Below are 57,213 nucleotides of genomic sequence, written 5' to 3' on the forward strand. Positions count from 1 at the left end.
GGTCACGTTCGGACGCGCCTCGTAGATCATCGCGATCAGGCCCAGCGGAATGCGGACCTTTTCGATCAGCAGGCCGTTGGCATGCACTTCGCTGCGGGTGACCTGGCCGACCGGGTCGGGCAGGGCGGCGATCTCGCGGATCGCGGCGACGATGGCGTCGACGCGGCCGCCGTCCAGCTGCAGGCGATCGAGCATCGCGCCGGTGGTGCCGGCGGCGTGCGCGCGTTCCATGTCGGCGGCATTGGCCGCCAGGATGTCGTCGCGGCCGTCGGCCACGGCGTCGGCCATCGACACCAGCAGCGCCGCGCGCTGCGCGGACTGGAGGCCGGCGATGGCCAGGGCCGCGGCGCGGGCGCGCTCGGCCAGGTTGCGGACGTATCCGGTCATTGATCTGTCTCCATCAGGCATCAGTGCAGCGCCACGGCGGCGCCCAGCAGGACCATGTCCTCGCGGCGGATCACCGAGTGGCCATTATGGAACCCCAGCACGGATTCGATCTCGCGGCTGTGGCGGCCGGCGATGCGCTGCAGGTCGGCCGACTGGTACTGCACCAGGCCGCGGGCGAGGCGCTTGTGGCCCTGGGCGCAGGTCACGTCGACCATCGCCGAGCAGTTGAAGTCGCCTTCCACCGAAACCACGCCGCCGGGCAGCAGCGAGGCGCCGCGCTCGACCAGCGCCTCGGCGGCGCCGTCGTCGATCCGGACCAAGCCACCGCTGGGCGGGGTGTGCCGCAGCCACATCTTGCGCGCGACCAGGCGGTCGCCGTGGGGCGGGATGAAGGTGCCGCGCAGGCGGTCGTGGGTCAGTGCCGAGATCGCGACCTCGTCGTGGCCGCAGAACAGCGCGGTACCGATGTCCGCGGCGGCGGCCTTGCCCGCCGCCTCCAGCTTGGTGGACATGCCGCCGGTGCCGAGCGAGCCGGCGCCGCCCTGCGCCATGCGCATGATCCCGGGAGTGATCTCCTTGACCCGGGGCACCGGACGCGCATCGGGATCGCGCGTGGGGTGGCCGGTGTACAGGCCGCCGGTATCGGTGGCGATCAGCAGCATGTCGGCGTCGACCAGGGTCGCGACCACGGCGGCGAGGTTGTCGTTGTCGCCGAGCTTGAGCTCGTCGACGGCGACGGTGTCGTTCTCGTTGACGATCGGCAGCGCGCCGATCCGCAGCAGTTCCCGCAGCGTCGCCTGGGCATTGAGATAGCGGCGACGGTTGCGCAGGTCGTCGTGGCTCAGCAGCACCTGTGCCACCGGCTGCTCGACCAGGCCCTGCCACAGCGACAGCATCGGCGTCTGCCCCAGCGCGGCCAGTGCCTGCCGCTGGACCAGTCCGTTGCGTTTGCCCGCCATCAGGCCGCGGCCGGCGGCAACCGCGCCCGAAGAGACCAGCAGCACTTCGCGCCCCTGGTCGCGAAAGCGGGAAACCAGGCCGGCCAGCGCGGCCGCGTTGCGCTTGCCGAGTCGGCCCTTGCCGTCCGTCAGCAGGCTGCTGCCGACCTTGAGTACCGCACGCCGCCACGTAGGCAACGGTTGTTCCGGGAATGGAAATGTCATCGTCTGCGAGGTTCTCCGAGGGAATAGGGATGGAGCGCCGCACGACATGCGTCCCCGGGCCGGCTTGGATGCAGCCGGGCGGTGGACAGGCGATCGAGGATCAGCAGCGCTGTCGGCTCACGAAGAGCCCGATACAAGAACCCGGACATCGGAACGTTGCAGGCAACGCCGGAAAACCAGGTTCAATGGCTGCACACCTTAACATCGATGACGTTCGAACCCAAACCGACATGGCGCATCGCGAATGGTGTGAGCGGTCCGCAATGCCCGCATGCCGGATTCCGCACGCCCTTTTCGAACATCAGCTGATCGAAGGCATGCGACGCCGAGGAGATGCACGCCGATCATGTCGCGTCGTCGTCAGCATGCCGCCCGTATCCGGATTCCGCTTCGTCATACTGCACGCGATGTCATCGACCCCTCCCGCCATTGCCGGCGTCCGCGCCAGCCGCCTGCAGCTGCCGCCCGGCCCGTGGGCGACCGTGCTCGACGGGTTGTGTGCGCGCTTTCCGGCGATCTCGCGCGACTGCTGGCGCGAGCGCTTCGTGCGCGGCCGCGTGCTCGATGCGGGCGGCGCGCCGCTCGCGCCCGACGCGCCGTACCGCGTGGGTGCCGAGATCCACTACTACCGCGAAGTGCGCGACGAGCCACGCATCCCGTTCGAGGAAACCGTGCTGCACGTCGACGCGCACCTGGTCGTTGCCGACAAGCCGCATTTCCTGCCGGTGGTGCCGGCCGGCGGCTTCGTCGAGGAGACGTTGCTCGCGCGCCTGATCCGCCGCCTCGGCAATCCCGACCTGGTGCCGCTGCACCGCATCGATCGCGCCACAGCGGGCCTGGTGCTGTTCTCGGCCGATCCGGCCACGCGGACCCGCTACCAGGCGCTGTTCCGCGAACGCGCCATCCGCAAGCACTACGAAGCGCTCGCACCGCCCCTGCCGCAGCTGGCGTTCCCGCACGTGCGCCGCAGCCGCCTGCGACGCGGTGAGCCTTTCTTTCGCATGCATGAGGTCGAAGGCGAGCCCGACAGCGAGAGCCACGTCGACGTGATCGAGCGCGGCGCGCGGTACTGGCGTTACGCGCTGGAGCCGGTGACCGGCCGCAAGCACCAGCTGCGCGTGCACATGGCCGCGTTGGGTGCGCCGATCGTCAACGATCCGCTGTATCCGGTACTGCGCGAACCGTTGCTGGATGACTTCGCCCGGCCATTGCAGCTGCTGGCCAGGTCGCTGACGTTCACGGATCCGCTGGACGGACGCATGCGGCGCTTCGAGAGCCGATTTACGCTGGCCTGACACGCTGGCCTGACACGCTGGCCTGAGGCGACGCCCGGTGCACGATACCGACTCACGACTGCTTCGCGGTCCTGTCGATTCTCGCTGTGCAAGGTAGTACAACAGCACCGACAGACGCCGACGTCGTGACGATATGACCGAGCCCGAGACCATTCCCATGCCGCCGCTGCCGGCGCTCACCGACCAGGCGCGCATCGAACGTGCCGCCGCCTTCGCAGACGAACTGGCGCGGAGGCGAACCGTGCGCGACTACGCGCCCACGCCGGTGCCGCGCGCACTGATCGAACACTGCCTGCGTGCGGCCGGTACCGCGCCCAGCGGCGCCAATCAGCAGCCGTGGCGGTTCGTGGCGGTGCAGGACACGGCGCTGAAGCGCCGCATCCGCGAAGGGGCCGAGGCCGAGGAGCGCGAGTTCTACGGTCATCGCGCGCCGCCGGAATGGCTGCAGGCGCTGGCGCCGCTGGGCACGCACGCGCAGAAGCCGTTTCTCGAAACCGCGCCCTGGCTGATCGGAGTGTTCTACGAGCGCTTCGGTGTCGACGACGCCGGCGGGCGGCACAAGCGCTACTACCCGCACGAGTCCGTCGGCATCGCCACCGGCATGCTGATCGCCGCCCTGCATCACGCCGGGCTGGCGACGCTCACCCACACGCCCAGTCCGATGGGCTTCCTCAACGAGGTCCTCGGCCGCCCGCGCAACGAGATGCCGTACCTGTTGCTGGTGGTGGGGCACCCGGCGCCGGACTGTCGCGTGCCCGACCTGCAGCGCCTGCCGCTGGAGGACATCGCCACGTTCGTCTAGGGCGTGTCATCAATTGGCCGACATCCTGCCATCCTCCTCTAAAGCTGCAGGCCGCCCTGTTCCCGATGCAGTTCGCGCTGCCGCGCGGCCAGCAGGTCGACGTTGGCTTCGGTGGCTTCCAGCGCCGCTTCGCTTTGCGGCGGCAGCCAGCGACGCGCCTCGGCGCGCAGGCGCTCGCCCTGCTGCCGCCATTGCGCGGCATGGCGTTCGCCCAGCCGCGCCAGCGCATCGCGCTCTTCCTGCTGCGGCAGGCCGTAGCCGGTCTCCGGCAGCAGCGTCGCCGGGCGGCTGAGGAGCGCCTGCAGGCCCAGGAAATCCTGCACCGCCGCGAGCGCATCGGGATCCTGCGCAGCGCCGCCGAGCAGGCGCCGCTTGAGTTCGTCGCGCGCCAGCAGTTCCTGTCGCCGCAGCGCCGCCTGTTCCAGCAGCAGCAGCGCGGCGCTCGCGCGCAGGTCGCCGCGCCGCAGCACCGGCGTGCGCCCGGCCGGCGCCAGGTCCAGCCAGTCCTGCACCCGTGCCTGCGGCAGGTCGAGCGCCTGCCGCGCGACCTCGAACATCGCCTGGTAGCGCGCGCTCAGCGGTTCGAAGTAGTAGCCCAAGCGACGCGCCTCATCGCGATCCTCGAGCACGCCGGTCTCGGCGATGCCGGCGCGCCGCAGCCGGCGCAGCAGCGCCGTCGGGGTGATGCTCGCCAGGCGTTCGCCGGCCAGCCGCGGCACGCCGTCGTGCAGCAGCTTGAAAGTCTCCACCGCACAGTTGTTGCCGAGAAAGTAGTAGCGGCCGTCGTAGCTCCAGTGCAGGCGCGCGGCGCGTTCCAGCAGCGCGGCGATCTCGGCATCCTGCAGCCGCAGCGGGATCGACTGCAGGCCGCGCAGTTCCACCTTGGTGTATTCGTCGATCACCTGGGCCAGCGGCAGTACGAACAGGCGCGACGGGTACGATCCGGTCAGGCCGCGCCAGCTGGAGACCTGCACGTCGTCGACGAAGGCGCGGAACGACAGCACGCGGTGATGGTCGAGGTCCAGGCGGCAGTCGGGCCCGCGCGGGCGGTCCGGCGCGCAGATCACCAGCCGCAGCATGCTGTGGCCCCAGCGGCTCATGAGGCGCTCGTTGCCCTCGGCGAGCAGGTAGTCCACCGCGTAGACGCGTGCAGGATCGATCTGCAGCAGCGGCTGCGGCGCATCGCCGTCGACCTGCAGGTAGACCAGGTCCGGCGCGCACTCGGCCTGCGGCGGCGACGTGCCGAAATGCGCGGCGAAATACCGGTACAGCGCCGGTCGCCGGCAGCCGTAGTCCGGATCCAGCAGGAAATGCTCCAGGTTCACCGCCACGAATTCGGCCGGGCTGGTCAGCTCGTAGCGGTCCGGGCTGCGGTCGCTGAAGGCGTTGTGCCCGACGCGCAGCCCCAGTCGCAGCGGGCTGACCTGCCAGCCGGCCAGGTCCAGCAGGCGCGGATCGTGCGACAGCCCGCCGTGCGGGCTGCGGTCGTAGAAGTGCGCCAGTTCGTGGAGCACGGCGGCCTGCGCCGCACGGGTGGCCGGATCGTCGCTGCCAGCATCGGCCGGCCGCGCCATCCAGCGGTCCAGCAGGGCGCGATCGAGCAGCATACGCCGGCCTATGGCGCGGCCGTGTACCTGCGCCGGCAGGTCGTCGCGCCATTCGACGACGACGCGGTGGTCGAGCGCGGCCGCCCAGGCCGGCGGCAGGCGCTCGATCGTGGTGTCCAGGAGCTGCCGCGTGGCTGCGGCCTGCACGGGGTGCAGTGCCCCATCCTCGATCTGGAGCGACAAGGCCTGCGCCGGAGCGGTGCCGGCGAGCAGGCACAGCACCGGCCACCACGGCGACCAGGGTCGCCGCAGCCGGCGGATCACAACGCCAGGATCGCCTGTGCCAGCTGCATGTCGCTGGCCTGGCGTACGTCAGGCCGCCGCTCGCGCAACTGGCGCAGCGCCGCTTCCAGCTGCGCGCCACGGATCCGCCCGTCGCTGGCGACGAAGCTGGCGGCATCGTCGCGCGCCTGCAGCACCACCTTGTCGTCGCCGGAGGTGCTGTCGGACGAGGCCGACGAGCCGGCGGAGGAGGCGCCCGCCGAAGTGCCGGCAAAGCTGCCGGCCAGCGCCGGCGCGGAGGAGAGCGCCAGCAGGGCGCAGATCAGGGTCGGTCGCAGCATCTGGGTTCCGTGGAAGGGACAGGAAAGCGCCGCCCGGCGGGCGGCCCGGCAAGACTACCCGCATGCACGCAGCGCCGGCTGAATCGACGCCATTCGGCTGCCCCGGAGGGGGTTTGCGTCCCCAGGGAGCGCGCGCGGCGGCCGGCACAGTGTCGCATCGGAACGATTGCGGCGCGGTTCCTGAAGGGAACCCCATGGGGCGTGGAAAAAACCGGGTGAAATCCGCCACTTGGGCGTAAGATGCAGGGTCTGCACGTGGTTCTGCGCGTTTCGAACGGCTGCTCCTGTCGCCGTTTTCGCTCCCTGCCTCGCGCCAACGTCCCGTTGCGGGACCCGGCCTCTCGGGAGCTTCCGTGCCTGGTTACGACACCCACATCCGTACGCTCGACATCGGCGGTCGCGATTATCGCATCCGTTCGCTGGTCGACGTGCAGCAGTTCGCGGATCCGGACCAGCTGGCGGAGCGCGCCGGCATTTCCTCGGCGCAGTGGAGCCTGTTCGGCCATGTCTGGCCCGCGGGCCGGCTGCTCGCCGAAACCATGGCCACGTTCGACGTCGCCGGCAAGCGCATCCTCGAGATCGGCTGCGGCATCGGGTTGGCCAGCCTGGTCCTGCGGCAGCGCGGGGCGGACGTCGTCGCCAGCGACCATCATCCGCTGGCCGAGGTGTTCCTGGCCTACAACGCCGCGCTCAACGGCATGCCCGCGGTGCCGTACCGGACCCTGCGCTGGGATGTGGAGAACGCGTCGCTCGGCCGCTTCGACCTGGTCATCGGCAGCGACGTGCTGTACGAGCGCGGCCACGCCGTGGCGCTGTCGGCATTGCTGCTGCGGCATGCGCAGCCGGCGGCCGAGGTGATGATCATCGACCCCGGCCGCGGCAACAACGGCCCGTTCACGCGGGCGTTGCAGGCGCAGGGCTACGTGCTGCACGAGCAGCGCAGCCCGATGAACGAGGGCGAGCTGCCGCCGTTCCGCGGGCGCCTGCTGCACTATCGCCGCGATGCGGCGGCCAGCGCGGGATTGCTGCAGTGAAGACCGAAGTCGATCTGCGCGACACGGACGACGAGGGCATCGATGCCAGCGTGTCCTGCGGGCGTTGCGACGCGATCTGTTGCCGGCTTACCGTGGTGCTGATGCCCGAGGACGCCGTGCCCGCCCATCTCACCGACCACACCGAGCGCGGACTGCACGTGATGGCGCGCGACGAGGAGGGCTGGTGCGTCGCCGTCGATCCGCTGCGCATGTGCTGCTCGATCTACGACCAGCGCCCGTCGGTGTGCCGGAAATTCGCGATGGGCAGCCCCTACTGCCGCCACATTCGCGAGACCCACCACGACCAACTGCGGCGCGGCATTCCGCTGACCATGTACTGACCTGGAGCACGACACCCATGCCATCCAAACCATCCACGCCCGCACCCAGGCCGTCCCGCGCAAGGCAGGGCCGCAACGAGGCCGGCTCCGACAAGCGCCTGACCAGCGAGCGCATCTCCGCCGACCTGGCCGCCTTCCGCAAGTCCGGGGGACGGGTCGAAGTGCTCGGCGTCACCCGCACGCTGACGAAAATCGACGGCACCGGAAGCTAGAGCAGTCCTAAGCCCATACGCGCAGCGCATGGGCGTTCGGTCGCTTACGGGCCAATGGCTCGTAAGCGCAAGTCCTCACCCGTAAACGGGAGAAGGGACCTGTCGACCCTTGCGCCAGAACCGCGCTAGCGACCGCGAAGGCTTCGATGGGCCGATGCGCGTGCGGCCCGGCCGACACGCGGGCTGCGCCACGTCTGCTTTTCGTTCAGCGCCCGCCGCCTATGCTTGGGAGGCTCTGACAGACAGTTTCCGGAGGCGGACATGGCAACCGGCTGGGCCGGCGACGGCGCCGTACAGGACCAGATCGACGCGACGGTGAAGGACGGGATCGAACGCGCCCGCAGCCGATTGCGACGAGGTCCCGGACTGACCCAATGCGAGGAATGCGACGCGCCGATCCCGGAGGCGCGGCGCAAGGCCGTGCCCGGCGTCCGCCTGTGCGTGTCCTGCCAGGAGGCGCAGGACCGCGACGACGGTGGCGCCGGCAGCTACAACCGGCGTGGCAGCAAGGACAGCCAGTTGCGCTGAGATCGCCGCAACGCTGGCAGGGGCGATCGCCCCCGCAGCGCGCATCTCAACCCTCCGTCTCCGTCGGCCGCCGTGGCGACCGCAGCATCCGAACACGGTGGCTTCCCCCGGCGAGCATCAGGTGCCTTGCCGCGCCGAGCACGTGCACTGCCAGTAGTGCCATCATCACGTGTGCGCCTCCGTCGTGCAGGCGTTCCAGCCGCCGATTCCACTGCCGGTGTGGCGCGCCAAAAGGGCTCTCCAGTTCGAACAGACCGAAGAACGACAGTGGTTCCGCGCCGGGGACGATCCGCCATTGCGCATCGGTGCCGCGCACCCATCTGCTGTCGGTCCACCGCCCAAGCCGCCGGTTGCCGCCTGGAACGTCACGGCGAGCAGCAACAGCGCCGGTACCACCTTTGCGGCGATCCGCAGGGCCCGCGGTCGCGGGTGCGCAGCCGGTGCTCCGGAAGCCAGCCTCCAGGTGATGCGTGAAAGCAGGGCCATGCACAGCAGCACGCCGATGCCGATGTGCGCGTGCTTCAGCCACAGGTACAGCGACCCGTCTTCGAAACCGATGGTCCATTGCATCGCCAGCCCCAGCGCCAGCAGCGCGAGCACCAGGGCAGCGACGAGCCAGTGCAGCGCGACCGATACCACCCCGAAATCGTCGGCACTGTCCTTCCAGGCTGTCGGCGGCGCCATGTCAGTCGTCCGGCGCGGCCAGGATTACATCGCGGCGAACGACCAGGGTGCCGTCGCCGGTGCGTTCCGGCCTGACGATCGCCGGTCCGCCGCGGCCGTTGCGCCGCGACAGGATGTCCGGGGTGATGAGCGGGTCGCCTTCGAACAGCACGTCGTCGAGCCAATACTCCGCCCGGCCGGGTTCGGTGGCCGTCATGTGGATGTGCGCGGGTTCGCTTCGCGAAGGATAGGCCGCGGGGCGAATGGTCCGGATGCGATAGCGGCCATCGGCGTCGCTGACGACCCAGCCACGCAGATGGCCATGTCGGCGCCCGTTTCCGGTTTCATTGCCGCGGCGCGGATAGATGCCGTTGGCGTTGGTGTGATACGCATACAGCAGCACGCCCGGCACAGGGGTTCGGCCGTCGGCCGCGTGGACGACGCCATGCAGCAGCAGTCGCTCGCCGAGCTCGTCCGGTCCGGCCAGGGTGGCGGTGGAGCCGGGATCATCCGGCGCATCGGCCGCGCCGCACCACTCGCATGCCGGGAGCGGATCGCTGCCGGCGCGGCTTGGCGCGCTCAGAAACAGCAACATCGTGTAGCCGGACAGGACAAGGAACGTGCGCCGTTTCATCGGACCGACCTCGCAGCGGGTGTGTGCCGCAGGTATAAGGCCGGTGCCTCCGCACCGCATTAACATCGATCAAGACGTGCGTTGCCCGCGCCATTCGCGCAACAGCCGTGAAAGTGCCTGTTCGGTGACGCCGATATAGGAGGCGATCTGGCGCTGTGGAATCCAGTCGACCAGTTCCGGATAGCGTTCGGCGAAGCGCCGGAACCGGGTCAGCGCGGAGTCGAGCAACAGTTCGCGTTCGCGCGTCTCCTTGCGCATGGCCATCTGCTCGGCGAGCACGCGCCCGATGCGCTCCCAGGCCGGATGGCGCGAGTACAGCGTCGGCACGAGCGACACCGGAAACGCCAGCGTCCGCACGTCGGTGATGGCGGCGATGACGAATGTGTTCGCGGTGCCGGTCAGCATGGCCGAGAGCGGTACCACAATCTCGCCTGGCCGCGAGAACGCCTTGTTGTACTCGCGTCCCGACTCGGTGATGTAGAAGAACCTGAGAAAACCGGACGCGAGGAACCAGCAGCGGGTCGGCACCTCGCCCATGTCGAGCAAAGCCTGCCCGGCGTGGAACGTTCTGACTTCCGCATGGCCGCGCAGGTGCGCCAGTTCCTGATCCGGCAGCATGGCGATACCACCCAGGACCGCGGCGAGCGCTGCGAAGTCGTCAGTTCCGGCGGTCATCCGTCAAGCCTCGTCTGCCACTGCAATGTGGCGGCAGACTGGATCCGCAGTCAATCCTGTTCCAGGAAGGCCCGGTAATCCTCGATCGTGTCCTCGACGCTGGCCTCGAACAGCCGCGCGCCGGCCTCGATGCTGGACAATGACGGATCCGAGCCGATGCGGCCGTCGGGGAATCGCCGGCGATAGTCCTGCGCGTCGCCGAAGGCCGCGGTCGGCGCGATCCGTGGCGTCAGGGTCATCGGGCGGGCCTGTCCGGGATGGGCGTGCCAGGTCAGCGATATCTCCGATGGCGTGGCGTGGTGGCCCTCGCTGTCGGCGAACAGTTCGCGCGAGAGCTGCTGCACGCGGCGGCCCATGTACCAGTTGGCCAGCTTCAGGCGCAGCGGCGAACGCTCGCCGCTGAAGCTGCTGTCGGCGTGGATCTCGGAGAACGCCGCCTGCACCGTGGCGACGTTGCCGCCATGGCCGTTGAAGAAATAGACTTGGCGAAAGCCGTGCCCCGCCAGCGACTGCACCACGTCGCGGATCACCGCGATGAGCGTAGCGGGGCGCAACGAGAGCGAGCCGGGGAACGCCAGGTGGTGCTGGGCCATGCCGATGCTCAGCGTCGGCGCCACCAGCGTCCCGGTGTGCTCGCCCACCGCATGTGCGACGACTTCCGGGCAGATCGCGTCGGTGCCGATCAGGCCGTTGGGGCCGTGCTGCTCGGTGGAGCCGATCGGCACGATGATGCCGGTCGAGCGCGTCAGGTAGGTTTCGATCTCGGGCCAGGTGCTGAGCTGCAGTCGCATGGATGAAGCCGCAGAAGAGGAACTGCGAGGATAGCGGCAAACTACCTGCGCCTGTGGGCGTGGCGGCGGCATGCCGCCGTCGGAAAGTCGCGACAGCCTGCAGAGCGTCGCGAGGTCTGTTGCTCCCACATCGGCATCCTTGCTGTTGCGGGCCGGGATGCGTGCTGCCGTGCAGCGCTTTGTAGCGCTGCAATCGGACGGATTCACGGGCATTTGATCGCATCGTGGCCATGCTGACGGCACTTCGCGCCTCACATGGAACCGGAGTCACCGATGCCGGCCCGCTCAGGCAACGCCACGAACGCGGACAAGCCCGTCGTGCTGATCACCGGCGTTGCCGGCAGCGTCGGCGCCTCGCTGGCGAAGGCGCTGGCCGGCGACTACCGCGTGGTCGGCATGGACGTGTCGGAGCCGAAGGGCGGCGGCGACTGGATCCGCATCGACCTGACGTCCACCCAGGCGGTCGCGAAGGCGGTCGAGGAGTTCCGCGAGCGCTTCGGCGGCCACATCGCTTCGGTGGTCCATCTGGCCGCGTACTTCGATTTCAGCGGCGAGGACAAGCCGCTGTACGACAAGGTCAACGTCGAGGGCACCCGTCGCCTGCTGCGCGCGCTGCGCGAACTGGAGGTGGAGCAGTTCGTGTACTCCGGCACCATGCTGGTACACGAGGCTGCCGAACCCGGCGGGCGCATCGACGAGAACGAGCCGATCCGGCCGCGCTGGGCGTATCCGCAGTCCAAGGCGAAGACCGAGCAGGTGATCGCCGAGGAACATGGCGACATTCCCTACGTGCTGTTGCACCTGGCGGGGCTGTACGACGAAAAGACCGCCGTGCCGACGCTGGCGCAGCAGATCGCGCGCATCTACGAGCGCGACGTCCAGGGCTATCTGTATGCCGGCGACGAGCGCGCCGGGCAGTCGATGATTCATCGCGACGACATGATCGATGCGTTCCGGCGCACGATCGACCGCCGCGGCGAGCTGCCGGCCGACGCGACGATCCTGGTCGGCGAACCGGAGGCGATGAGCTACCAGGCGCTGCAGGACCGGCTGGGCGAGCTGATCCACGGCGAGGCGTGGGCGACCCTGAGCGTGCCGCCGCCGGTGGCCAAGGCCGGCGCCTGGCTGCAGGGCGCAGCCGAGCCACTGGTGCCTGACGCGATCGACCGTGGCAGGAAGGCCTTCATCCGGCCGTTCATGATCGAGATCGCCAGCGATCACTACGCGCTCGACATCGGCCGTGCGCGCGAGCTGCTCGGCTGGGAGCCCCGGCACCGCATCGAGGACGAGCTACCGAATCTGGTGGACGCGCTCAAGCGCGATCCGCCGGGCTGGTACCGGGCCAACGGCATCACGCCGCCGCCATGGCTCGAGGCCGCGGACGAGAAGGTGGAACAGCCGGAAGTGCTGCGACGGCAGGCGGAAGCGCGCTTTCGCGACGCCCATCGCCAGAACTTGTGGGGACCGTTCCTGATCGCGGCGCTCGGGGCGTGGCTGCTCGCCTCGTCGCCCACCTTCGGCGATGTCGCGTCCGCGCAGGTGCGCAGCGACGTCGCCAGCGGCGCCGCGCTGCTGCTGCTGGGGCTGCTGACGGTCTCCTGGCGGCTGGCGCCGCTGCGCTGGGTGTCGGCGGCGGTCGGGTTGTGGGTGATGTTCGCGCCGCTGGTGTTCTGGACCGGCAATGCCGCCGCGTACCTCAACGGCACCCTGGTCGGCGCCCTGGTCACCGGGCTGGCGGCGGCACTGCCGCCGACGCCGGGCATCTCGCCGGCCGCCGCGCGCACCGGGCCGGCGGTGCCGCCGGGCTGGGACTATTCACCGTCGGACTGGATCCAGCGCCTGCCAATCATCGTGCTGGCGCTCGTGGGGCTGATCATTTCGCGCTACATGGCGGCCTACCAGCTCGGCCATGCCGACGGCGTCTGGGAACCGTTCTTCGACGTGCCCGGTGCGAAGAACGGCACCGAGGCCATCGTCACCTCCAGCGTGTCGGAAGCCTGGCCGGTGCCGGACGCGGGCCTCGGCGCATTGGTCTATGTCCTCGAGATCATCACCGGACTGTTGGGCTCGCGGCAGCGTTGGCGCACCATGCCCTGGGTGGTGGTGGCGTTCGGCATCCTGATCGTGCCGCTGGGCGTGGTGTCGATCACCTTCATCATCATCCAGCCGATCGTCATCGGCACCTGGTGCACGCTGTGCCTGATCGGCGCGGCGGCGATGCTGCTGCAGATCCCGTACTCGCTCGACGAACTGGTCGCGACCGGACAGTTCCTGCGCCGGCGCAAGCGCGCCGGCAGGAGCCTGTTGCAGGTGTTCTTCACCGGCGACACCGACGAGGGCGACGACAAGGACCGCGGCGAGGGCGATTTCGCCCGCGGGCCCGTGACGGTGCTGCGCGACACGCTCGGCGGCAACGTCAACACGCCCTGGAACCTGCTGGCCTGCATCGCGATCGGCATCTGGCTGATGTGCACGCGCCTGACCATCGGCTCGGATGCGCCGATGGCGAACGCCGAGCACCTGATCGGCGCGCTGGCGATCACCGTGGCGGTCATTGCGCTCACGGAAGTCGCGCGACCGGTGCGGTTGCTCAACATCGGCCTCGGCGCCGCGTTGCTGGTGGTTCCGTTCGCCTACGACGCCGCGCCGGCCCCGCTCTGGTCGAGCCTGGTGTGCGGCATTGCGTTGATCGCGCTGAGCCTGCGCCGCGGCCCGGTGCGGCAGCGCTACGGCGCCTGGAGCCGCCTGCTGGTCTGAGGCCTGCGACCGCCAGCCGCGCGGCCAGGCGCTCCTGCAGCGCGCGGTCGGCGGCGTGCAGCGCCTCGGCCTGGGCGGGATCCGGCCGCGCTTCGCCGGCGCCGGGTTCTACCGGTGGTTCCTGCGCCACGGCCAGCGGTATCGCCAGGGCCAGGCACAGCTGGAGCAAACTGCTGAGGACGCGATGCGGCATCGGCGGGCCGTCAAGTCGGAGTGGAGCGTGCCGAGCGTAGTCCAAAGCAGGACAAGGCCGTGTGCGCGGATGCACGCGGCGGTCACGGCGGCTGAACGCACGCGGCGCAAGCATGACGCCCGCAAACCCACGAGGACTCATCGAGGAAGCGGACCGCATGCGCTATGAACTCTACTACTGGCCGGGCATCCCGGGGCGCGGCGAATTCGTGCGCCTGGCGCTGGAGGAGGCGGGCGCGGACTATGTGGATGTCGGCAACGACGATGCCGCCGGTGGCGTGGCTGCGGTGCAGGCGCTACTGGACGCTGCCGACGTCCAGCGGCCGCCGTTCGCGCCCCCGTTCCTGAAGGCCGGGAATGTCGTCGTCGCGCAGGTGGCCAACATCCTGCAGTTCCTGGGTCCCAGGCTGAAGCTGGTGGCGCGTGATCCGGCGGCCGCGCTGTGGACGCAGCAACTGCAGCTGACGATCGCCGATGCCGTGGCCGAGGCACACGACGTGCATCATCCGGTCGGCCTCGGCGAGTACTACGAACATCAGAAACCGGAGGCACGGCGCCGGGCGAAGGAATTCCGCGGCGAGCGGATGCCGAAGTTCCTCGGCTACTTCGAGCGCGTGCTGGCCGCCAATCCGAAGGGACCGAAGTACCTGGTCGGCGCCCGCCTGTCGTATGCGGACCTGTCGCTGTTCCAGCTGATCGCCGGGCTGCGTCATGCTTTCCCGGCCGCGATGCGCCGGCTCGAACCCGGGCTGCCGCACTGCCGCGCACTCGCCGTGCACGTCTCCGAGCGCCCGAACGTGGCCGCTTACCTGGCCTCCGATCGCTGCCTGCCGTTCGGCGAAGAAGGGATATTCCGGCACTATCCGGAACTGGACGACTAGAGCGCGCGGGCCCCAGGGCGGCGCCCCTGATGCGGGACTCGGGAAAGACCGCTCGACCCGGCCCGCGAGCAGGTAAAGGCTACAAGGCCGGCGACGCCGGCTTCCGGCCATCGTCCGGGAGCATGCGCTGCGCTTCCCGCACGGCGGCGCGGTGCCACTGGTCGAGGCAGATCCGGGGCGTCGCCGCGCTCCGGTGCCGTGCGCAGATCTGCACGCTGTCCGGGGGCATCCGCAGGTCCAGGGCCCAGCCGGACAGGTGCGACAGGCACCATCCCGCACACAACAGTACGGTCGCAGTCAGTCCCGATTGCATCGCCACGTTTCTCGCTCTCCGTCCGCCGGCGCCGCTGCGAGAGCGGCGGGGCGTCGTTCCGATCCCACCCACTTCCATTGGATGCCGGAGGCGGCAAAAGGGTTGCATCGCCGGATGATGCGAATCCTTGCGCCCGCACTTAAACCTTTTTGCGGCACGCCGCGTCCAAGTGGATATGCTCAGCATCGCCATGCCCACGCCAGCCTCCGATCCCGAGATCGAGACCGCCCCGGACGACGAGGCGCTGGTGCGCGCGGCGGTCACCGGCGACGTGCAGGCCTACGAGGCGATCTATCGCCGCCACGCGCCGCGGCTGTACGCGGTGGTCTGGCGCATCTGCGGTCGCCATGCAGCGCGCGCCGAGGACGTGCTGCAGGACACCTTCCTCAAGGCCTGGCGCTCGCTGCCGGGGTTCCGGTTCGAGAGCGCGCTCGGCACCTGGCTGCAGCGGCTCGCGGTCAATACGGCGCTGATGGAACTGCGCGCGCGCAGCGGCAGGGACGACCTCGATGCCGGCGACGACGGTCTCGAGGCGCTGGCGGCGGTCGAGGGCGAACAGCGCTGCACCGGGACCGGCCTGGACCTGGAGCGCGCGGTGGCGACGCTGCCGCCGCGGGCGCGTGCGGTGCTGGTGCTGCATGACATCGAAGGCTGGAAACATCACGAGATCGCCGAGGAACTCGGCATGGCCGTCGGCAGCTCCAAGGCACAACTGCATCGTGCCCGCGGACTGTTGCGCGAACGGCTCGGAGAAACGGCATGAACGACCACGACGACAATCACGACCACGACGAGCTGACCCGGCGCCTGCGCGCCCTGCCGCGACAGATGGTGCCCCCCGCGCGGGCCTGGGCGCGGGTGGCCGAGCAGATCGGACGCGAAGGGCGAGGACCGGCGCTGCATTCAGCGCGCGGGCCGCGCGCGCGCCGGCGTTGGCCGACGGTCGCCGGATTGGCCGCGGCGGCCTCGGTCGCGCTGTTGCTGGCGCTGGGCATGCTGCGGATTCCGGGCCTCGAACGTAGCGGGCCCGCGATCGCGACCGTGACCGAACAGCAGGCCGAGCGCCTGACCGGCGAGTACCGCGCGGCGCTGGCGGAGGTGCCGATGGAGCGGGTTCCGGAGGAACTGCAACCGGCACTGGCGGAACTCGATCGCAGTGCCGCCGACATCCTCGCCGCGATCGACGAGGCACCCGGATCCGGTTTTCTTCTCGACCAGCTGCAGCGCACCTATGCGCAGCGGCTACAACTCACCCGGCAGGCCGCCCTGGGCGCGGCCGCCCTGTTGTCCTGACAAGGAGCACACGCATGCCTATTCGAATTCCCCGCCTGGCCGCAGCCACGGCACTGCTGCTGGCGCTGCTGCTGCCGGCTTCCACGCTACTGGCGCAAACCTCGATCGACGAACGGCATCCATTGGCGTCCGGAGGTCGGGTCGAAGTGGAGAACGTCGCCGGCAGCATCCGTGTCAGCGGCTGGGACCGCGACGAGGTGACGGTCACCGGTTCGCTCGGCGAGGGCCAGCGGCTGGAAGTGGATGCCAGCCGCAACCGCGTGCGGATCAAGGTCATCTATCCGCGCAACTCGCGCGGCGGGCGCGGCGCGCAGCTGGAGCTGCGCGTGCCCAAGGGGGCCGAACTGCAGGCGAGCGCGGTCAGCGCCGACGTCGACGTCACCGGCGTCGACCTGCGCCGGCTGCAGGCCAAGTCGGTCAGTGGAGGCGTGAACGTGGCCGGACGCACGGGTGAAGCCGACCTGGGCAGCGTGAGTGGCGCGATCCGGGGCCGCATCGCCACCCCGCGCCTGGAGGCCGGCACCGTCAGCGGCCGCATCGAGATCGACGGCGGCGTCAGCGGCGATGTGCGCCTGGAATCGGTGTCGGGCGCGATCTCCCTGACGGCTGCGAAGATCGAACAGCTGCGCGGCGAATCGGTCTCCGGTGGCATGACCGTCCGCGCCGGCGCCCTGGCGCCGGGCGGACGCATCGTGCTGGAATCGGTCAGCGGCAGCATCGGCCTGCAGCTGCCGGCCGATGCCTCGGCGCAGCTGCGCGTGTCCAGCTTCAGCGGCAACATCACGTCCGATGCGGGCGAGGTCGAGCGTCCGCGCTACGGGCCGGGCCGCAGCCTCGATACCCGTCTGGGCGGTGGCGACGGCGATGTGTCGATCAAGTCACATTCCGGCAGCGTCCGGGTGGACATCGGCGGGCGCTGATCGGGGGCGCACCGGCGCGCGGAGATGTCGCGCCGGTGCGGTCCGCGGGTGTAGTGGCCTCCGGCGCCGTCATTCCGGAGCTCGCCCGCGAAGATCTTTGGCGCATGGCATCACCCACGGGCCTCGTCACGCGAAGACGAGCGCCGTCTCGCGATAGCCGGCCGCCCGCGCGCCTGCCGGTTCGGCGAATGGCACCATACGAAATCGGTTCCCGACACCCGCGAGTTGTGGACGTGCGGCGGCGCTGCTAGCTTCGCGCTTGGGCCGTGTGCCTGTTTCGGGAGAGGGAGTGGAGCCGAGCCCCGCCAACGGCAGGCATTATTCGACGCGAATGATCGGGCTCTCCGGCCTGCTGCTGGGCACGGCGCTGACGGCAGTGCTGATCTACCTTGTATTGCATGATCGCGCAGTGCGGCTGCGGGCGGCCGAGGACCAGAGCCGGGCGGTCGTCACCGGTGTCGAACGCCTGCTGAAGTATCGGTTCCGCAATCTGGAACGCGCCATGCTCGGCATCGCCGGCGATGGTGAGCGACTGTTCGCGAGCGTGCCGGAACAGGCACCGGGCCTGCTCTCCGAGGCGATTGCCGGTGTACTGCGCCGGCACGAGGAATTGGAAAGTATCGTGCTGGTCGACCGTGACGGCCGGGCGATCACCCGAGGGCGGGGCGATCCGGCATTTCCCGCGTGGATCGGGGAGGCGCCGACCGGCAGGAACAGTGCATTGCGCCTCGGGCCGATGCAACGCGATGGCGAAGGCGGATGGCTGCTGCCGATGGCGCTGCAGGCGTCCGGCCGGCACTGGATACTGGCGCGGCTGCGCAGCGGCGCCTTGCAGGAAGCGGTCTCGGATCTCGATACCGGACGCCGGGGCATCGCCGTGGTCACGGATCGCAACGGCCACATCATGGCGCGCAGTCCGGACCCGCAGCGCTTCGTCGGCCAGTACGAACGCGGGCTCGACGTGTCGCGGATCCCCGCCCGCGGCGAGACCCTGCGCACGAGGAGCCCGCTCGACGACAACAGGCACATCATTTTCTCGCGCCATGCCTCCGCTGTTTATCCGACGGTGGTCAGCGCCGGCATCTCCGAGGAGGAAGTGCTGGCGCCCTGGCGATGGTTCGCCGGCTGGGCGCTGTTGCTGTACGCGGCGTACTGGGCCGGCTTCTGGTACCTGCTGCGCAACCTGCGGCGCGCCGAGTCGACGCGATCGGCGCTGATGCAGGAGTTGAGGCAGGGTGCCGAGCGCTTGCGTACCGCACAGCGGCTCGGCAGGACCGGGGTCTGGGAGAGCGTTGACGGCAGCGACCTGATCGAGTGGTCACCCCAGGTCGGCGAGATCTTCGGCATGCCGGAGGGAAGCCATTCGGCGAGCCGCGAGGCGTTCTATGCCGCGATGCACCCGGAAGATCGCGAGGAAGTGTCGGCAACGGTCGCAAGGGCGTGGCAGACGGGCGAGAAGTTCATCCTGGAATACCGGATCCTGCGGCCCGACGGCCAGATGCGCTGGATCGCGGTACGCGGTGCGACGGTCGAAGACCGCGACGGTGTATCGAAGATGGGCGGCACCGTGGTCGATATCACCGAACGCATGGAGGCGCAGCAGAAGCTCGCCGATGCCGAGCGCCAGTTCCGGCTGATGTTCGAGCGCAATCCGCTGCCTTTCTGGGTATTCGATGTCGACACCTTGCGCTTCCTAGAGGTGAATGAGGCAGCGGTGCGCCACTACGGCTACTCGCGCGAGGAGTTCCTGTCGATGAGCATCCTCGACATCCGTCCGGCCGATGCGGCGGACGAGGTCAGGCGGGATGTCGCCGAGCGCAATGCGGACTACGCCGATGCGCGCGTCTGGATCCATCGCAAGCGCGATGGCGCGCTGATCGAGGTGCAGGTGCACGGCGCGGCAATCGAGTTCCGCGGCCGGCCGGCGCGCCTGGTGCTGGCAGAGGACGTCACACGGCGCGTCGCCCACGAGCGCGAACTCGCATTTCGTGCCAGCCACGACAGCGAGACCGGATTGCTGACGGCGACGACGCTGGCCGAGCGGCTCGATGGCGGCACCGGCGGTTACGACATCGTCTGTGCGGAACTGCGCGGACTCGACTTGATCGGCGATACGCTGGGGCGCGAGGTCAGCGGCGATATCGTGCGCAACGTCGCCGAACGCATCGACCGGCTGGCGCGGCGATACGGACTGGCGGCCCATCTGCCGTCCGGCACCTTCGTGCTGGCGGTGCTCGATGGCCGCCGGAGCGAGACCGTGCTGTCGGCCCTGGTCGCCGATCTCGCCGAGCCGGTGCATGGACGGGACACGGTGCATCACCTGGAGGCACGGATCGGCATCGCCCGCCATCCGGATGACGGGCGGCGTGCGAGCAAGGTGATCGATCGCGCCGCCCTGGCGGCGCACCTGGTCGAGCGCGGCGGGATCGAGGTGGCGCGTTATTCGGCGACGATGGAAGAGGACGTCCAACGCCGGCTCGAGTTGACCGCACGCACGCGCCGTGCGATCGAACAGGGTGAGTTCCGCCTGGACTTCCAGCCGATCCGGCGCGTGGCCGATGGCGCCCCGGTGGCGCTCGAAGCGCTGTTGCGTTGGCCGCAACCGGACGGAAGCGAAATCTCGCCGCTGGAATTCATCCCCTTGTGCGAGCGCTCCGGCCTGATCGTGACACTGGGGAAATGGGTTCTCGATGAAGCGGCGCGGGCAGCGGCGCATGTCGCCGAACGCGGCTGGGACGAGCTGCCGATCGCCGTCAACGTGTCGGCGGCGCAGTTCCACATGCGCGACCTGGCCGGAGATATCCAGCACCTGTCGGACCGGTACGGACTGCGCCGGGGCGCACTGCACGTCGAGCTGACCGAGAGCGTGCTGCTCGACCACGCGGGCCACGCCATGGACAGGCTGCGACAGCTGCGGCAGCAGGGTGTCTGCGTGGCGCTGGACGATTTCGGCACCGGGTTCTCCAACATGTCGTACCTGCGCGACCTGCCTCTGGACATGCTCAAGCTGGACCGGATGTTCGTCGAATCCGTCAACCACAACTCGCGCAGCGCCGCGATCTGCCGTGCGCTGATCGCGCTCGGGCATGCGGTGGATCTGACCGTCATCGCCGAAGGCGTGGAGCATGCCGACCAGCACGCGTGGTTGCGCGATCACGGTTGCGACCAGATGCAGGGCTACCTGTTCGATCGTCCCGGTTCGCTCGACGTCACCCTCGCGGCACTGGCTCGGCCTATCGACAAGCCTTCGTGAGGCCCGCCTACATCATCGCCAGTTCGACGTTGCTCAGGGTGCGATTGTACTGGTCGCGCAGCCGCACCTTGCGCTCCAGGTCGGCCACGATATGGCTGCTGAAATCGACGCCGGTCAGCTCCTCGGACATGTTGATGCCGCCGGGGGTGTCGACGTTGATCTCCATCAGCTTGTTGCCGACGATATCCAGCCCGGCCAGGTACATGCCGTCGCGGATCAGCTTGGGCGCCACGATCTCGGCCAACCGCAACGCGTCGGCGTCCGGCTCGGCCATCTCGATCTTGCCGCCGGCCTTGATGTTGCTGCGTGCATCGCCGCTGTCGTTGTAGCGGCGGAAACAGGCGTATTTGCCGTCGACCTGCAACGGCCGGCCATTGAGGGTCAGCAGGCGCAGGTCGCCCTCGGCGGCCTTGGGCAGGTATTCCTGGACGATGGCGTAGCCGTCCCGGGTGACGGCCTCGATCATCTGGTTGAGGTTGGCGTCGCCGTCCGGTGTGACCACGAACACACCCTGGCCGCCAGAGCCCTGCAGCGGCTTGATCACCCCATAGCCGTCGTGGTCGGCGATGAACGCCTTGATCTCCTTGGGATCCAGGCTGATGCACGTCACCGGGCGTACTTCCTCCGGGAAGTGCTGGAAGTAGGTCTTGTTCGAGGCGTCGGTCAGGTGGGTCGGGTCGTTGAGCACGATCACGTGCCTGAGCGCGGCCAGCTGCGCGAACAGCAGTCCGCTGTTCGGCGCCCAGGGGCGCTCGTTCACTTCGTCTGCCGGGTCGCTGCGCAGCATCAGTACGTCGAGTTCGTCGACGCAGACGTGGTGGGTATCGGCGTCCTCGTCCTGGAGATCATCGAGCAATGCGTCGTCGTTCTCGTACTGGTCGTGGCGCGGCACGTGCGCGTTGGCGCGTACGCGGCCGTCGGCGCCGTAGATGAAGCCGCCGAGTCCGATCAGGGCCACCGAATGGCCGCGATTCACCGCGGTCCGGGCGAGGCGGATGGTGGTGTAGTTATTGCGCTCGGTCGCGATGTCGTTGACGACGAAGCCGAGCTTGATGGGCGTGCCGTGGGCCGGAGGGCTCATGAAGCGGGTTCCTTGTGGCAGAGCCGGTCGACCGGCAGGCTGCGGCAGAGCGACAGCCGGTCCCGGAATTCCGGCGTAGTGGTGTAGCGCGGCAACAGGTCGGGCGGTCCTACCCAGCCTTCCTCTACCAGCTGGTCCAGCACCGAACGGTGCGAGAGCGCGAACTTGCCGACGAACAGCGGCTCGAACGGACCATCCGCGTGCAGGTAGTCGACCAGCTCGCACAGGCCGCCCAGGTAGACCGCGTCCTTGGTCAGCCCACCGCCGCGGAGTGCGCGAACGGCGATGTCGAAGGCGTCGTCGGTGGGCAGGTCGTGGGTCTCGTGCAACACGTCGAAGATGGCCGGCACGTCCTCGCCGTTGATCGCCATCTCGGTGGCGAGCACGCGCGCGGCGAGCACGCGCAGGCGTTCGCCCGGCAGGTAGCCGGCGAGGAACTCGGCCAGCACGCCGAGGCCTTCCTGCAAGGCGTCGTAGTGCGCGAGCCCGACCTCCAGCTGGGTCAGGGCCTGGTGGCGGCCGTTGTGGCGGGTGACCACGTGGGTGCCGATCTCGTGCTGGATCAACGGCTGCACACGCGCCGCGGGCAGGCGCAGGTTGCCGTCGATGTAGAACGTGCCGTGGGAGACCATCATCAGCGAGTTGAGGTCGGTGTCGACCACCACGTCGGCCTTGAAGTCGGGCGAGCGTTCGCGATACCAGTCCAGCTCCGATTCGACGGCTTCGAGCACGGCATCGATCCCGGTATCCGCAGTCAGCGGCACGCTGGGATTGACCTCCTCCAGGATGCGCTGGGCGAGCTCCGAAAGTGCGGGTCCGACGCCGCCGAACAGATCGAGGCTGGCGTTGACGAATCCCGCGGTGTCGCGCAGCCGGACCAGTTCGATCATGCGGTCCAGCTCGCGCTGTTTCTCCGACAGCAACGTCGACAGCAGCGGCGACTCGATCTCTTCGACCGGCAGCGCCAGCAGGCGCTGGCGGGTCTCGTGCAGGTCGAGATCGAGATCGATGTAGTTCAGTGGCGGGATCGAAGTCCTGCCGCTCGCCTCGAAGCTTTCCCAAAGGGCGACGTTGCCGATCGGCGACAACGCCAGCAGCCAGTCGATTTCGGCGTCCAGCCTGGCCAGCTCGGCGTCGACACGGGCGGCGATCGGCGGCAGCGTCCGGACGCTTGGGCGCTGTGTCACCGGCATGACAGGAACTCCGCGCGTACCGCACGCACCGCCTGCTCCAGGCCGGTGCGCAAGTCCTCGACGACGGCGATGTCGGCCTGTGCCGTCCACTCGTCCATGTAGATTTTCTTGTATTCCGGGGTGATCACGCACAGGCGCTCGCCATATTCGGCGTACAGCGACTCCGGGAAATGCCCGCCGGTGGGATAGCGCACGTTCTCGCGCACGTCGGGCGCACGGCCGCCGACCGGTGTCGCGCGCAGCGCATCGGTGAAGTGGGCCAGCGCATTGCCCCAGCGGTCGCGATCGAGTGTGGTGACGCCGAGGTCGATGTCCGGATTTTCGGACGGCGGTGCGGGCGCCGCATTCGCGCCGTCGCGGCGATGGTTGTAGCTGTGGATGTCCAGGAGCAGCAGGCAACCCCAGCGGGCCAGCAGTCGTTCCAGCAGTTCATGGATCATGGCGTAGAAGCGGTCGTGGATCGCCAGCGAGCGTTCGATCTCGTCCGGCGGCAACGGGCCCTGCCAGATGCGCAGGCCCCAGGTGTCGGCCGGATCGGTCGACAGCGCCTTGTCGCGCGGGCGGTTGAGGTCGACCTCGAAGCGCGAGCGCCGTACCCGGATCCGCACGTCGCCGACACTGGTCAGCAGTCCGGTCAGCGGGTCCTCGTCGCGCCGCAGCGCGGCGTCGTCGAATGCCAGGTATGGGCGCAGCGAGTCGCGCATGGCGTGGCCGTCGTGCAGGGCCACCGCCAGGACCGGGCCGTCGCCTGTCACCAGGTCCCAGTCCTCGCTGGGATGGCGTTCGACCAGGTGCTCGCCGAGGGTGAAGTGGGAATGGGATCGAGCGTCTTGTGGTCCGTGCATGCCGGCGATCTTCACATCGCCGGCATGAGGCGATCGTGACAGCGTCGCTGCGCGCTCAAGCCCCAGTAAAAAAAGTGATGACGGCGTGATCGTTGTTCCGGCCGGGCTCGACGATGGCCTGGAGCACCCGCGCGCGCCTATCGCGATGTGCGGCTCAGCCGGTCGAGCTTGGCCTGGTAGCGGGCGCGATCTTCATCGTCGCCGAGGGCACGGGCGCGCAACAGCGCGCGGCTTGCGCGGCGTGTCTCCCCCATCAACAGGTACGTGCGGGCAAGGCCGAAGTGGAACCGATGTTCCTTGCCGTGCAGGCGGATGGCGCGGCGGTAATGTTGGACCGCGCGTGCGTAGTCGCCGCGGCTTTCGTAGTCACTCGCCAGCAGGAACTGGTGGAACGGATCGGCGAGCTGGGCCCTCTCCAGCCGCGCCTGGAATTCCGCCGCGCGTTTGGCGTCGCCCATGCGGCGATGCAGTCCGACGATGTTGAACAGCGCAGCGGCGTGCATCGGATCGAGCGCCAGTGCCCGGGTGTAGGCGCGCTCGGCGGCGACGACATCGCCGCTGCGCAGGTGCAGCACGCCGAAGTTGCTCCAGTTGGTGGCGTAGTCGGGATCGAGCGCGATCGCCGCCTCCATATGGATCCGGGCTGGCTCCAGTGCGCCGGCCGCCATCAGTTCGGCGCCGCGATTGCCGTAGAAATGCGCGAGGGCGCGGTCTTCGGAGACTGCGACCGGCCGGTCGCGCGCCATGATCGCGCCGCCGCTGACGTCGACGGTATGACGCTGGTTGCCGGTGTGCACGCCGACGTTGACGTGGCTGGAGTTGTAGACGATGCCTTCCTCCTGGTACCAGGCCAGCACCTTGTCGATTTCCTGCACGTACGCATTCAGGCCGGCCTCGCGCGCCAGCGCCGTGAACAGCAGCGAGAACGACAGGCAGTTCACCTTGCCGCTGCGCCAGGCCTGCTCGACGGTACGGGTGTTGCCGTTCTCGTACTCGAGTGCCAATCCTTCGTCGGCGAAGACGAATTCAGCCAGCAGGCGAAGGCGTTGCTCTTCGGAGCGACTTTGACTGGTGACGTATTCATGCAGTTGCGCGCGCAGCTCGGGCGGTACGCGCATGACCTGGGTGCGATCCGGCAGGCCGATATCGGGGGCGGCCACCGATGGGAGCAGGAGTGCCGCGAGGATCCAGTTCAGCATGGGACACCCTCCATATTGCGGGCGAGGAACGTCACCTGCCTGCAGTCTAGTCCTTTTCCCGGCTGCGGAATGCCCGCCGTCGCCGGTCGTGATGACCGTCCGTCGGAATGCTCCTCCCTGCATGCCGAGACCGCTTGGCGGAAGCCCGCGGTGGTGCGTCGCCGGTTGCGATGACGGTTCCGAAGGCGTGCGCTAATCTTGCCGGCCAATGCGATCAGCAGGGCCCGGCACGGCGATGGAAAACGACATGAGCGGGTGGCGCGCCTGGCTCGACACGCTGCTGTCTCGCATCGGCCGGCCGGTCCCGCGCGATGCCTCCGGCCGGCGCCTGCGCAAGCCTTTCGTTCATCGCTACGGGCGCTACACCTCGCTGCAGTTCACCCGCAGGCAGACCCAGAGCCGCATGCTCAGCGCCGAGCCGGACCTGCTGCTGATCGACTACACCAGGACCATGATGGGCGCGCTGCTGTGGCAGCCGCGGCCGCGCACGATCGGCCTGGTCGGGCTCGGCGGCGGCTCGCAGGTCAAGTTCTGCCATCGCCATCTGCCGCAGGCGCGCATCGAGGTGGTGGAGAACAATCCGCATGTGATCGCGCTGCGGCGCGAGTTCGGCATTCCCGACGACGACGGGCGGTTGCAGGTGGTGCTCGACGACGGCGCGCGTTTCCTGCACGCGCGCCGCGGACGCTTCGACCTGCTGCTGGTGGATGGCTACGACGAGACCGGGATCCCGCCGGCGCTGTCCACCCAGCAGTTCTACGACGACTGCCGCGCTGCGCTCGCGCCGGCCGGTGTCGTCGCGGTCAACCTGTTCTGCGCCGACGCCGAACGGCACTTCGAGCGGCTGCGGCATGCATTCGGCGCCGACGGCGCGCTGATGGTCGGCGAGGCGAAGATGAGCAATCGCGTCGCCTTCGCCTGGGACGGCGGATCCGCGGCGGCAACCGCGGACCCGCCGGTCGCACTGGAGCCGCTGCCGGCCGAGGCCCGGCGCCAGCTGGCGCCGGTGTTCGAGCGGGTGGCACAGGCCATCCGCGCACGCGCGGCGCCATGACCACGGCGCGCGCGGTCGCTGGTACGAATGGCGCTTCGTCCGATCGGTGGGATACCACAGCCTGCGCCGCTGTTTCGTAGGAGCGCGCCACGCGCGCGATGCCGCGGGCATCTCCGGCGTCGATCATCGGCGGTCCCGCGGCGAGCCCGGAATGCGCGCCGGTGAACGGAATCGCATGGCGGCACAATGCCCGCGGCATCGCGCGCGTGGCGCGCTCCTACGGATATTCGGCCTGCTCGGCTGATGCCTTGCATGCCCATGCAAACATGCAGGCAAGTAGGCGCCATTCGTCGCTGCTGCCGCTACTCGATCAGGTTCGCCTGCCGCGACGCGGTGTGGGTCAGCAGCCCGAAATGTCCGTAGGTGTAGGTGTAGCTGGCATTTTCGCCCCAGATCGACGAACTGTGGATGCCGTCGACCGTGCAGATCGCGCCGTAGCAGACCACCGCGTCGTAGTACGACTTGATCGAGTACACCCGGTCGCCGAAGCGGCTGCCGTAGAGCGCGTCGAGGAAGGGGCTCGACACCGACAGCCCCCAGGTGCCGCAGGTGCTGGTGGCGACGTTGAACGGATGGGTGCCACAGGACCACAGGCCGCGGAACGCGCCCGCGACGCCGACGAAGGCGTCGACATACGGACGCAGGCCATGCCGGGCGATCTGGTGCGCGGCCAGTGTGGCTCCCATGGAATGGCCGATCACGTCGATGCGGCCGGTACACGAGCCGGCGATCGCGTCGATCATTGCGTCGAGTACCGGGGCTTCCTCGCTGCCGTCGTGGTCGTTGCAGGCGGCGCAGGTCTTGCTGCCCCAGTCGGGGCGATGGATGTCGGAGGCGGCGTAACCGCGCGCGAGCAGTGCCTGGCGGGTGGCGTCGAAGTGCGAGGGATTGCCGGCATTGCCGTGCACCAGCACGACGGCATCGCGGCAGACGGACCAGGCCGGGGCAGTCGCGAGCGCAAGCAGCGCGGCCAGGCATGCTCGAACAAGGGTGGTCCGGACGGTGATGGTGGTGAACATGATGGTTCCCTCCCGTTGCCGCGGCACCGGCCGGCGGAATGCCGGAAACCGGTCGCGGCCAACCGACCGTAGCGCGGGCGGTGACGGAAGGGACCTGTACGAAAGGGAAGCCGGTGGCGCCGGCCGCGATCGCTACTGCTGCGGGCAGGCGGCGTCTTCGCCGGCATGCTGCGCACACACCTGGCTGCGGCATTCGATGCCGGCCACGGTGTTGGCCTTGGGGCAGGCGCGCAGTTTTTCCTGGACGACCGGCGAGCGCGTGGGGCGTGTGCCCGTGTCCCCGGGGCCACCGAGCGAGGCAAGCGCGGCACTGTTCTGGCTGCGGGTGCGGTCGTCCTCGGCCTGCACCTGCGCGATCAGTGCATCCATCGACTCGTGCTGCTGGGCACTGGCCGTACCGTCCTGCTTGATGATGCGCAACAGGGTGGAGATCAGGTCGGTGCTGCCGGTCGCAGGCTCCGGCGGCGTCGCCGTGCGCGAGGCGCGCGTTGCCGGCGCGCGCGATGCGGTCGGCACCTGCCGACGCGTGCCGGAGGCGTCCGACGACGCATTTGCCTGGGCAGCGGCAGGGGCGGCGGTGTCGCTTCCGACCGAGGCCGAAGCGATGGTGGCGAGCGCGGCACGGGTTTCTTCCGCGGCCGGGTCATCGACGATCATCGCCCCCCCGCGCTCGACGGTGCCGGAGGGATCCAGCGCCGGCGCTTGCGTCGCGGGTGCGGTTTGACCGAAAGTCTCGCGCCCGGTCTGGCTATCCAGACCCTCCGCGCCCGGTGCGAACATGCGCGCGGACAACCGCAGGAAAGCAAGGATGACAAGGACGGCACAGGCCAGGATGAGGAGCCAAAGCAGCGGCTTGCGCCGCGCGGCCACCGCCGGTTTGTCCGGCTTGCGGTTCTCCATGTCGGCAAGGATGCTGGCGCGCGGCCGTGTGCCCGCTGGGCTGCGGTCGGTTCCTGCGACCAGGCTCGGACGATTCGATTCGCCAGTATTCAAGTGCAATCCCGCTCTTGTCCGGCGCAGGCCGGAATCAGTCCTTTCGGGCATTCTAGCGACTGACCGTCGACCGTCAATGGCCGTGCCGCCTGTCGGGGCATGGCGGTGATCGTGCTCGGGATCGCGCTGGTTTTCCTGGTCGTCTGCGTTTCGACCTGGTTGCTGGTGTTCCCCGAGGCGCGCGAACGCGTCGTCGCGCTATTGCAGCGCGTGGCCCGCGCACTGGGCGGCCGCGCCGCGCGGGGTGGCCGGAAATGGGCCGGACGCGTCGACGCCACCGGCCGGACGGTGCGCGCGGCGGGCACCAACACGGCCACGGCGCTGTTGCGCCATCGCTGGGTGCTGGCTGTCGCGATCGCCCTGCTGGCCCTGCCGCCGCTGCTGATCCTGGCCTTCCGGCAGCATGTGGTGCTGGAGGGGTTCAGCGCGGAAGACCTGTCGGAGTCGCGAACGATGGTCGCCGAGCTGCTGCGCGGCGAACGCCTGGTGCCGCCGCCACCGCCGCCGCCGGCGGTGTTCACCACCGCCGAGGTGCGGCGGATCAAGCCCGAAATCGTGACCGCCGACAGAAAATGGGACCGCATCAACCCGGACCTGCAGCAGCGGGTGCTGGCGATCTACCGGGTCATGCGCGCGCAATACGGCATCGAGATGGTGCTGGTGGAAGGCTACCGCAGCCCCGAGCGCCAGGCCGAGCTCAAGCGCGACGGCCGCGCCACCAATGCCGGCGCCTGGTCGAGCTGCCACCAGTACGGGCTGGCGCTGGATAGTGCGCCGATGCGCGCGGGCAAGTTGCAGTGGGACATGGGCGACGACTGGACCAAGCAGGCTTACTTCCTCTACGGCGAGCTGGCGCAACAGGCCGGGCTGGTCTGGGGCGGCAACTGGCGCATGCGCGACTACGTGCACGTGGAGATGGCCGCGGAGTGCCGCCGGGCCAAGCAGGCGCGGCAGCGGCAGGGCGGGTGATAAACGGTCGCGAGTCCTGCTATCTTTCCTGCTCGGCCCGGCGCGGGCCGCCCCGCGAGGGGCCCAGGGACAGAGCGCATGCAATAGGGAGCAGAACCGATATGTCGCGTCCGATTATCGTGGTGGGCGATCAGATCGATCATGGGGGAACGGTCGTCAGCGGTTCGACCGCGACCGACATCCAGGGTAAACCCGTCGCCCGCATCGGCGACCGCGTGACGTGCCAGCGGCACGGACCAACCACCATCGTTGCCGGCGATCCGACGCTGATCGTCGACGGCCAGCCGGTGGCGCGCCAGGGCGACAAGACCGCTTGCGGGGCGACGTTGATCTCGACGCAGGTCACCACGACGACGGCGTGATCCAGGGGCACGAACCGGGGACAACCTGGAAAACGGGGACGCATTGACACTGCCGGCAAGGCAGGCTCAGGGAGTGAGGATGTGAAGTGGTCGGGGGTTTGGCGTGCAGGCTTGGTCGTGGCGGTGGTGTTCGCCGTGGTCTGGCTGTGCGCGATCCTGTATTGGCGCAGCAGCGGTGGTGCGCCCGGCGGCGGGCAGATGCTGCTGGTGCTCGGCGTGCTGCCGCTGGGTCTGTTGGCGGGCATCTGGCTGATCCGCCGCATGCGCGCGGCGCGGCGCCGCGAACCCGAAGCAACCGATGCCGTGGCGGGCGACGACGCGCTCGAGACCGATGCCGGGCAGGTGCATCCACCGCTCGACTGCCTGGCCGGCGCAATGCGCCTGCCTTGCGGCGATACCCCCGATGCGGTGCTGGCGGCGCTGCAGGCGCCGCCCCGCCCGGGGTTGCACCCGCGCTTCCGTGACCGCGACGGCCTGCCGGTGTTCGCCGCCTATGTCGACGGGCTCGACACCGCGGCGATCGCCGACGCCCTGGCGCGGCTGTCGCCGACGCAAGGCGGTCGCGCCCCGGAGGAAGAGCGGTTGCGGGCATTGGCCTTGCTGCAGCCGGTGGCCGAGGAACTGTTCGACCAGCTGATGCTGCAGCTGCCGCCTCTGCCGGTGTCGGAGGAGCGCGTCGTCGCCGGACTGCGCCGGCGCGAGCAGCACGAGGTGCGCGAGGCGGTCCACATCCGCGTGTTGTTGCCGTCCGCCTGGCCGCAGCCGCTGCGCCAGGCTTGCGGCGACTGGCTGCTGGAGTCGGCGCTGGACGCGGGGCTCGACGCCCGCCGCATCGCGCTTGAGGTGCTGGCGATGCAGGGGCCCGAGGACACGTGGCGGCTGCTCGACCGGCTCGGCACCACGACGGCCGACGAGCAGCGCTGGCAGCTGCTGCTCGCCTGCGACTCGGCGATCGGCGAGCGCGGCGTGCATGCACTGATGTCCAGTGGCCGCCTGATGGACAGCCGCCGCGCCGAGGGCCTGGTGCCCGGCGAAGGTGCGGCGGGCGTGCTGTTGCGGCCGCCGGGCACGCCCGAACCGATGTCTTCCGAAGCCGCCGTGGCGATGCACCGCGTGCGGTTGGCCGCGCTGCAGGCCACCACGCCGCCGCGCGCCACCGCCCGCGCCACCGCGGAGCTGATCACGCGCACGCTGCAGCATGCCGCAATCGAGCCCGATGCCATCGCGCTGGTGGTGAGCGACGCCGACCAGCGCCCCAGTCGCGCCGTCGAGGCGAGCGCTGCGGCCGCCTCGGCCTGTCCTGAACTCGACACCGCCACCCAGTGCGGCGCCCTCGGCGTGGCCTGCGGCGACATCGGCCACGTCGCGCCGCTGGCACTGCTGGCGCTGGCCGCGGCACAGGCGCGGGCATCGCAGCAACCGGTGCTGGCGCTCGCCGTCGCCGCCGAGCGCGAGCGCGCGGCCGTGGCGTTCGCGCCGCCGGCCTCCGCCTCATCTCCAGACAATGCCGGCGAGCTGCCGGATCTTGCCGCCTAACCGGATCGACCCGCCCGATGTTCTACAGACTCAGGTACTACCTCACCGACTATCGCGTCCTGGCCGTGATCGGCATCGCCTCCGCGGCGGCACTGATGTATTTCGGCGCCGACGGCCTGAAGCAGGTCGGCGTATGGGCGTTGGTCCTGCTCGTCGTCGCGCTGCTGGTGTGGCTGCTGGTGTGGGTCGTGCGCAGGATCCGCGCGCGCCGTGCCGCCAAGGGCCTCGACGCCATGGTCGAGGGCGAAACCGAGCGAGCCGTCGCCAACGCCCAGCCCGCCGCCCGTGCCGACACCGAGGCGCTGCGCGAGCGCATGCTCGAGGCGGTCAAGGCGATCAAGTCCTCGCGCATCGGCGTGCTCAAGGGCAAGGCGGCGCTCTACGAACTGCCCTGGTACGTGATCATCGGCAACCCGGCGGCCGGCAAGAGTTCGGCGATCCTCAACTCCGGGCTCAAGTTCCCGTTCGAGGACAACCGCAGCAACGTCATCCAGGGCATCGGCGGCACCCGCAACTGCGACTGGTACTTCACCACCGAAGGCATCGTGCTCGATACCGCCGGCCGCTACTCGGTCAGCGTCGAGGACCGGCTGGAATGGCTGACCTTCCTCGACCTGCTGAAGAAGCACCGCCCGCGGGCGCCGGTCAACGGCATCATCATCGCCGCCAGCATCGCCGAGCTCTCGGGCAGCAAGCCGGAGTTCGCGATCGAGCTGGCCAAGAACCTGCGCCAGCGGGTGCAGGAGATCACCGAGCGGCTGGAGGTGTTCGCGCCGGTCTACGTGGTGTTCACCAAGGCCGACCTGATCGCCGGCTTCACCGAGTTCTTCCGCGGCCTCGATCCGTCCGAGCGCGAGAACGTGTGGGGCGCGACGCTGCCGTTCGATCCGAAATCGGACAACGACGCACTCGGCAGTTTCGACACGTATTTCGACGAGCTGGCCGAAGGCCTGAAGGAGATGAGCCTGTCGCAGATGGCGATGCAGCGTGGGCGCGAGGTCTCGCCCGGGTTGTTGACGCTGCCGCTGGAATTCATCGGCATCAAGCCGGCGCTGCGCACCTTCGTCGCCACCCTGTTCGAGGACAATCCGTACCAGTACAAGCCGGTGTTCCGCGGCTTCTATTTCACCAGTGCGCTGCAGGAAGGGCACTCGGTCCACTACGCCTCCGAGCGCGTCGGTCGCCAGTTCGCGCTGCAGCCGCGTGCACAGGCCGAGATCGGCGAGCCGTCCGGGCACACGGCGCATTTCCTCAAGGACCTGTTCCGCAAGGTCGTGTTCGCCGACCGGCAGCTGGTGCAGCAGTACTCGAGCCCGCACCAGACGCGGTTGCGCTACGCGGTGTTCCTGGGCGCGGTGGCGGTGCTGGCGCTGGTGCTGGGGCTGTGGACCTGGTCGTACACCAGCAACCGCCAGCTGGTGGCCAACGCCGGCAAGGACCTGGAGCAGGCAGTGCGGTTGCAGGAGGATCGCGTCGACCTCAAGTCACGCATCGACGCGCTGCTGCTGCTGCAGGACCGTCTCGAGCAACTCGTCCGCTACCGGCAGCAGCGCAGCATCACCACCCACCTGGGCCTGTACCAGGGCGATCGCATTGAGGCCAAGCTGCTGCAGGAGTACTTCGACGGCATGCGCCAGGTGATGCTGGCGCCGACCAACGCCCGCATCGAGGCCTTCCTCGCCGAGGTGGTGGCGCGGGGCGGGCAGCTCACCGAGAGCGCCAGCCAGGACGAGCAAGCGCAGGAGCGCCTGTACCAGGAAGCTTCGCCCACCGACACCAACGACGCCTACAACGCGCTCAAGACCTATCTGATGCTGGGCAATCGCGGGCGCGTGGAGCAGGCGCACCTGGCGCACCAGCTCACCCGCTTCTGGCGCGGCTGGCTCGACGGCAACCGCGGCCAGATGTCGCGCGAGGACATGGCGCGCGCGGCCGAGAAGCTGATGAGCTTCTACTTGGCGCGCGCCGAAGATCCGCGCTGGCCGCAGGTCGAGACCAAGGTGTCGCTGATCTCCGACAGCCGCGCGGCGCTGACCCAGGCCACGCGCGGGGAGCCGGCGATCAACCGCGTGTTCGCGCAGGTCAAGGCGCGCGCGGCGACGCGCTTTCCAACGGTCACCGTCAACAGCCTGATCGGCGACGAGCGCAACAACGACATCATTACCGGCAGCTACGCGATTTCCGGGGCGTTCTCGCGCCGGGCCTGGGAGGATTACGTCAAGGGCGCGGTCAACGAGGCGGCGAACACCGAACTCAGCACCACCGACTGGGTGCTCGACACCACCGAGCAGAGCGACCTGTCGCTGGCGGGCAGTCCCGAGCACATCGCGCGCGAGCTGGCGATGCTCTACAAACAGGAATACGCGCAGGAATGGCAGAAGTTCCTGCAAGGCGTGAGCGTGGCCCGCTTCGGCAGCTTCGACGACACGGTCACGCGCATGAACAGCATCGGCGATCCGCAGCAGTCGCCGTTGCGCGCGCTGCTCGAGGCGATCAACGAGCAGACCATCTGGGACAACCCCGCGGCCGCCAACGCGCTCCAGGACAAGGCGAAGGGCGGGTTCGTGGCGTGGTTCCAGCGGGTGATCCTGCGGCGCACGCCATCGTCGGTGCCGGTCGAGATCAATCCCGACACCGGACGTCCGACGCAGGCGCCGATGGGGCCGATCGGCAAGGCGTTCGAGGGCTTCGCAAGGCTGGTCGCCAAGCGCGACGGCAGCGCATTGATCGATGATTATTTCCAGACGCTCGGCAAGCTGCGCACGCGGCTCAACGCGATCCGCACCGAGGGCGAGCCCGGCCCCGGCGCGCGCCGGCTGATGCAGGACACGCTGAGCAACGAAGGCTCCGAGCTCAACGCCGCGCTCACCCTGGTCGACGAGCAGATGCTCACCGGCCTGGACGAATCACAGCGCAAGGCGCTGCGGCCGTTGCTGCTGCGTCCGTTGACCGAGACCTTCGCCGCACTGGTGCCGCCGACCGAGGCCGAGATCAACCGGGTGTGGGCGGCGCAGGTGTACGAGCCCTTCCGGGCGCGCATCGGCCGCCAGTTCCCGTTCGACCCGGCGGCCGACGTCGATGCCGCACCGACCGACGTCGCCGCGATCTTCGGCGCATCCGGCGCGATCGCCGCGTTCAACAAGGAGGCGTTGGGCGCGCTGGTGATCCAGCGCGGCAACCTGCTGGAGGCGCGGCGCTGGGCCGGTCTCGGCATCACCCTGCTGCCGGAACTGGTCAGCGGCTACGGCGACTGGGTCAGCGGTTCCGCCGGCGGCGCCGCCGGACAGGACACGACGATCTTCGAGATCCAGCCGCAGCCGGCCACCGGCGCGGTCGAGTTCACCCTCGACATCGATGGACAGACGCTGCGCTACCGCAACACTCCGCCGGCCTGGCAGACCTTCCAGTGGCCGAACCCGGGCGGGATCCCAGGGGTCAAGTTGAGCGCGGTCACCAGCGACGGGCGTACGGTGGAACTGGTCAACGCGCCCGGCGGCAACGGCCTGGCGCGAATGATGGAGCTGGCGACCGCCGAGCATCGCCCCGACAGCAGCACCCTGACCTGGGCACAGGACGGCGTCTCGGTGTCGGTGGTGATGAAGATCACCCGGCGCCCGGGTGCCGGCGGCGACGGCGGCGACTGGCAGCGTGGATTGCAGCTGCCGGCCACGGTCGCCGGCGGCGCACCGGCGGCCGCGCCGCTGGCGGACGGAATGGAGTCGGAAGACGGGGAGGAGGGCACATGACGCACACGGTCTCGGCGGCGGTCAGCTACTTCGGCAAGGTGCCCTCGCGCGGGGATTTCGTGCGCACCGCGGACAATCATCAACTGATGGGGCTGCTGGATCGCTGGGCCGGCAGCAGCATCGAGCTGCTGAGCCAGAATCCCGACTGGAAGCGGCTGTACGACGGCGCGCCCGACGTGCATTACGCGTTCATGGGCTCGCGCAGCAAGCTGGTGGTGTGCGGGCACTTCCTGCCCAGCCGCGATGCCTCGCAGCGGCGCTTTCCGCTGCTGTCGGCGATCCGGGTCGAAGTCGGCAACCCGCTCGGCTTCATCGCCCGCAGCCCACTGGCGCTGACCCGTGTCTGGAGCGGACTGGCGCGCCAGGCGCGCGGCGCCGTCGATGCCGAGGAGGCGGCGATTCCGCTGCAGCAGTTGGCCGAGACCCGCTACGACCTCAGCACCGATCCGGGCGCATACGCGGCGTCCTTCGGCGATTTCCTCGAACTGCAGACGATCGGCTCGTTGGAGCGGCTGTTGCGCGACTCCGGCCACGACGATGTCGTGCTGCGGCGTATGCTGCCGGCGCTCGGGCTGCTGCTGCAGCCGGTGCTTTCGGGCAGCGGGGTGACGATCGACAAGGGCCTGGAACTGCCGCTGCCGCGCGATCCGCTGTACCGGCCGCTGGTCGGCGCATTCTGGCTCGACGTCATCGCCGGCTTCATCGCCCGAGGCGACTTCGAGCTGGCGGTGCTGGTGCGCGACGAGGACGCGCCGCGGATGATCGTCGGCTTCAACGGCGCCGACCATCAGACGCTGCGTGCGGTGCTCGATCCGCAGGCGGCGGGCGAGCACCTGATCCGCATCCACGACGCCGAATGGGTGGACGACCACCTGCCGACCGACTACGGCCTCAACAAGCTGGCCAGCTACGTCGATCGCCCCGATCTGTCGCTGAAGGCCGCGCGCCGGATCTTCGGCGAAACCTTCCTGGGAGCATGAGCATGCGTCGCGTCATCCTTCTTTCCCTGCTGCTGCTGGCGTCGGCCGCCGCGCAGGCGCAATCGGCCGCGGAGCCGGTGGTGGCCGAGGGCGTGGTCCCGGACCAGGCGACCAAGGCGCAGATCCTCGACAAGCTGCGCACGCTGTACGGCGACGAGCGCGTGGTCGATCGGATCCAGGTCGAGTCGATCCCGACGCCACCCAACTGGGGCAGCTACGTCGCCAACATGCTCACGCCGGGGCTGCAGCGGGTGTTGGCCGGCAAGCTGGAGGTCAACGGCCAGAGCGTGCGCATCACCGGCGAGGTGGTCAACGAGGCGCAGCGCCAGCAGGTCGCCAGCGAACTCAGCCTGGCCAGCAACAGCACCTACACCGTCACCAACAGCCTGGGCACCGGCGGTTCCGGCCAGGGCCTGCTCGACGCCACCCTGGGCGACCGCATCATCGAGTTCGAAAGCGGCAGTGCCCGCCTCACCGACCTCGGCCGCTACATCCTCGACGAGATGGCGGAAAAAATGCAGGAGATCGGCAACGCGCGGGTGCAGATCATCGGCCACACCGACGACGTCGGCCAGCGCCAGGGCAATCTCGCCCTCAGCCAGGCGCGCGCCGAGGCGGTGCGCAGCTACCTGGTCGGGCAGGGAATTCCGGCCGGAAACCTCGAAGTGCTCGGTCGCGGCCCGGACGAGCCCATCGCCGACAACGCCACCGAGGACGGCCGCGCCCGCAACCGCCGCATCCAGTTCCGCGTGCTCTAGAGGGCGATGCGGCGCGCCCGTCCGTAGGAGCGCGCCATGCGCGCGATGCCGCGGGTGCCGGCAGGATCCGGTGGATGCCGCGATTCGGACCGGCCGGCACGCCGGTCACCGGAGTTCGCGGGCGGCGAACTGCCCGCGGCATCGCGCGCATGGCGCGCTCCTACGGAAAATCTTGTCGCTTGCCGCTGCCGTAAGGAGCGCCGCGATTCATTGGCGGCACCCGTGGCGACGGACCTGATCTCACCCCGGCGGAAACGACTGCCTGGCGCGGCGCGCCTTTCAGGACCCGAACGACTCCTGGCTGCTGTCCACGTCCAGCAGTTCCTCCACCTGCGACAGCGTGTTGTCGTCCTTGATCACCCGCTTGAGCCAGACATGCAGCGGCATCTCGCCCCAGCGCGCGGCCTTGTCGGCGAGGTAGGCGACCGGGCTGTGCGGCTCGGTGCGGCGGAAGAACTCCGCCACCTGGCGCAGTTGCGCCAGTGCCTGCCGGCGCGACGAGATCGGACCGCCGTGGCCCGCAACGGCCGCCTCGCTGCCATGCCCGGTGTCGCTGGTGCCGTCCGCGCCGATGTCGGCGCCGTCGCCGTCCAGCAGCACCCCGGCGTCGCGGGCGAAGCGCAGCACCGTCTTCTGCAGATGCTCCAGCTGGTCGCGTACCGGCGTGAAGCTGGGGCCATCGGCGCCCAGGCGCGCGTCCACCGAAAGCTGCAGCTCCTGCAGCGCGGCCGCGCAATCGGCAATCGATTCGATCAACGGCCGATAGAACTCGTGGGGCGTGTCGCGCCGTGCCGCTTCCATCAGTTCCAGGTCCGGCTGGCCGTCCGCCCCCGCGGCCTCGCCGCTGCCGCTGCGGGCGTGCGCGGCCTCGAAATCGCCGAGCCCGAAACGGCCCTGCGGCGCCTGGGTGATCGGCAGCGTGCGCAGCCATTGCAGCGTGTTGGTCAGCAGCCAGCTGAGATTGCCGATGCGCTCCTCGTAGTCGCCGTCGATCGCCAGCGGATGCACCTCGTCCCAGTAGCGGTCGCACAGGCGCGCGACCAGCCGGAAACCGGTCGCCAGTCCGGCGAAGCCGTGGACCTGGGCGCCGGCCTCGGCGAACCATGCGCCCAGGCGCAGGTCCTTGGTCCGCTGCCGCAACAGGTCCTCGCACATCCGCGCGGCGGCGGTCCAGTCGGCGTACTTGATGTCGGTGACCCAGTCGCCCTGGTCCAGGGTGGGGTCGTCGGCGCGTCGGGCGTCCTGGATCGCGTCGAACTCGGACGAGAAGGAGAGATCTTCGCCGGTGGGGTTGTCGTCGGAGATCGGGGCCAGCAGGTCTTCCAATTCCAGCATGGCGGTGCTCGTTGATGGGTTGTGGGACCGATTCTACAGAGTTGTCGGAGTTTCCCTATACTGCGGGTCCGCGGTTTTTGCTAACTTGCGGGACAGGAAGCCGGTCTCTGCGTGCGCGCCGTGCGACAACGCGCGATCCGCAGGGGCCCCGTCAAGCCACGGAGTTCTCGTGATGCACTCATTGGATCGTGTGCGGGATACATTGGCCTCGCTCGCTCGTATCGACGATGCGACCCGTCTCTATCGCCTGGAACTGCCCGACGCGCCCGCCGGATTGCTGGTGGAGCGCTGGCGCGGCCGCGAGGCGCTGTCGCAAGGTTACGAATGGTGGGTCGACGTGCTCTCGCCCGATGCCGACCTGCCGCTCGAGGCCTGGCTCGGCAAGCCCGCCCGGCTGCTGACTCGCCTGGCCGACGGCGGTGAGTCCGTGCGTACCGGGCTGGTGCGCGAAGCGGCCTGCGTCGGCACCGACGGCGGCCTGGCCCGCTACCGCCTGTGCCTGGTGCCGTGGACCTGGCTGCTGACCCAGGGCCGGCACAGCCGGGTGTTCCAGGACCGCAGCGTGACCGAGATCGTGGAGACCGTCTTCGCCGGCTACGCGCCGCTGGCGTCGTGGCAGCTGGGCGACGATGTCGGCCCGTTCCTCGCCCACACACGGCCGCGCAGCTACTGCGTGCAGTATCGCGAGAGCGACTTCGACTTCATCAGCCGGCTGCTGGCCGAGGAGGGCCTGGGCTGGCGCCTGGAAGAGAGTGGTGACGCATCCTGCGGACACCGCCTGGTGCTGTTCGCCGACAGCGCCGCGCAGCCGCAGGATGCCGGCTCCGAGCAAGGCGGCGGCATCCGCTTCCACCGCAGCGACGCCACCGAGGCGCACGACAGCATCCAGGCGTTTGGCCAGCGCCGTCGCATCGGCGCCGACCGCCTGACCGTGCTCGGCGACGACTACAAGACCCGGCAGGCCAGCAGCGCGCAGCTGCCGTTGCAGGCCGGCGCAGAGCGCGAGGCGCCGCTGGAGGCCTACGACCCGTCCGGCGCCTATGCCTTCGCCAATGCCGGCGAAGCCGAGCGCACTGCCAGGCGGATGGCGCAGGCGCGCGAAGCGCGGCGCCATGCCTGGTTCGGGCAGGGCACCGCGCGTACGTTCCGCGCCGGCACCTGGTTCCGACTCACCCAGGCCCCGACGCAGGGGGAAACGCCCCCCGCCGAGATCCTGCTCACCTGCGTCCAACACGCCGGCATCAACAACCTGCCGCTCGACCTGCGCAAGACCGTAGCCGCGCAGCTCGGTCCCGCACCGGCCTGGCCACAGAACGAGGACGACCGGCTCGCCGAGCGGAGCCTGCAGCAGCGCGCCGAGGCGGTCGGTTATGCCAACCGCTTCGAGGCGATCGATCGCGAACGCCCCTGGCGACCCGTGCTCGACGACGGCACCGGCGCCCGCCTCAACCCGCGCCCCACCGCGCCCGGCTATCAGACGGCGCTCGTGGTCGGCGCGGACGGGCAGGCGGCCGCCGCCGGCGCACAGGAGCTGTACTGCGACAAGCTCGGGCGGATCCGGGTGAAGTTCCACTGGATGGGCGCCGATGCGGCGCCGGGCACGGCGGCCACGTCCTGCTGGCTGCGCGTGGCGCAGCGCTATGCCGGTCCCGGTGTCGGCAGCCAGTTCCTGCCGCGGATCGGGCAGGAGGTGCTGGTGGCCTTCCTGGAAGGCGACATCGACCGGCCGGTGGTGATGGGCGCGCTGTACAACGGCCAGGGCGAAGCGGGCATCGTGCCGACGCCGGGGGGCAAGCCCGCCGAATCGGACACCAGCGCCTATGCCCAGGCCAGCGACCACCGCGCCAGCGCCCAGGCCAACCTCGCCGGCGGCCACGCGCCGCCGTGGCACGGCCTGGGCGCGGGCGATGACGCCCACCGCAACGCCACCGCCCTGTGGGGCGTGCAATCGAAGGAGTGGGGCGGCGACGGTCACAACCGGCTGGTGTTCGACGACAGCGACGGCCAGCTGCGCCTGCAACTGGCGACCACCCAGGCCGCCAGCCAGCTCAACCTCGGCCACCTGATCCACCAGGCCGACAACTACCGCGGCAGCTTCCGTGGCGAAGGTTTCGAATTGCGCACCGACGCCTGGGGCGCCGTGCGCGCCGAATCCGGCCTGTGGCTGAGCGCCTACGCCAAGTCCGGCGACACGCCCGCCGGCGATGCCGTTGGTCCGAACGCGCTGCTCACGCAACTGCGTACCTTGGGCGAGACGTTCTCCGGCGCGGCGGCCACGCACCAGACGGTGAAGCTGGCCGGGCACGAGGGCGCGCCGGCCGCGAACGCCTCGCGCCTGATCGACGACAAGGCGCCCCTGGAAGCGCTGCTGACCAGCGCCAGGACGACGGTGTCCGGCGAGCACTTCGATGCTGCGCGCGGAGAGGCCGCCGCGCGCAAGCCCGATGCCGCACAAGGCCGCATTCCCCACACCGGCGACGCCCTGCTCGGGCTCGCCGCACCGGCCGGCATCGGATTGATCGCCGGCCAGAGCCTGACCTGGGCCGTCGGTGAAACCCTCACCCTGGCCAGCGGCCAGGCCAGTCATCTGGCCATCGCCGGCCACCTGCGCCTGCACACCGGCCAGGCCATCGGCATGCTCGCCGCGGCGACCGAGGGGCAGGCCGAGGAAACGAGTCTGAGCCTGGTCGCCGGCGAGGGCGAGCTGGACCTCCAGGCGCAGAACGACCAGGTCAAGCTGCAGGCAAAGGAGCAGCTGAAGCTGGTCAGCGCCAACGCCGAGGTGGAAATGGCCGCCGGCAAGACGATCCATCTCGCCACCGCCGGCGGCGCCAGCCTGACCATCGAGGGCGGCAACATCACCATCGCCTGCCCGGGCACGATCAAGGTGCACGCGGGCAAGAAGAGCTTCCTCGGCCCGACGCAGCTCAGCAGGGAAGTGAATGCATGGCCGGAGACGAAGTTCGACGAGAAGTTTCGTATCGCCTTCTCCGACGGAGAAGCCGCAAAGAACTATCGCTATGAAATCGTCCGTGCCGACGGCGCTATCATCCAGGGCGTGACCGACGGAGATGGCTGGGCGGACCTGCAAAAGGGTGTCGGTGTCGAGCAATTGACGATCAAGTTGCTCGGTCCCGCATGACACGCATCGGATAATTGACGGCCATGGACGAATCTACACGCTCAGTTCCCACGCACGTCGGCCCCGACGGCACTCCTTACGCAAACTCCCTCTGCTCGCCTGTCAGCAACGAGGTGCGTGCGGAAGCCTGCGCCCCTTCTCCGCACGTCATCCCGATCATCTTTTCGCCAGGGATCATGGGCAGCAACTTGCGAGCGAAGCAGGACATCCTCGATGCCAATGGTTCGCGGGTGGTCAGGAGGGGGGCGCGGATCTGGAACGTCGATTCGGAAACGGCGGCCGCAGGTTGGGTCTTCAAGGGCCCTCAGGGGCGACAGTTGCGCCTGAACAAGGATGTTGTGGAGGTCGATGATCAAGGCAAGATCGCGCAGGGCAAATCGGTACGATCGACTGCGCGTGGCGACGTGTACTACGTGGACAGCGGTCATACGGAGCTGTCGAAGGTGCCGGTCGAGGTGGCCAGGGAGCGCGGCTGGGGAACCGTAAGTTGGTTTTCGTACGGTCCGTTCCTGGATTGGCTGCAGCACATGTTGTTGCATCCACAACTCGAGAACGGACGCCCCAACTCTGTCCTGGCCGAACTGCTGCGACTGGTCGGGACCACGCCCCCCGGCGCCACGACAAGGCCAAGCGCCCTAGATGATGTGGGCGTCAGAAAGCTGCTCAAGTTCCAGTTCCCGGTGCATGCGGTCGGCTACAACTGGCTTCAGTCCAATCTCGACTCCGGCCGCGACCTGGCCGAGAAGATTGGGAGCATCATTGGCGGATACGATGGGAAGAACGGGCAGCATTGCAGCCAAGCCATCGTCGTCACCCATTCGATGGGGGGCTTGGTGACGAGGGCCGCGGCTTTGCTGCACGGCGGCGACCAGCAGATCCTGGGCGTGATCTCGGGCGTACAGCCTATCGATGGGGCGGCCGCGTTCTACAAACGCCTGGCTGCCGGCTTCAGCTCCGAAGGATCAGGTATTTTCGCCGCGATCGCGAACAAGGCATTAGGCGCCACCGCGCGTGAGACGACGCCGATCATCGCCTGCAATCCCGGCCCGCTCGAACTCGCGCCAAATCAGCTTTACAACGGCGGGCAGCCGTGGCTGTTTGTCAAGAACGCGCAAGGCAGGACGATCAAAGCGCTCCCCGAGAGGCGTGATCCTTACACCGAAATCTTCCGTGACACGCAGTCTCCATGGAGAGCCATCAATCCGGAGTGGCTGAATCCTGCCAATCTTCCGGTGCCCGAAGGCGCTACCAATCTGGATTCGTATTTCGAAACGGTGAGCAAAGCTGAGGAATATCACGCATTGCTCGGAGGCCGCGTCCATCCTAAGACCTACGGTCATTATGGGGAAGATGCCCAAGAGAAGGCATGGGGCACGATTACCTGGCGAGTTGCTGCGGGTCGCACCTACATTCCTCCTTCTTTTTATGGAAGTATGCCGCTTCCACAGTGGATCGAAGACAAGAATGGCGACGTTGGAGACCCGTCCACGTGGCAGTTCGAGAGAACTCCGTCGGACAGTGAGCGGTCATTGAAAAGTGCCCATGGCGAACTGCGTATGACGGTGCAGCCGCCCAACGATGCAGGCGACGGCACCGTACCAGCGACAGCATCGGGCGCTCAGCTTCTCCATGCCAGTGGTTGCCAATTGATCTGTCGACAGGCGGGTTACGATCATCAGGGGAGCTATAACCACAATGATGTGAGGCTGTCGGTATTGGATAACATCGTGCGAATTGTTGAGCCCGTGGTTGTAATGCGATGAGAAGTTGGATCGCAGTATTTCTTTTCTGCCTGGTGGTATTTATTTCTGGTTGTCAGCGTGATGCTCAAAGTAGGGATGCGAGTATGAGCCCGATGCCATTACGTACGCTCTGTATCGGTCGGATGCTGGTCGACCTTCCTGCAAAAGGAGAGGTTCGCTGGATCCAGCGTACGGACATTGAGTTCAGGCGCTCCCAAGCCAGAACCGAATCTGCCTTTCGAGCGGAAGCGCTTCAAGATGAGGAGGCGCTTCGCGTGGAGCCACACAAAGCAGAGGGTTCGGTGCTGTCCACTGTTCGAGCACCCAAGCCGGGCTGGAAGATCATGTTCTATCGCGACAATGCGTTTACCCAGGTCGGGCACAAGGTCAAGGGATACGCATGGTTCGATAGCATCGGATACATCTTCGATTCCGTGAAGTATGACCGCCAGGAGTTCGACGAAGTTGCCAGCCTGCGGACCGGAAGCATTCCTCCATTGACGCCAATTGACAATGCGACTCCTCCGCCCGTCCCCGGGTTCTGTATCGACGGCGCACTAGTCGATGCCGGATCGAAGAAGATCATGGCGGGATTGAGTGTGGAGTTGTTCGGATGGAAGGGTGTCTCGATCGGTGTCGGTACCAGCGAGAGCGGAGCGGTAGAAACGCGCGGCGCCGAACACGCGTCCAGCACGGCGTTCGATGACTTCGAAGAACTCGAGCGCGAGTATCGTGAGCGGATGAAGTATGACGACGAGGACGCTGTGAAGTCTTTCGATAGGCTCCGAAAGCGCGAGGTGGCTGTGGGTGGGATCCCGGGGCAGGAAACCGCTTACAAGGCCGAAACCAGAGCCGGCAGCGTGAAATACGGCTTCGCATGGAAAGCTTTGCCGCAGGAGTCGTCGCCGGTGAGGTTTTCGTTCCAGCTCGAGGCCGGCGCAGACGAATATGTCCCGGACTATGTGCCGCCGCCAAAGGCAGCGGATCTGTTCGCTCTCTGGGATGCCATGCTTGCGTCGCTGCGCCAGAGGCCCGGCGCATATTGAAGACGGCGACCGCGATGGGATCGCACGACCCGATGCTTCGGTGCATCGATTCCTGCTGCGTCAGCATGAGCGATGCCGAGCGCGCGCGTGCAAGCAGGATCCTTATCCGAGTACCGCCCGGCCTGCCGGCTACCCGGATCGAACCGGTGCGGCTGGTCCTGACTCAACCAAGTGCTGTCGGTCATTTTTTGCCGACGTTGTCGGCTCTAGCCTCATGGATATGAGCCAGGCCAAGATCCGGCATATGGATACGACTTTGGCATGTCTAGGACTGGCGATGGCGGCATCCTGTCTTGGATGCCAGTCAAAAGAAAAGGATCCTGATACCGTGCCGGCTCTGACTCAGAACATGCGTACGCACTGCGTAGGACGCTTTCTCGTCGATCTTCCCCAGGACTTCCGGCGGATCCACGTTGCCGCCGGTGGCGCCGGAGATGCCACCTTCTATTACGGCCATGATGCCGATTTTCGGACCGTGAACGTCACCGTCATAGCGCAGTCAATCACCCCCGAGCAGTTCAATACGGCCGTGACAGGGCGCGCCGACGAGCTCGCGAGCGGCGTCAACTATGAGACCAATGCTTCGATGTTGCTGGGTCGGGAAGCGTGGACCCCCACTCAAGTACATCTCAGCTCTCACGCCAGTGTGGACATCGCCGACGCCCAGGTGCACGAACTGCACGTGCTTGTCGGCGATACTCACGTTGCGATCAACACGACTGCATTCGAGTCCGCGCAGATTCCGGACGCCGAAAGGAGGTTGCGCAACATACTGGCCAGGGTGAGCAAGGTGGGTGACCCGGAACGCGCCGGCCCCGGCGTCTGCCTGGGGTCGGTGGTCGTGGACGCAGGAAGCGACTACGAGGAACTGCAACTCGGTTATCGCTCGGCCGACCGGGCCCGGCCCGATCTCCGCTTCCAGGTCAGCCTCAATACGTTCCGTCAACCGGACGACGAGCCTTCGCTGATAGCACGCGGTGAATCCAATCTGGCTGGGCTGGGCGTCAAGCCCAAGGCACTGAAGAAGGGCAAACGCCAACTGGCCGGCCTGGAAGGCGAAGAATGGCTGGGCAGGTTCGAGGAAGACGGCAGGCGCCAGCACGGGTTTTACGCAGAAACCGGCATTCGCTCCCCCTCGCCGCAGCACCCAAAGCTCATGCTAGAGCTGTTCACCGGAGGCGAGGATCACAACGGCCATGCGGCGGAATCTTCGTTGGATGACGAGCAGGCGATCGCACTCTGGGATCGTATCGTGGCTTCGCTGCGGGCCCGTCCGGGGGGCATAGAATTCACCGGTCCAGCCGTGCGAGCGCTGCTTTGGGCCGCCTTTGCCGATGCGGATGAGCCGGGTTTCTTTCGTTTGAGCGGGCTTGTACGGATGCATCTGCCCACTTGGCCACAGCGCTATAGACCTCCGAATCGGAGAGAGGAAACACTGCAGTTGTGGAGCAGTATCATCGCCTCGCAACCCTCTCAGCCACCCAGGCGCGCCATGAACCGGAGTATATGATGGACATCAGTCACAGCAAGCCTTCTCCCGCTTTCATCGGCGCTTCCTGGGTCGCGCTCGGCCTCGGCATGACGGCCTACCTGGTCGGGCTGTGGAATGCCGAGATGCTGCTCAACGAAAAGGGCTATTACTTCACCCTGCTGCTGTACGGGCTGTTCGCCGCGGTATCGGTGCAGAAGAGCGTGCGTGACCGGATGGAAGGCATCCCGGTGACCAACATCTACTACGGCCTGTCGTGGTTCGCGGTGATCTCGGCGCTGCTGCTGCTGTTCATCGGATTGTGGAATGCGGAGTTGGCGTTGAGCGAAAAAGGCTTCTACGGAATGTCGTACGCGTTGAGCCTGTTCGCGGCGATCGCGGTGCAGAAGAACACCCGCGACAGCCTGCGGGCCGATCCGGAGGGGCAGGCGGCCGGCCTGTTCCGCCGTGGAGAGCCGGATGCGGACGCTTAGGAGCGTCGCAATGGCGTGCCCGGCTTGAAAGCAGCCTGTTCCGTCGCCGCTGACGCGTCGCGCTGGCCAGAGGGATGTCGCACCTGGCACAGGTGCCGGGGATGCCCGGACGAAGCCAGCAGACAACCTGGTACCGCAGCAATGGCGTGTGCCGCAGTTGAAAGCGGGCACAAGACCGCCGGGACGGATAGTGCTAAATTGCCCGCGTTCTGCATCACCCGCCTAGGGGAGAGGCGTGATGCGGCAAATGGTGATACCGCCGCCGGCACACGCGCCGGCACCGCGGATGGCGTCGCGACCCTGAGGGCGGCGTCGCCTTCGCGGTGAAGGGGGCCAACTGGGGAGGGGGATGGGATGTATCGAGATCTGGCCGCATGGCGCCACCGTGCACTGCTCCTGGGTTTGCTTGGACTCGCCTGCTGGGCGCCGCAGGCGGCGGCATCCTCGTTCTGCCAACTGGTCAACAGTCCCGACGGCACCCCGCGCACCGGTAGCCTGGAGCCCAACCAGAACCTCAACATCAACGGCCCCAACTCGTGGGCGAACAATGCCGGCGACAAGGTCACGGTGGAGATCTCCAATCCCACCGGACTTGATGCGAGGGGAACGTTCACCGGCGGCGGCTTGCACATTTCCTTCTTTGGGCCTGGCGTGTTCGAAGGGACGTCTTCGGACTACTACTCGGGTGGTGGCGGCACCATCTACATCAGCTCCCAGGAAGGCGGGTTCGACTACACCATCAGCTGCGAATCCGCGCTGCCGGTGCTGGCCAGCGTGACCCCCGGCAGCGGCGGTGCGGGCACCACCGTGACGCTGGGCGGGCAGGCGCTGTACGGTTTGGCGGACGAGGTGGCAGTCACCATCGGCGGCGTTGCGGCCACCATCACCAACAACACCGGCCCCTCGATCACCGCGACCGTGCCCGACGGTCTTGCCGTCGGCAGCCACGACGTGACCGTCACCACCGACGCCGGTGCCTCCACGCTGCCCGACGCGTTCACCGTCCTGGCCGCCAACCAGCCGCCGGTCAACAGCGTGCCCGGCAGCCAGACCGTGGAGCAGGATGGCGCCCTGGTGTTCTCCAGCGGCAACGGCAACCTGATCTCGATCAGCGATCCCGACGCAGGCGGCGGCAACGTACGGGTGGAATTGGCGGTGACCAATGGCGTGGCGACACTCGGGAGCACGGCCGGGCTTGCCTTCTCTGTGGGCGACGGCACCGAGGATGCGTCCATGACGTTCGAGGGCGCGCTGTCCAGCATCAATGCGGCCTTGAACGGAACCACATACACGCCCACGCCCGGCTACAACGGCGCCGGCTCGCTGCAGATCACCAGCAACGACCTCGGAAACACGGGCACCGGCGGCGCGATGACCGACACCGATACCGTCGCGATCACCGTCCTGGCGGCCGACACCGAGCCGCCCGCGGTGACCGCGATTGATCGCGTCGACGCCTCCCCCACCAACGCCGACAGCGTGCGCTATGCCGTGTCCTTCTCCGAGGCCGTCACCGGCGTCGACGCCGCCGACTTTTCGGTGACCGCCACGGGAACGGCGACCGGCGCCGTCGCTTCGGTCGCGACCGCCGATTCCACTCTCTACACCGTCACCGTCAACGGCATCGGCGGCGATGGCACCCTGCGCCTGGACCTCAACGGCAGTGGCACCGGCATCATCGATGCCGCCGGCAACCCCGCGGCCGGCTTCACCGGCGGACAGGCGTACATCGTCGACGACGTCGTGCCCGTGGTGACGTCGGTCAGCGTGCCGGCCAACGGCCGCTACCTGGCGGGTGACGCGCTCGACTTCACCGTTCACCTGAGCGAGGCGGTCATCGTCGACACCGCCGGTGGCATCCCGTACCTGGAACTGACGGTGGGTTCCACGTCGAGGCAGGTGAGCTATGTGTCGGGCTCCGGCACCGGTGCGCTCGCCTTCCGCTACATCGTGCAGGCCGGCGACCGCGACTACGACGGTGTGATGCTGGGCACGACCATCGTCGCCAACGGCGGGACCTTGCGCGATGCGACGGGGAACGACACCGCCCCCGCGCTCAATGCCGTGGGCAACACGAGCGGCGTGCTGGTGGGGGCAGGCGAGCAGACCATCACCTTCGGCGCGCAGGCAGCGCAGGCATTCGTGCCGGGCGGCACGTTCGCGCTGGACCCGGTGGCGACTGCGAGCAGCGGCCTGCCGGTGAGCTACGGCACCCGCACCGCTGGTGTCTGCACGATCAGCGGCACCACGGTGACGATGCAGTCTGCCGGCACCTGCACCATCGCCGCCGACCAGGCGGGCAACGATGACTACGATGCCGCGCCGACGGTGACGCAGGACATCGCGATCGGCCAGGCGGCGCAGGCGATCACCGCGTTCGCCGCCGATCCGGCGGCGCCGGCGTTCGTGCCCGACGGCACGTTCACGGTGTCGGCGACCGGAGGCGCGTCGGGCAACCCGGTGCTGTTCGGTACCGCGACGCCGACCGTCTGCACCGTCAGCGGCAGCACGGTGACGATGCAGTCGGCCGGCACCTGCACGCTGACCGCCGACCAGGCCGGCAACGACGACTACAGTGCGGCGCCACAGGCGCGGCTGGATGTCGCCATCGGCGCCGGCAGCCAAACGATCACCTTCGGCGCGCAGGCGGCGCGAACGTTCGCCGCCGGCGGTACGTTCGCACTGGCCCCCATGGCGACCGCCAGCAGCGGCCTGCCGGTGAGCTACGGCACGCAGACGGCTGAGGTGTGCACCATCAGCGGCAGCACGGTGACGATGCAGTCGGCGGGCACCTGCACCGTCGCCGCCGACCAGGCGGGCAACGACGACTATGCGGCCGCCGCGACCGTGACGCAGGACATCGCGATCGGCAAGGCCGTGCAGGCGATTTCGCAGTTCGCCGCCAATCCGGACGCGCCGACCTACGCGGCGGGTGGCACGTTCACGGTCTCGGCCACCGGTGGCGATTCCGGCAACCCGCTGGTCTTCGCCAGCACCTCGCCCGGGGTCTGCACCATCGAGGGCGCCACGGTGACGATGCTGTCGGCAGGGGCCTGCGCGCTCACCGCCGACCAGGCCGGCAACGACGACTACGCCGCGGCGCCGCAGGCGACGCTCGAGGTGGCGATCGCCGCGGCCACGCCGACGCTGACCTGGCTCGAGGACCTGCAGAAGATCCTGGGCGATCCCGCCTTCGACCTGCCCGACCCTGACAGCGACAGCACCGGCGCCTTCAGCTACACGAGCAGCAACGTGGGGGTGGCGACGGTAAGCGGGTCCACGGTGACGATCGTCGGCACCGGTACGACGACACTGATGGCCACGCAGGCCGCGGCGGGCAACTACACCGCGGCCACCGTGGGCCTGACGCTCACCGTGGCGACGCGCCCGGATCCGACGCTCGATGCGGAAGTGGTCGGCGGCCTGCAGGCCCAGGTGGACGCCAGCGTGCGCTTCGCCAACGCTCAGCAGGACAATATCCGCGGCCGCCTGCGCCAGCTGCGCGACGGGCAGGGCAATGCTTCGGCCAACCTCCTGACGTTCAGCGCGAGCGCAGGCAGCGGGCCTGGGTTGTCGCTCGGTACGGAGCAGCTGGGCGCCGGCGTGCCCTCCCTGGCGCATGGCTGGGGCCTGTGGGTGGCCGGCACGATCTCGCTGGGCGAGCGCGATCACCGCAGCGGGTCCAGCGGTTTCGACTTCCGCAGCAATGGCGTCACCCTTGGCGTGGACCGTCTGTTCGGCCGGAACCTGGTCCTGGGTGTCGCCGGCGGCTTGGGCTGGAATGACACCGACTTCGACGATTCGCCCTCGCAGCAGGACGCGCGACAGCGCAGCCTGGCGCTGTACGGCCTGTGGCGGGGCGATGGTCCGCTGTTCGTCGACGGTCAGCTGGGACTGGGGCGGCTGGACTTCGATCTGTGGCGCTGGAGCGAGCTGGCCGATGCCACCGCGCAGGCAGGGCGCGAAGGCGACCAGCTGTTCGGCGGCCTGACCGTCGGCTATGAACACGCCGGTGAACGCAGCCGCCTGGCCGGGTACGGACGCTACGACGCGAGCCACACCACGCTCGATGCCTACCACGAAAGCGGACTGGGCATCTACGATCTCTCCTACGGCAGGCAGACCATCGACAACAGCACGCTTGCGCTGGGCGTGGAGGGCAGCTATCAGCTCAAGGCAACGACGGTATCGCTGCGTCCGTACTGGTCGCTCGAGTACAGGCAGGCGCTGGAGAATCGCGGCGATGCGCGGTTGAACTACGTGGTGCAGCCGGTGATGCAGGACTACCTGCTGGGCATGCGCAGCTACAACGACGACACCTTGGCCCTCGGCGCCGGAATGGACGTCGACCTGGACTCGGGATGGAGCCTGTCGTTCCTGCTGCGGCGCGAACAGTCCTCCGGGGTCGGCTCCGCCAACAGCTTCGGCCTGCGGGTTTCCTACGGGCAGGCATTGGGTGCGGATGGGGCGATGCGTGGCGATGCGGGATACATGGCATCCGGAATCGATCCCTTCCGGGCGATCGATCCGCATACCGGCCTGCCGCTGCAACCCTGACGGCGGCGACGCGGACGGCGGGGCGTACAAGCCGCCCTGCCGATCCGTACAACCAGCCCGGTGCCGGCGCAGGCCGCGTTGCGGCGCGAAGGCGCGGGCGGTGCTCGATCGCCACACAGAAGTCTCGGCTGGCGTCTGTCGATTCCGGTACGGCCCGATCGTCGTCTGCAGTAAGCGGCGCTTCTTGCCCGCGATGCTACGACCTGCGCGGCGGCCATTCGGCTCCGCGTTCCCAAGAAAAAACAGGATGACCCATGCAAACCGCCTCCGACCATCCATCTTCCTCCGCCTCCGGACCTGGCGCCCGCGATCACCGCTGGCACGCGCTGATCGTCGTCTGCCTCGGCGTGTTGATGATCGTGCTCGACACCACCGTGGTGAACGTGGCGTTGCCCTCGATCAAGACCGACCTGGGTTTTTCCGAGGCGGCGCTGGCGTGGGTGATCAATGCCTACATGCTCACCTTCGGCGGCTTCCTGTTGCTTGGTGGGCGGCTCGGCGACCTGTTCGGGCACCGTCGCCTGTTCCTGCTGGGCCTGGTGCTGTTCACCGTCGCCTCGCTGGCCTGCGGGCTGGCCGGCTCGCAGACCTTCCTGGTGGTGGCGCGGGCGGTGCAGGGGCTGGGTGGCGCGGTGGTCATGGCGGTGGCGCTGTCGCTGATCATGACGCTGTTCACCGAACCGGGCGAGCGCGCCAAGGCGATGGGCGTGTACAGCTTCGTCTGCGCCGGCGGCGGCAGCGTCGGACTGCTGCTGGGCGGCGTGCTGACGGACCTGCTGTCCTGGCACTGGATCTTCCTGATCAACATCCCGATCGGCATCGCGGTCTTCGTCGCCTCGACCCGGCTGCTGCCTGGCCGGCACGCGGCGGGCGGCAAGGGCCCGCTCGACGTCGTCGGCGCACTGACGGTCACCACGGCGCTGATGCTGGCGGTATACGCCGTGGTCAACGGCAACGAGGTCGGCTGGGGATCGGGCACGACGCTGGCGATGCTGGCGGTCGCGGCCGCGCTGCTGGCGGCGTTCTTCGTGATCGAGTCGCGGGTACGCGCGCCGCTGATGCCGCTGGCGATGCTGCGCCTGCGCAACGTCGCCACCGCCAACGTGGTCGGCGTGCTGTGGTCGGCGGCGATGTTCGCCTGGTTCTTCCTCTCGGCGTTGTACCTGCAGCTGGTGCTCGGCTACAGCCCGATGCAGGTGGGGCTGGCGTTCCTGCCCGGCAACCTGATCATGGCGGCATTCTCGCTGGGCCTGTCGGCGCGGCTGGTGATGCGCTTCGGCGTACGCCTGCCGCTGGCCGCCGGCCTGCTGCTCGCGGCGGTCGGGCTGGCGCTGTTCGCGCGCGCGCCGGTCGACGGACACTACGTCGCCGACGTGCTGCCCGCCATGCTGCTGCTGGGGATCGGTGCGGGCATGGCCTTCAATCCCATGCTGCTGGCGGCGATGAGCGACGTCGAGCCGGACCAGGCCGGGCTGGCCTCGGGCGTGGTCAACACGTCGTTCATGATGGGCGGTGCGCTCGGCCTGGCGGTGCTGGCGAGCGCCGCGGCCGCGAGCAGCGAAGGCCAGTTGGCGGCGGGCGCCGAACGCGTGGCCGCGCTGGCCGGCGGTTACGGCACCGCCTTCCTGGCGGGCGCGTGCTTCGCCGCGGTGGCGGGTATCGCAGGCGGATTGCTGCTGCGCACGCGCACGCCGGACAGGGAGTCGGGCGAGCCGGCCCTGGCGGCGTCCTGATCCTGGGCCGCCGGGCCTGCATGCGTTCTGGTGCCGAAGGTGGGACTCGAACCCACACGCTTTTTACGGCGGCGGATTTTGAGTCCGCTGCGTCTACCGATTCCGCCACTTCGGCGCGGGCGCAGAGTATAGCCGAGGCCGGCGCGTCGGTTGACTGGGGCGGCTTCAGAATCCGCCGTAGCGGGCCATGGCGGCGGCGAGGACGAAGATCGCCGCGATCAGCGCCAGCTGCAGGCGGACGAAGCCGCGCATGCGGGCCAGCTCCGCCACGGCGGGGACGAAGCCGGGATCGGCCCGCAATGCCTTGCGCCAGCGCAGGACGCGCAGGGTCGGGACCACGGACAGCGCGGCGACCAGCAGGAAGGCGCCGAATTTGGCGTGGAACCATGGGTTGTGCAGGTAGTACTGCCAGCCCTTGATCCCGTAGAGCAGGCGTAGCCCGCCGACGATCAACAGCAACCCCGCGCTCATGCCGTAGCCGGCGTCGATGCCGGCGAGGCGGCGGACGGCCGCAGCGTCGACGGTGCCGCGCAGGATCGCCGATTCCAGGACCAGCATGGCGACCAGGCCGAAGATCAGCAGGTGATGGGCGGCGGCGAGGAGGAGATCGAGGAGCATGGCGGCGGGACCGAGGAAGCCTGCCCGTCAGTCTAGGCGGCCCTGCGGGCAAGCGGCAGGTGCCGGAAGGCATCGCCTTTCGTCATTTCCGCCTTCGCGGGAATGACGGGGCTGAAGCGGGAATGACGGCACTCGGGTAAGCGCCGTTCATGGCAGAAGACACCTCTGGCACGCCACCAGATGATCCGTCTGGTCTCGCAAGGAGTTCGCTCATCCAGCCCGAAGGGGGCGGGAAACGTGCCCTCAGGCAGCGCGGTCGACGCTCAGGCAGGACTCGGTGCGCCGATACCACTCGCCCTGTTCGTGCACGAACTTGGCACAGTGGTCCATTGGCGCCTTGTAGATGTGTACCGACACCGCGACGCTGCGTCCGCTGACGTTGCCGATGGTGTGGTACTCGTGCGGCGGGATCAGGCTGCCGGCGCTGCCGGCACCGGCCTGCAGGCCGCCTGCGGCGCGGAAGCGGAAGCGGTCGCCGTCCCGCTCGAGGAGCTCAAACTGGGTGATCTCCAGTTCGCCTTCCCAGACCCCTTCCACGCACCACAGCCCGCAATGGTCGTGCACCGGCGTGCCCTGGCCCGGACCCCAGGTCATGGCGACGATGCTGTAGCCGTGCTCGGGGCTGCGGTAGATCTCGCGGCGGGCGTAGTGGTCGGCGATCGGCTCGTACACGCAGCCGGGCAGGCGCACCTCGGGGTCTCGCATCATCTCGCACAGGGTGTTGCGCAGCGCGGCGGTGATGGCGTGCTCATCGCCGCTGGCCACGGCGGCGTCCACCGCGGCGATGAACTTGTCATGGCCGTCGAAAGAAATATCGGGCTGAGCGGAACCTGTCATGCGGACATTCTAAGCCCGATGCGCCGTGGCTGCCCAAACCCCGCCGCTCCGCGGCGGGGCGCGGTGAACACCCGGCGCCGCGGTCTCCTTCGGACCGGATCGGCCCCTGCGGAAGTGGCGGCGGCATGTCGCCGCCGGGAAGTCGCGACACCTGTCGGCGCCCGCACCCGGTCGCGACTTGCCGATGGCGGCATGCCGATGGCGGCATGCCGTCGCCACTCCCACAGGCTTCCGGCGCCGGCCGCTCGCGCGGTAGCCGCTGCCACCCTCGCAGGGTGTTGGCGCCGGGACAGGCCGCTTGCAAGCCGCCCGATCCCGGGTTAGCTTCGGTCCATGCCGCTTCACACCGCCATCACCCGCGCCCCGTCCAACGCGAACAATCCGCGTTCGAATCATCGCGCGCCCACGTGGCGGGTCGGCGGACAGGCATAGGCGGCAACACGAATACCTGACCTCCCCGAAACCCGCGCACCGCGCGGGTTTTTGCGTGGTGCACCCGGACCGCGTCCTCGCCCGGACACGGATCGCGTTCCCGAACCACGACACGGAGAAAACCCCCATGTGCTCGATCCTCGGAATCTTCGGCCTGCAGGCCGGCGACGATGCCGCCGCGCTGCGCCGGCAGGCGCTGGAACTGTCGCAGCGCCAACGCCACCGCGGCCCCGACTGGAGCGGCGTGTACCTCGACGACGGCGCCATTTTGGTCCACGAACGCCTGGCGATCGTCGATCCGGCCGGCGGTGCGCAGCCGATCCGCTCGGCCGACGGCCAACTGGTGCTCGCAGTCAACGGCGAGATCTACAACCACGCCGAACTGCAGGCGGCGCTGCGCACGTCCTGGGACTTCCAGACCGGTTCCGACTGCGAGGTGATCAGCGCTCTCTACCGCGAGAGCGCCGCGGCCGGGGACGATCCGGCCGGCTTCCTCGAGCGCCTCAACGGCATCTTCGCCTTCGCCCTGTGGGATCGCGCGCGGGGCAGGGCGCTGATCGCCCGCGACCCGATCGGCGTGTGCCCGCTGTACTGGGGCCACGACCGCGAAGGCCGGCTGCGCGTGGCCTCGGAGATGAAGTCGCTGGCCGACAGCTGCGCCGACGTGGCGCAGTTCCCGCCCGGCCACTACTACGACAGCGCCGCCGATGCGCTGGTGCGCTACTACGCGCCCGACTGGCGCGATTACGACGCCGTGGAAGGGGTGGCGGTCTCGCCGGACGCACTGCGCGAGGCGTTCGAGCGCGCCGTGCACCGCCAGCTGATGAGCGACGTGCCCTACGGCGTGCTGCTCTCCGGCGGCCTGGACTCCTCGCTGGTCGCCGCGGTCGCCGCGCGCTACGCGCGCCGGCGCGTGGAGGACGACGACCGCAGCGAGGCCTGGTGGCCGCGCTTGCACTCGTTCGCCATCGGCCTGCAGGGCTCGCCGGACCTGGCCGCCGCCGAGATCGCCGCCGAGGCCATCGGTACCGTGCACCACGGCTTCGAGTACAGCTTCGAGGAAGGCCTGGACGCGCTGCCCGAGGTGATCCGCCACATCGAAAGCTATGACGTCACCACCATTCGCGCTTCCACGCCGATGTACCTGCTGGCGCGGCGCATCAAGGCCATGGGCGTGAAGATGGTGCTCTCGGGCGAGGGCAGCGACGAGATCTTCGGCGGCTATCTGTACTTCCACAAGGCGCCCGACGCGCGCCAGTTCCACGAGGAGCTGGTGCGCAAGCTGGACGCGCTGCACAACTACGACTGCCTGCGCGCCAACAAGTCGATGATGGCCTGGGGCGTGGAGCCGCGCGTGCCGTTCCTGGACCGCGAGTTCCTGGACGTGGCCATGCGCATGGACGCCAGTTACAAGATGGTCGGCGCCGGCGGCGATGGCCGTCGCATCGAGAAGGGGGTGCTGCGCGAGGCGTTCGCGGGCTACCTGCCCGAGTCGATCCTGTGGCGGCAGAAGGAGCAGTTCAGCGACGGCGTCGGTTACGGCTGGATCGACGGCCTCAAGGCGCACGCCGAAAGCCAGGTGAGCGATCGCGAACTCGCCGCCGCCGCGCGTCGCTTCCCCGTCAATCCGCCGCAGACCAAGGAGGCGTACCACTACCGCAGCCTGTTCGAGCAGTGCTTCCCCACGCCCGCCGCCGCGCAGAGCGTGCCCGGCGGCAAGTCGATCGCCTGCTCGTCACCGACGGCGATCGCCTGGGACGCGGCGTTCGCCGATGCAGCCGACCCGTCGGGGCGGGCGGTGGCGGGGGTGCATGCCACCGCCTACTGAACCGTCGCGCCACCGGCTCGTTCGCTTGCCGAGGTACTACGCGACCCGGCTCACGCTGTGCGGCAACGAGGCTACGATCTCCTCGGTATCGACGACTTCGGCGAACTCGGCGCGCAGCGTCGCCAGATGCGCGCGCTGGACGTCGTCGGCCGCGACCGTGCCGCCGGCGCCATCGGCCAGGTCGAAGCAGCAGCAGGCATCCCCGACCACGGTCACGCGGTAGCCGAGGTTGGCGCCGACCCGCGCCGTGGTCGACACGCACATGTCGGTGCTGATGCCGAACAGCACGATGCGTTCGATCTGGAGGCGGCGCAAGCGCAGGTCGAGATCGGTGCCGATGAAGGCGGCATTGACCGATTTGGCCACCAGCGCCTCGCCCGCCTGCGGCGCGAAGCCCGCGCGGAAGCCGTTGCCGGGGTGGCCCGGCGCCAGTGACGACCCGGGCTGGACCGAATCGTGGCGCACGTGGATCAGCGGCAGGCCGCGCTCGCGCCACGCAGCGAGCAGGCGCAGGCCGTTGGCCTCCATCGCAGGATTGTTGCGGCGCGGCCATGGCGGGTCGTCGAAGCCGAGCTGGACGTCGATCGGGATCAGCGCCGTCCGCGCGTCGAGGTTCATGCCTCTTCCTCCACGGCCGCGACCGGCGCCGCGTCGGCCGGGTGCCCGCCATAGGCGCGCTCGACCCGGGCAATGCGCAGCTGGTACTGCGCATACCAGTGCTCGCGGCCGTACTCGCGTGCGGCGCGGTGCTCGGTATGCTCGCGCCAGGCGGCGATCGCGGCCTCGTCGGTGAAATAGGCCACGGTGATGCCGAAGCCCCCGGCATCCCTCGCGGACTCGGCGCCGAGGAAGCCGGGCTGCTCCTGCACGAGATCGAACAGCCGCGCGGCGGCGGCGTCGTAGCCGGCAGGATCCAGGCCGTTGCGCTGGGACGAGAAGATCACCGCGTAGTATGGCGGCGCGGGCAGGCGGGCGAAACCGGAGTCGTGCGACATGGCGGAAAGCGGCAGTGGAGAGGACCGCACTGTGCCGCTCGCCGGCGCCGGTCTCAACCCGGCACAATGCCGGTCCCGCCCGTCGCCCGCCGCCTGCAGATGAAGACCCTCGATGCGACCGACCGCAGGCTGATCGCGCTGCTGCAGGACAACGCGCGCCTGTCGACGGTGGCACTGGCCAAGGCGGTCGGCCTGTCGCGCAGCGCGGTGCAGGAGCGGATCCGGCGGCTGGAGCGCTCCGGCGTGATCGTCCAGTACACGCTGCGCCTGGGCCAGGGCGATCCGTTGCAGGCCTGGCTGCTGCTGCGCCATGCCGAAGGCTTCAGCTGCGACGACGTGATGCCGTTGCTGCAACCGCTGCCGCAGGTACGCCTGTGCCAGAGCGTGGCCGGCGAGACCGATCTGATGGTGCTGGTCGAGGCCGCCGGCCCGGGCGAGCTGTCGGACCTGCGCGAACGCATCGCGGCCTTCAAGGGCGTGGACGACGTGACCACGGTGCCGGTGCTGCGCATCATGCTCGATCGGCGCTGAGCATCGGCGTTCGCAGCGGCACGATGCGTCGTCTCCGCTTCAGGACCGGTACGCGCAGGGATCGAATGCCACGCCGATAAATCCCCTGTTGCCGGACTTCTGCAACCGGAATGGCGCCGACGAGGGGCGCGTCCTGTCGATCCATCATTCGACCATGTATGCGATATCCGATGCGGTCGTTGGATAGGCGAACATCGTAGTCGCCAACTGGCTTGCGGTCAGTCCATGGCGAATGGCGAGCGCGAAAACGTTGATCACCTCATCGGCGTGCGGGCCGACGAGATGCGCGCCGAGCACGCGCCCGCTGTCTTCTTCGATCAGCACCTTGTGACCATAGACCGGCTCGGCGGCCTGCTTCGAGGTGAACCAGCTAGACGCCTTCTGGCAGTTGACCCGGAACACGAGCCCCTGTTGCC

At 68.8% G+C, this 57,213-nt stretch carries 48 protein-coding genes and 1 tRNA gene (2 of these 49 cut by a window edge); 28 read left to right on the forward strand and 21 right to left on the reverse strand.

The genetic code is table 11. The features are described 5' to 3' along the window. Positions 1–387: the beginning of a glutamate-5-semialdehyde dehydrogenase gene (locus FXO19_RS00790; RefSeq protein ID WP_149193157.1), read on the reverse strand. Its footprint begins 888 nt before the window's first position; 387 of the gene's 1,275 nt are visible here — the first part of the coding sequence; its start codon is at positions 385–387; the stop codon falls past the left edge of the window. 20 nt (positions 388–407) lie between these two features. Continuing rightward, complete coding sequence (proB, locus tag FXO19_RS00795; RefSeq protein ID WP_149193158.1) at positions 408–1,550, reverse strand: glutamate 5-kinase; 1,143 nt, start codon at positions 1,548–1,550, stop codon at positions 408–410. Between the two features lie 407 nt (positions 1,551–1,957). On the opposite strand from proB, the gene FXO19_RS00800 reads away from it, so the two are divergent. Further along, positions 1,958–2,845 (forward strand): RluA family pseudouridine synthase, encoded by an 888-nt coding sequence (locus FXO19_RS00800; protein WP_149193159.1) that lies wholly within the window; start codon positions 1,958–1,960, stop codon positions 2,843–2,845. A 133-nt stretch (positions 2,846–2,978) separates the two neighbouring features. After that, positions 2,979–3,647: a nitroreductase family protein gene (locus tag FXO19_RS00805; protein ID WP_149193160.1), complete on the forward strand. Its 669-nt coding sequence runs from the start codon at positions 2,979–2,981 to the stop codon at positions 3,645–3,647. A gap of 38 nt (positions 3,648–3,685) precedes the next feature. On the opposite strand, the gene FXO19_RS00810 is transcribed toward FXO19_RS00805, so the two are convergent. Next, positions 3,686–5,518, reverse strand: a complete 1,833-nt coding sequence (locus FXO19_RS00810; RefSeq protein ID WP_255516197.1) for a DUF7844 domain-containing protein — start codon at positions 5,516–5,518, stop codon at positions 3,686–3,688. Next, positions 5,515–5,817: a DUF2388 domain-containing protein gene (locus FXO19_RS00815; protein ID WP_149193161.1), complete on the reverse strand. Its 303-nt coding sequence runs from the start codon at positions 5,815–5,817 to the stop codon at positions 5,515–5,517. Before FXO19_RS00815 ends, FXO19_RS00810 begins: the two co-directional genes overlap by 4 nt. Positions 5,818–6,170: 353 nt before the next feature. Between FXO19_RS00815 and FXO19_RS00820 the strand changes: the two genes are divergently transcribed. The 4 genes from FXO19_RS00820 (at position 6,171) to FXO19_RS00835 (ending at position 7,932) form a co-directional block, all read left to right on the forward strand. Next, positions 6,171–6,851, forward strand: coding sequence for a class I SAM-dependent methyltransferase (locus FXO19_RS00820; RefSeq protein WP_149193162.1), 681 nt, complete (start codon positions 6,171–6,173; stop codon positions 6,849–6,851). After that, positions 6,848–7,192, forward strand: coding sequence for a YkgJ family cysteine cluster protein (locus FXO19_RS00825; protein WP_425481418.1), 345 nt, complete (start codon positions 6,848–6,850; stop codon positions 7,190–7,192). Before FXO19_RS00820 ends, FXO19_RS00825 begins: the two co-directional genes overlap by 4 nt. Before the next feature lie 17 nt (positions 7,193–7,209). Beyond that, the gene (locus tag FXO19_RS00830; RefSeq protein ID WP_149193163.1) at positions 7,210–7,404 is read left to right on the forward strand and encodes a hypothetical protein; all 195 of its coding nucleotides are present in this window, start codon (positions 7,210–7,212) and stop codon (positions 7,402–7,404) included. 261 nt (positions 7,405–7,665) lie between these two features. Further along, complete coding sequence (locus FXO19_RS00835) at positions 7,666–7,932, forward strand: DksA/TraR family C4-type zinc finger protein (RefSeq protein WP_149193164.1); 267 nt, start codon at positions 7,666–7,668, stop codon at positions 7,930–7,932. Positions 7,933–8,097: 165 nt separating this feature from the next. Here FXO19_RS00835 and FXO19_RS00840 read toward each other — a convergent pair whose 3' ends face one another. The 4 genes from FXO19_RS00840 to FXO19_RS00855 all read right to left on the reverse strand — a co-directional run bounded on the left by FXO19_RS00840 (position 8,098) and on the right by FXO19_RS00855 (position 10,695). Further along, complete coding sequence (locus tag FXO19_RS00840; protein ID WP_149193165.1) at positions 8,098–8,616, reverse strand: cytochrome b/b6 domain-containing protein; 519 nt, start codon at positions 8,614–8,616, stop codon at positions 8,098–8,100. A gap of 1 nt (position 8,617) precedes the next feature. Continuing rightward, the gene (locus FXO19_RS00845) at positions 8,618–9,229 is read right to left on the reverse strand and encodes a dioxygenase family protein (protein WP_187775570.1); all 612 of its coding nucleotides are present in this window, start codon (positions 9,227–9,229) and stop codon (positions 8,618–8,620) included. Between the two features lie 69 nt (positions 9,230–9,298). Beyond that, positions 9,299–9,904, reverse strand: a complete 606-nt coding sequence (locus FXO19_RS00850; protein WP_149193167.1) for a Crp/Fnr family transcriptional regulator — start codon at positions 9,902–9,904, stop codon at positions 9,299–9,301. Positions 9,905–9,954: 50 nt separating this feature from the next. Continuing rightward, positions 9,955–10,695, reverse strand: coding sequence for a creatininase family protein (locus FXO19_RS00855; protein WP_149193168.1), 741 nt, complete (start codon positions 10,693–10,695; stop codon positions 9,955–9,957). 273 nt (positions 10,696–10,968) lie between these two features. Between FXO19_RS00855 and FXO19_RS00860 the strand changes: the two genes are divergently transcribed. The 6 genes from FXO19_RS00860 (at position 10,969) to FXO19_RS00885 (ending at position 20,304) form a co-directional block, all read left to right on the forward strand. Further along, on the forward strand, positions 10,969–13,452 hold the full coding sequence (locus FXO19_RS00860; RefSeq protein WP_149193169.1) for a vitamin K epoxide reductase family protein: 2,484 nt from the start codon (positions 10,969–10,971) through the stop codon (positions 13,450–13,452). A 350-nt stretch (positions 13,453–13,802) separates the two neighbouring features. Then, on the forward strand, positions 13,803–14,525 hold the full coding sequence (locus FXO19_RS00865) for a glutathione S-transferase (protein WP_149193170.1): 723 nt from the start codon (positions 13,803–13,805) through the stop codon (positions 14,523–14,525). Between the two features lie 488 nt (positions 14,526–15,013). Beyond that, positions 15,014–15,601 carry an RNA polymerase sigma factor gene (locus tag FXO19_RS00870; protein WP_149193171.1) on the forward strand — a complete coding sequence of 196 codons (588 nt, stop codon included), beginning with the start codon at positions 15,014–15,016 and terminating at the stop codon, positions 15,599–15,601. Further along, entirely contained in the window at positions 15,598–16,131 is a 534-nt protein-coding gene (locus tag FXO19_RS00875) for a hypothetical protein (RefSeq protein WP_149193172.1), read from the forward strand. Before FXO19_RS00870 ends, FXO19_RS00875 begins: the two co-directional genes overlap by 4 nt. A gap of 14 nt (positions 16,132–16,145) precedes the next feature. Next, positions 16,146–17,051: a DUF4097 family beta strand repeat-containing protein gene (locus FXO19_RS00880; protein ID WP_149193173.1), complete on the forward strand. Its 906-nt coding sequence runs from the start codon at positions 16,146–16,148 to the stop codon at positions 17,049–17,051. Positions 17,052–17,382: 331 nt separating this feature from the next. Continuing rightward, positions 17,383–20,304, forward strand: a complete 2,922-nt coding sequence (locus tag FXO19_RS00885; RefSeq protein WP_149193174.1) for a bifunctional diguanylate cyclase/phosphodiesterase — start codon at positions 17,383–17,385, stop codon at positions 20,302–20,304. A 7-nt stretch (positions 20,305–20,311) separates the two neighbouring features. Here FXO19_RS00885 and FXO19_RS00890 read toward each other — a convergent pair whose 3' ends face one another. The 4 genes from FXO19_RS00890 to FXO19_RS00905 all read right to left on the reverse strand — a co-directional run bounded on the left by FXO19_RS00890 (position 20,312) and on the right by FXO19_RS00905 (position 24,622). Then, positions 20,312–21,385, reverse strand: coding sequence for an ATP-grasp domain-containing protein (locus FXO19_RS00890; RefSeq protein WP_223115399.1), 1,074 nt, complete (start codon positions 21,383–21,385; stop codon positions 20,312–20,314). Continuing rightward, positions 21,382–22,578 carry a peptidase MATCAP family protein gene (locus FXO19_RS00895; RefSeq protein ID WP_149193175.1) on the reverse strand — a complete coding sequence of 399 codons (1,197 nt, stop codon included), beginning with the start codon at positions 22,576–22,578 and terminating at the stop codon, positions 21,382–21,384. Before FXO19_RS00895 ends, FXO19_RS00890 begins: the two co-directional genes overlap by 4 nt. Next, positions 22,569–23,423: an N-formylglutamate amidohydrolase gene (locus tag FXO19_RS00900; RefSeq protein WP_149193176.1), complete on the reverse strand. Its 855-nt coding sequence runs from the start codon at positions 23,421–23,423 to the stop codon at positions 22,569–22,571. The genes FXO19_RS00895 and FXO19_RS00900 overlap by 10 nt, the downstream gene beginning before the upstream one ends. A gap of 137 nt (positions 23,424–23,560) precedes the next feature. Continuing rightward, complete coding sequence (locus FXO19_RS00905; protein WP_187775572.1) at positions 23,561–24,622, reverse strand: tetratricopeptide repeat protein; 1,062 nt, start codon at positions 24,620–24,622, stop codon at positions 23,561–23,563. 247 nt (positions 24,623–24,869) lie between these two features. Here FXO19_RS00905 and FXO19_RS00910 point away from each other — a divergent pair, with 247 nt between their 5' ends. Beyond that, on the forward strand, positions 24,870–25,676 hold the full coding sequence (locus tag FXO19_RS00910; RefSeq protein WP_187775573.1) for a spermine/spermidine synthase domain-containing protein: 807 nt from the start codon (positions 24,870–24,872) through the stop codon (positions 25,674–25,676). 302 nt (positions 25,677–25,978) lie between these two features. Here the strand turns inward: FXO19_RS00910 and FXO19_RS00915 are convergent, their stop codons facing one another. Both FXO19_RS00915 and FXO19_RS00920 read right to left on the reverse strand, forming a co-directional pair. After that, positions 25,979–26,695, reverse strand: a complete 717-nt coding sequence (locus tag FXO19_RS00915) for an esterase/lipase family protein (RefSeq protein ID WP_149193179.1) — start codon at positions 26,693–26,695, stop codon at positions 25,979–25,981. A 132-nt stretch (positions 26,696–26,827) separates the two neighbouring features. Next, positions 26,828–27,688, reverse strand: a complete 861-nt coding sequence (locus tag FXO19_RS00920) for a hypothetical protein (protein ID WP_149193180.1) — start codon at positions 27,686–27,688, stop codon at positions 26,828–26,830. 99 nt (positions 27,689–27,787) lie between these two features. Between FXO19_RS00920 and FXO19_RS00925 the strand changes: the two genes are divergently transcribed. The 6 genes from FXO19_RS00925 (at position 27,788) to FXO19_RS00950 (ending at position 36,039) form a co-directional block, all read left to right on the forward strand. Then, positions 27,788–28,657 carry a M15 family metallopeptidase gene (locus FXO19_RS00925; RefSeq protein ID WP_149193181.1) on the forward strand — a complete coding sequence of 290 codons (870 nt, stop codon included), beginning with the start codon at positions 27,788–27,790 and terminating at the stop codon, positions 28,655–28,657. Between the two features lie 122 nt (positions 28,658–28,779). After that, positions 28,780–29,019, forward strand: a complete 240-nt coding sequence (locus FXO19_RS00930) for a PAAR domain-containing protein (RefSeq protein ID WP_255516202.1) — start codon at positions 28,780–28,782, stop codon at positions 29,017–29,019. 117 nt (positions 29,020–29,136) lie between these two features. After that, the gene (locus tag FXO19_RS00935; RefSeq protein ID WP_149193183.1) at positions 29,137–30,555 is read left to right on the forward strand and encodes a hypothetical protein; all 1,419 of its coding nucleotides are present in this window, start codon (positions 29,137–29,139) and stop codon (positions 30,553–30,555) included. Between the two features lie 17 nt (positions 30,556–30,572). Continuing rightward, positions 30,573–34,301: a type VI secretion system membrane subunit TssM gene (gene tssM / locus FXO19_RS00940; protein ID WP_149193184.1), complete on the forward strand. Its 3,729-nt coding sequence runs from the start codon at positions 30,573–30,575 to the stop codon at positions 34,299–34,301. Then, positions 34,298–35,281 (forward strand): type VI secretion system-associated protein TagF, encoded by a 984-nt coding sequence (tagF, locus tag FXO19_RS00945; RefSeq protein WP_149193185.1) that lies wholly within the window; start codon positions 34,298–34,300, stop codon positions 35,279–35,281. The genes tssM and tagF overlap by 4 nt, the downstream gene beginning before the upstream one ends. A gap of 2 nt (positions 35,282–35,283) precedes the next feature. Continuing rightward, positions 35,284–36,039, forward strand: coding sequence for an OmpA family protein (locus FXO19_RS00950; protein ID WP_484496921.1), 756 nt, complete (start codon positions 35,284–35,286; stop codon positions 36,037–36,039). 279 nt (positions 36,040–36,318) lie between these two features. Here FXO19_RS00950 and tssA read toward each other — a convergent pair whose 3' ends face one another. After that, a complete protein-coding gene (gene tssA / locus FXO19_RS00955; protein WP_149193187.1) occupies positions 36,319–37,374 on the reverse strand; it encodes a type VI secretion system protein TssA in 1,056 nt (351 codons plus the stop codon). A gap of 172 nt (positions 37,375–37,546) precedes the next feature. Between tssA and FXO19_RS00960 the strand changes: the two genes are divergently transcribed. The 7 genes from FXO19_RS00960 to FXO19_RS00990 all read left to right on the forward strand — a co-directional run bounded on the left by FXO19_RS00960 (position 37,547) and on the right by FXO19_RS00990 (position 51,556). Next, positions 37,547–40,516, forward strand: a complete 2,970-nt coding sequence (locus FXO19_RS00960) for a type VI secretion system Vgr family protein (RefSeq protein ID WP_149193792.1) — start codon at positions 37,547–37,549, stop codon at positions 40,514–40,516. A gap of 23 nt (positions 40,517–40,539) precedes the next feature. After that, positions 40,540–42,279, forward strand: coding sequence for an esterase/lipase family protein (locus FXO19_RS00965; protein WP_149193188.1), 1,740 nt, complete (start codon positions 40,540–40,542; stop codon positions 42,277–42,279). Between the two features lie 83 nt (positions 42,280–42,362). After that, a complete protein-coding gene (locus FXO19_RS00970; protein WP_149193189.1) occupies positions 42,363–43,304 on the forward strand; it encodes a T6SS immunity protein Tli4 family protein in 942 nt (313 codons plus the stop codon). A 214-nt stretch (positions 43,305–43,518) separates the two neighbouring features. Further along, complete coding sequence (locus FXO19_RS00975; protein ID WP_149193190.1) at positions 43,519–44,814, forward strand: T6SS immunity protein Tli4 family protein; 1,296 nt, start codon at positions 43,519–43,521, stop codon at positions 44,812–44,814. Next, positions 44,814–45,266, forward strand: coding sequence for an inner membrane protein YiaA (gene yiaA, locus FXO19_RS00980; RefSeq protein WP_149193191.1), 453 nt, complete (start codon positions 44,814–44,816; stop codon positions 45,264–45,266). The genes FXO19_RS00975 and yiaA overlap by 1 nt, the downstream gene beginning before the upstream one ends. Before the next feature lie 354 nt (positions 45,267–45,620). Continuing rightward, positions 45,621–49,823 (forward strand): autotransporter domain-containing protein, encoded by a 4,203-nt coding sequence (locus FXO19_RS00985; RefSeq protein ID WP_149193192.1) that lies wholly within the window; start codon positions 45,621–45,623, stop codon positions 49,821–49,823. 254 nt (positions 49,824–50,077) lie between these two features. Then, positions 50,078–51,556, forward strand: coding sequence for a DHA2 family efflux MFS transporter permease subunit (locus tag FXO19_RS00990; protein ID WP_149193193.1), 1,479 nt, complete (start codon positions 50,078–50,080; stop codon positions 51,554–51,556). A 28-nt stretch (positions 51,557–51,584) separates the two neighbouring features. On the opposite strand, the gene FXO19_RS00995 is transcribed toward FXO19_RS00990, so the two are convergent. The 3 genes from FXO19_RS00995 to FXO19_RS01005 all read right to left on the reverse strand — a co-directional run bounded on the left by FXO19_RS00995 (position 51,585) and on the right by FXO19_RS01005 (position 53,011). Then, a tRNA-Leu gene (locus FXO19_RS00995) sits at positions 51,585–51,671 on the reverse strand. Positions 51,672–51,721: 50 nt separating this feature from the next. Continuing rightward, positions 51,722–52,174, reverse strand: a complete 453-nt coding sequence (locus FXO19_RS01000; RefSeq protein WP_149193194.1) for a DUF2214 family protein — start codon at positions 52,172–52,174, stop codon at positions 51,722–51,724. A 243-nt stretch (positions 52,175–52,417) separates the two neighbouring features. After that, entirely contained in the window at positions 52,418–53,011 is a 594-nt protein-coding gene (locus FXO19_RS01005; RefSeq protein ID WP_149193195.1) for a cysteine dioxygenase family protein, read from the reverse strand. 559 nt (positions 53,012–53,570) lie between these two features. Here FXO19_RS01005 and asnB point away from each other — a divergent pair. Beyond that, positions 53,571–55,271, forward strand: coding sequence for an asparagine synthase B (asnB, locus tag FXO19_RS01010; RefSeq protein WP_149193196.1), 1,701 nt, complete (start codon positions 53,571–53,573; stop codon positions 55,269–55,271). Between the two features lie 36 nt (positions 55,272–55,307). On the opposite strand, the gene FXO19_RS01015 is transcribed toward asnB, so the two are convergent. Both FXO19_RS01015 and FXO19_RS01020 read right to left on the reverse strand, forming a co-directional pair. Beyond that, positions 55,308–55,889, reverse strand: a complete 582-nt coding sequence (locus tag FXO19_RS01015) for a cysteine hydrolase family protein (protein ID WP_149193197.1) — start codon at positions 55,887–55,889, stop codon at positions 55,308–55,310. Beyond that, positions 55,886–56,266: an antibiotic biosynthesis monooxygenase family protein gene (locus tag FXO19_RS01020; RefSeq protein WP_149193198.1), complete on the reverse strand. Its 381-nt coding sequence runs from the start codon at positions 56,264–56,266 to the stop codon at positions 55,886–55,888. The genes FXO19_RS01015 and FXO19_RS01020 overlap by 4 nt, the downstream gene beginning before the upstream one ends. A 66-nt stretch (positions 56,267–56,332) precedes the next feature. Here FXO19_RS01020 and FXO19_RS01025 point away from each other — a divergent pair, with 66 nt between their 5' ends. Continuing rightward, entirely contained in the window at positions 56,333–56,797 is a 465-nt protein-coding gene (locus FXO19_RS01025; protein ID WP_149193199.1) for an Lrp/AsnC family transcriptional regulator, read from the forward strand. A 144-nt stretch (positions 56,798–56,941) separates the two neighbouring features. Here the strand turns inward: FXO19_RS01025 and FXO19_RS01030 are convergent, their stop codons facing one another. Continuing rightward, positions 56,942–57,213, reverse strand: partial view of a dihydrolipoyl dehydrogenase family protein gene (locus FXO19_RS01030; RefSeq protein ID WP_149193200.1) — the 3' portion only. Its footprint extends 1,078 nt past the window's final position; only the last 272 of its 1,350 coding nucleotides appear in the window; its start codon lies beyond the right edge, outside the window; it ends in the stop codon at positions 56,942–56,944.

Origin of the sequence: Luteimonas suaedae, assembly GCF_008312895.1 — a bacterium.
In the GTDB taxonomy this organism is placed as follows: Bacteria; Pseudomonadota; Gammaproteobacteria; order Xanthomonadales; family Xanthomonadaceae; genus Luteimonas; species Luteimonas suaedae.

Bases quoted from the DNA above. Each gene is read 5' to 3' on its own strand.
- FXO19_RS00990 (WP_149193193.1), top strand. From the start codon at position 50,078: ATGCAAACCGCCTCCGACCATCCATCTTCCTCCGCCTCCGGACCTGGC.
- FXO19_RS00970 (WP_149193189.1), top strand. From the start codon at position 42,363: ATGAGCCCGATGCCATTACGTACGCTCTGTATCGGTCGGATGCTGGTC.
- FXO19_RS00875 (WP_149193172.1), top strand. From the start codon at position 15,598: ATGAACGACCACGACGACAATCACGACCACGACGAGCTGACCCGGCGC.
- FXO19_RS00885 (WP_149193174.1), top strand. From the start codon at position 17,383: ATGATCGGGCTCTCCGGCCTGCTGCTGGGCACGGCGCTGACGGCAGTG.
- FXO19_RS01025 (WP_149193199.1), top strand. From the start codon at position 56,333: ATGCCGGTCCCGCCCGTCGCCCGCCGCCTGCAGATGAAGACCCTCGAT.
- FXO19_RS00835 (WP_149193164.1), top strand. From the start codon at position 7,666: ATGGCAACCGGCTGGGCCGGCGACGGCGCCGTACAGGACCAGATCGAC.
- FXO19_RS00965 (WP_149193188.1), top strand. From the start codon at position 40,540: ATGGACGAATCTACACGCTCAGTTCCCACGCACGTCGGCCCCGACGGC.
- FXO19_RS00815 (WP_149193161.1), bottom strand. From the start codon at position 5,817: ATGCTGCGACCGACCCTGATCTGCGCCCTGCTGGCGCTCTCCTCCGCG.
- FXO19_RS00895 (WP_149193175.1), bottom strand. From the start codon at position 22,578: ATGCCGGTGACACAGCGCCCAAGCGTCCGGACGCTGCCGCCGATCGCC.
- FXO19_RS00960 (WP_149193792.1), top strand. From the start codon at position 37,547: ATGCACTCATTGGATCGTGTGCGGGATACATTGGCCTCGCTCGCTCGT.
- FXO19_RS00865 (WP_149193170.1), top strand. From the start codon at position 13,803: ATGCGCTATGAACTCTACTACTGGCCGGGCATCCCGGGGCGCGGCGAA.
- FXO19_RS00855 (WP_149193168.1), bottom strand. From the start codon at position 10,695: ATGCGACTGCAGCTCAGCACCTGGCCCGAGATCGAAACCTACCTGACG.
- yiaA (WP_149193191.1), top strand. From the start codon at position 44,814: ATGGACATCAGTCACAGCAAGCCTTCTCCCGCTTTCATCGGCGCTTCC.
- FXO19_RS01020 (WP_149193198.1), bottom strand. From the start codon at position 56,266: ATGTCGCACGACTCCGGTTTCGCCCGCCTGCCCGCGCCGCCATACTAC.
- FXO19_RS00845 (WP_187775570.1), bottom strand. From the start codon at position 9,229: ATGAAACGGCGCACGTTCCTTGTCCTGTCCGGCTACACGATGTTGCTG.
- FXO19_RS01000 (WP_149193194.1), bottom strand. From the start codon at position 52,174: ATGCTCCTCGATCTCCTCCTCGCCGCCGCCCATCACCTGCTGATCTTC.
- FXO19_RS01005 (WP_149193195.1), bottom strand. From the start codon at position 53,011: ATGACAGGTTCCGCTCAGCCCGATATTTCTTTCGACGGCCATGACAAG.
- FXO19_RS00830 (WP_149193163.1), top strand. From the start codon at position 7,210: ATGCCATCCAAACCATCCACGCCCGCACCCAGGCCGTCCCGCGCAAGG.
- FXO19_RS00850 (WP_149193167.1), bottom strand. From the start codon at position 9,904: ATGACCGCCGGAACTGACGACTTCGCAGCGCTCGCCGCGGTCCTGGGT.
- FXO19_RS00925 (WP_149193181.1), top strand. From the start codon at position 27,788: ATGGCGGTGATCGTGCTCGGGATCGCGCTGGTTTTCCTGGTCGTCTGC.
- FXO19_RS00985 (WP_149193192.1), top strand. From the start codon at position 45,621: ATGTATCGAGATCTGGCCGCATGGCGCCACCGTGCACTGCTCCTGGGT.
- FXO19_RS00805 (WP_149193160.1), top strand. From the start codon at position 2,979: ATGACCGAGCCCGAGACCATTCCCATGCCGCCGCTGCCGGCGCTCACC.
- FXO19_RS00880 (WP_149193173.1), top strand. From the start codon at position 16,146: ATGCCTATTCGAATTCCCCGCCTGGCCGCAGCCACGGCACTGCTGCTG.
- FXO19_RS00800 (WP_149193159.1), top strand. From the start codon at position 1,958: ATGTCATCGACCCCTCCCGCCATTGCCGGCGTCCGCGCCAGCCGCCTG.
- FXO19_RS00860 (WP_149193169.1), top strand. From the start codon at position 10,969: ATGCCGGCCCGCTCAGGCAACGCCACGAACGCGGACAAGCCCGTCGTG.
- tssM (WP_149193184.1), top strand. From the start codon at position 30,573: ATGTTCTACAGACTCAGGTACTACCTCACCGACTATCGCGTCCTGGCC.
- proB (WP_149193158.1), bottom strand. From the start codon at position 1,550: ATGACATTTCCATTCCCGGAACAACCGTTGCCTACGTGGCGGCGTGCG.
- FXO19_RS00870 (WP_149193171.1), top strand. From the start codon at position 15,014: ATGCTCAGCATCGCCATGCCCACGCCAGCCTCCGATCCCGAGATCGAG.
- FXO19_RS00900 (WP_149193176.1), bottom strand. From the start codon at position 23,423: ATGCACGGACCACAAGACGCTCGATCCCATTCCCACTTCACCCTCGGC.
- FXO19_RS00840 (WP_149193165.1), bottom strand. From the start codon at position 8,616: ATGGCGCCGCCGACAGCCTGGAAGGACAGTGCCGACGATTTCGGGGTG.
- FXO19_RS00890 (WP_223115399.1), bottom strand. From the start codon at position 21,385: ATGAGCCCTCCGGCCCACGGCACGCCCATCAAGCTCGGCTTCGTCGTC.
- tagF (WP_149193185.1), top strand. From the start codon at position 34,298: ATGACGCACACGGTCTCGGCGGCGGTCAGCTACTTCGGCAAGGTGCCC.
- FXO19_RS01015 (WP_149193197.1), bottom strand. From the start codon at position 55,889: ATGAACCTCGACGCGCGGACGGCGCTGATCCCGATCGACGTCCAGCTC.
- FXO19_RS00915 (WP_149193179.1), bottom strand. From the start codon at position 26,695: ATGTTCACCACCATCACCGTCCGGACCACCCTTGTTCGAGCATGCCTG.
- FXO19_RS00905 (WP_187775572.1), bottom strand. From the start codon at position 24,622: ATGCTGAACTGGATCCTCGCGGCACTCCTGCTCCCATCGGTGGCCGCC.
- FXO19_RS00975 (WP_149193190.1), top strand. From the start codon at position 43,519: ATGGATATGAGCCAGGCCAAGATCCGGCATATGGATACGACTTTGGCA.
- asnB (WP_149193196.1), top strand. From the start codon at position 53,571: ATGTGCTCGATCCTCGGAATCTTCGGCCTGCAGGCCGGCGACGATGCC.
- tssA (WP_149193187.1), bottom strand. From the start codon at position 37,374: ATGCTGGAATTGGAAGACCTGCTGGCCCCGATCTCCGACGACAACCCC.
- FXO19_RS00950 (WP_484496921.1), top strand. From the start codon at position 35,284: ATGCGTCGCGTCATCCTTCTTTCCCTGCTGCTGCTGGCGTCGGCCGCC.
- FXO19_RS00910 (WP_187775573.1), top strand. From the start codon at position 24,870: ATGAGCGGGTGGCGCGCCTGGCTCGACACGCTGCTGTCTCGCATCGGC.